Origin of the sequence: Arthrobacter sp. ISL-30 (assembly GCF_018613855.1) — a bacterium.
Taxonomy (GTDB): domain Bacteria; phylum Actinomycetota; class Actinomycetes; order Actinomycetales; family Micrococcaceae; genus Arthrobacter.
The window spans coordinates 1-56,642 of the sequence record NZ_JAGGPK010000019.1; the positions used below are offsets into that span (position 1 = coordinate 1).

At 64.1% G+C, this 56,642-nt stretch carries 54 protein-coding genes and 1 pseudogene (1 of these 55 running past the window's edge); 30 read left to right on the plus strand and 25 right to left on the minus strand.

The features are described 5' to 3' along the window. Positions 1–169 precede the first annotated feature (169 nt). The 3 genes from J7E82_RS07990 (at position 170) to J7E82_RS08000 (ending at position 2,668) form a co-directional block, all read left to right on the plus strand. Positions 170–385: a hypothetical protein gene (locus J7E82_RS07990; RefSeq protein WP_214862093.1), complete on the plus strand. Its 216-nt coding sequence runs from the start codon at positions 170–172 to the stop codon at positions 383–385. A gap of 346 nt (positions 386–731) precedes the next feature. Further along, a complete protein-coding gene (locus J7E82_RS07995) occupies positions 732–1,736 on the plus strand; it encodes an aldo/keto reductase family protein (protein WP_214862094.1) in 1,005 nt (334 codons plus the stop codon). Between the two features lie 80 nt (positions 1,737–1,816). Beyond that, positions 1,817–2,668 carry an SDR family oxidoreductase gene (locus J7E82_RS08000; protein WP_214862095.1) on the plus strand — a complete coding sequence of 284 codons (852 nt, stop codon included), beginning with the start codon at positions 1,817–1,819 and terminating at the stop codon, positions 2,666–2,668. Between the two features lie 145 nt (positions 2,669–2,813). Here J7E82_RS08000 and J7E82_RS08005 read toward each other — a convergent pair whose 3' ends face one another. Beyond that, positions 2,814–3,566: an SDR family NAD(P)-dependent oxidoreductase gene (locus J7E82_RS08005; protein WP_214862096.1), complete on the minus strand. Its 753-nt coding sequence runs from the start codon at positions 3,564–3,566 to the stop codon at positions 2,814–2,816. 233 nt (positions 3,567–3,799) lie between these two features. Here J7E82_RS08005 and J7E82_RS08010 point away from each other — a divergent pair, with 233 nt between their 5' ends. After that, complete coding sequence (locus tag J7E82_RS08010; RefSeq protein ID WP_214862097.1) at positions 3,800–4,183, plus strand: RNA-binding S4 domain-containing protein; 384 nt, start codon at positions 3,800–3,802, stop codon at positions 4,181–4,183. Positions 4,184–4,237: 54 nt separating this feature from the next. Further along, the gene (locus J7E82_RS08015; protein WP_214862098.1) at positions 4,238–5,035 is read left to right on the plus strand and encodes an IclR family transcriptional regulator; all 798 of its coding nucleotides are present in this window, start codon (positions 4,238–4,240) and stop codon (positions 5,033–5,035) included. Positions 5,036–5,119: 84 nt separating this feature from the next. On the opposite strand, the gene J7E82_RS08020 is transcribed toward J7E82_RS08015, so the two are convergent. The 7 genes from J7E82_RS08020 to J7E82_RS08045 form a co-directional block, all read right to left on the minus strand. Continuing rightward, on the minus strand, positions 5,120–6,097 hold the full coding sequence (locus tag J7E82_RS08020) for a D-glycerate dehydrogenase (protein ID WP_214862099.1): 978 nt from the start codon (positions 6,095–6,097) through the stop codon (positions 5,120–5,122). 2 nt (positions 6,098–6,099) lie between these two features. Further along, positions 6,100–7,092, minus strand: coding sequence for a hydroxymethylglutaryl-CoA lyase (locus tag J7E82_RS08025; RefSeq protein WP_214862100.1), 993 nt, complete (start codon positions 7,090–7,092; stop codon positions 6,100–6,102). Further along, positions 7,089–8,411, minus strand: a complete 1,323-nt coding sequence (locus tag J7E82_RS08030; protein ID WP_214862101.1) for a CaiB/BaiF CoA-transferase family protein — start codon at positions 8,409–8,411, stop codon at positions 7,089–7,091. The genes J7E82_RS08025 and J7E82_RS08030 overlap by 4 nt, the downstream gene beginning before the upstream one ends. 62 nt (positions 8,412–8,473) lie before the next feature. Further along, the gene (locus J7E82_RS20610) at positions 8,474–8,830 is read right to left on the minus strand and encodes a hypothetical protein (RefSeq protein ID WP_308113710.1); all 357 of its coding nucleotides are present in this window, start codon (positions 8,828–8,830) and stop codon (positions 8,474–8,476) included. Further along, positions 8,728–9,951 carry a GntP family permease gene (locus J7E82_RS08035; RefSeq protein WP_251041610.1) on the minus strand — a complete coding sequence of 408 codons (1,224 nt, stop codon included), beginning with the start codon at positions 9,949–9,951 and terminating at the stop codon, positions 8,728–8,730. The genes J7E82_RS20610 and J7E82_RS08035 overlap by 103 nt, the downstream gene beginning before the upstream one ends. Positions 9,952–10,245: 294 nt before the next feature. Then, complete coding sequence (locus J7E82_RS08040) at positions 10,246–10,539, minus strand: hypothetical protein (RefSeq protein WP_214862102.1); 294 nt, start codon at positions 10,537–10,539, stop codon at positions 10,246–10,248. A gap of 24 nt (positions 10,540–10,563) precedes the next feature. After that, positions 10,564–11,601, minus strand: coding sequence for a C2 family cysteine protease (locus J7E82_RS08045; RefSeq protein WP_214862103.1), 1,038 nt, complete (start codon positions 11,599–11,601; stop codon positions 10,564–10,566). Positions 11,602–11,750: 149 nt separating this feature from the next. On the opposite strand from J7E82_RS08045, the gene J7E82_RS08050 reads away from it, so the two are divergent. The 5 genes from J7E82_RS08050 (at position 11,751) to J7E82_RS08070 (ending at position 17,814) form a co-directional block, all read left to right on the plus strand. Further along, positions 11,751–12,308 carry a hypothetical protein gene (locus tag J7E82_RS08050; RefSeq protein ID WP_214862104.1) on the plus strand — a complete coding sequence of 186 codons (558 nt, stop codon included), beginning with the start codon at positions 11,751–11,753 and terminating at the stop codon, positions 12,306–12,308. A 509-nt stretch (positions 12,309–12,817) separates the two neighbouring features. Beyond that, positions 12,818–13,600, plus strand: a complete 783-nt coding sequence (locus J7E82_RS08055) for a FadR/GntR family transcriptional regulator (protein WP_308113705.1) — start codon at positions 12,818–12,820, stop codon at positions 13,598–13,600. A gap of 67 nt (positions 13,601–13,667) precedes the next feature. Further along, positions 13,668–14,723, plus strand: coding sequence for an asparaginase (locus tag J7E82_RS08060; protein WP_214862106.1), 1,056 nt, complete (start codon positions 13,668–13,670; stop codon positions 14,721–14,723). Between the two features lie 74 nt (positions 14,724–14,797). Beyond that, entirely contained in the window at positions 14,798–16,213 is a 1,416-nt protein-coding gene (gene aspA, locus J7E82_RS08065; RefSeq protein WP_214862107.1) for an aspartate ammonia-lyase, read from the plus strand. 86 nt (positions 16,214–16,299) lie between these two features. After that, the gene (locus tag J7E82_RS08070; protein ID WP_214862108.1) at positions 16,300–17,814 is read left to right on the plus strand and encodes an amino acid permease; all 1,515 of its coding nucleotides are present in this window, start codon (positions 16,300–16,302) and stop codon (positions 17,812–17,814) included. 71 nt (positions 17,815–17,885) lie between these two features. On the opposite strand, the gene J7E82_RS08075 is transcribed toward J7E82_RS08070, so the two are convergent. After that, entirely contained in the window at positions 17,886–19,169 is a 1,284-nt protein-coding gene (locus J7E82_RS08075; RefSeq protein WP_214862109.1) for an alpha-L-fucosidase, read from the minus strand. A 192-nt stretch (positions 19,170–19,361) separates the two neighbouring features. On the opposite strand from J7E82_RS08075, the gene J7E82_RS08080 reads away from it, so the two are divergent. From J7E82_RS08080 to J7E82_RS08105, 7 genes and pseudogenes are all read left to right on the plus strand, one after another. Beyond that, the gene (locus tag J7E82_RS08080) at positions 19,362–20,267 is read left to right on the plus strand and encodes a fumarylacetoacetate hydrolase family protein (RefSeq protein WP_214862110.1); all 906 of its coding nucleotides are present in this window, start codon (positions 19,362–19,364) and stop codon (positions 20,265–20,267) included. Between the two features lie 101 nt (positions 20,268–20,368). Next, positions 20,369–21,670 (plus strand): ATP-binding protein, encoded by a 1,302-nt coding sequence (locus J7E82_RS08085; protein ID WP_214862111.1) that lies wholly within the window; start codon positions 20,369–20,371, stop codon positions 21,668–21,670. A 140-nt stretch (positions 21,671–21,810) separates the two neighbouring features. Next, positions 21,811–22,416 (plus strand): annotated as a pseudogene (locus tag J7E82_RS21180) (low temperature requirement protein A); the annotation flags it as partial. Between the two features lie 41 nt (positions 22,417–22,457). Then, a complete protein-coding gene (locus J7E82_RS21185; RefSeq protein WP_308113707.1) occupies positions 22,458–23,018 on the plus strand; it encodes a low temperature requirement protein A in 561 nt (186 codons plus the stop codon). Positions 23,019–23,227: 209 nt separating this feature from the next. Beyond that, a complete protein-coding gene (locus J7E82_RS08095) occupies positions 23,228–23,461 on the plus strand; it encodes a helix-turn-helix transcriptional regulator (RefSeq protein ID WP_214862112.1) in 234 nt (77 codons plus the stop codon). Further along, entirely contained in the window at positions 23,458–24,657 is a 1,200-nt protein-coding gene (locus J7E82_RS08100; RefSeq protein WP_214862113.1) for a type II toxin-antitoxin system HipA family toxin, read from the plus strand. The genes J7E82_RS08095 and J7E82_RS08100 overlap by 4 nt, the downstream gene beginning before the upstream one ends. A 37-nt stretch (positions 24,658–24,694) precedes the next feature. Then, a complete protein-coding gene (locus J7E82_RS08105; protein WP_214862114.1) occupies positions 24,695–25,267 on the plus strand; it encodes an MOSC domain-containing protein in 573 nt (190 codons plus the stop codon). Between the two features lie 72 nt (positions 25,268–25,339). Here the strand turns inward: J7E82_RS08105 and J7E82_RS08110 are convergent, their stop codons facing one another. Further along, on the minus strand, positions 25,340–26,038 hold the full coding sequence (locus J7E82_RS08110) for a serine hydrolase domain-containing protein (RefSeq protein ID WP_251041611.1): 699 nt from the start codon (positions 26,036–26,038) through the stop codon (positions 25,340–25,342). Positions 26,039–26,047: 9 nt separating this feature from the next. Beyond that, on the minus strand, positions 26,048–26,953 hold the full coding sequence (gene gluQRS, locus J7E82_RS08115) for a tRNA glutamyl-Q(34) synthetase GluQRS (RefSeq protein WP_214862115.1): 906 nt from the start codon (positions 26,951–26,953) through the stop codon (positions 26,048–26,050). A 409-nt stretch (positions 26,954–27,362) separates the two neighbouring features. Between gluQRS and J7E82_RS08120 the strand changes: the two genes are divergently transcribed. After that, entirely contained in the window at positions 27,363–27,830 is a 468-nt protein-coding gene (locus J7E82_RS08120) for an Lrp/AsnC family transcriptional regulator (protein WP_214862116.1), read from the plus strand. Positions 27,831–27,841: 11 nt separating this feature from the next. On the opposite strand, the gene J7E82_RS08125 is transcribed toward J7E82_RS08120, so the two are convergent. Next, positions 27,842–28,297, minus strand: coding sequence for an Lrp/AsnC family transcriptional regulator (locus tag J7E82_RS08125; RefSeq protein ID WP_214862117.1), 456 nt, complete (start codon positions 28,295–28,297; stop codon positions 27,842–27,844). Positions 28,298–28,403: 106 nt separating this feature from the next. On the opposite strand from J7E82_RS08125, the gene J7E82_RS08130 reads away from it, so the two are divergent. Together J7E82_RS08130 and ligD are read left to right on the plus strand one after the other, a co-directional pair. Then, entirely contained in the window at positions 28,404–29,054 is a 651-nt protein-coding gene (locus J7E82_RS08130) for a LysE family translocator (protein WP_214862118.1), read from the plus strand. Between the two features lie 84 nt (positions 29,055–29,138). After that, a complete protein-coding gene (ligD, locus tag J7E82_RS08135; RefSeq protein ID WP_214862119.1) occupies positions 29,139–30,161 on the plus strand; it encodes a non-homologous end-joining DNA ligase in 1,023 nt (340 codons plus the stop codon). A gap of 46 nt (positions 30,162–30,207) precedes the next feature. Here ligD and J7E82_RS08140 read toward each other — a convergent pair whose 3' ends face one another. After that, complete coding sequence (locus tag J7E82_RS08140) at positions 30,208–31,191, minus strand: hypothetical protein (RefSeq protein WP_214862120.1); 984 nt, start codon at positions 31,189–31,191, stop codon at positions 30,208–30,210. 200 nt (positions 31,192–31,391) lie between these two features. Between J7E82_RS08140 and J7E82_RS08145 the strand changes: the two genes are divergently transcribed. Next, positions 31,392–31,865: a DUF4383 domain-containing protein gene (locus J7E82_RS08145; protein WP_214862121.1), complete on the plus strand. Its 474-nt coding sequence runs from the start codon at positions 31,392–31,394 to the stop codon at positions 31,863–31,865. Between the two features lie 166 nt (positions 31,866–32,031). Here the strand turns inward: J7E82_RS08145 and J7E82_RS08150 are convergent, their stop codons facing one another. The 6 genes from J7E82_RS08150 to J7E82_RS08175 form a co-directional block, all read right to left on the minus strand. Next, on the minus strand, positions 32,032–32,712 hold the full coding sequence (locus J7E82_RS08150; RefSeq protein WP_214862122.1) for a response regulator transcription factor: 681 nt from the start codon (positions 32,710–32,712) through the stop codon (positions 32,032–32,034). After that, positions 32,705–34,114: a sensor histidine kinase gene (locus J7E82_RS08155; RefSeq protein ID WP_214862123.1), complete on the minus strand. Its 1,410-nt coding sequence runs from the start codon at positions 34,112–34,114 to the stop codon at positions 32,705–32,707. Before J7E82_RS08155 ends, J7E82_RS08150 begins: the two co-directional genes overlap by 8 nt. Positions 34,115–34,215: 101 nt before the next feature. Then, on the minus strand, positions 34,216–34,719 hold the full coding sequence (locus tag J7E82_RS08160) for a DUF456 domain-containing protein (RefSeq protein ID WP_214862124.1): 504 nt from the start codon (positions 34,717–34,719) through the stop codon (positions 34,216–34,218). Between the two features lie 117 nt (positions 34,720–34,836). Beyond that, on the minus strand, positions 34,837–36,030 hold the full coding sequence (locus J7E82_RS08165) for an NADP-dependent malic enzyme (protein WP_214862125.1): 1,194 nt from the start codon (positions 36,028–36,030) through the stop codon (positions 34,837–34,839). A 287-nt stretch (positions 36,031–36,317) separates the two neighbouring features. Continuing rightward, entirely contained in the window at positions 36,318–36,923 is a 606-nt protein-coding gene (locus J7E82_RS08170) for a TetR/AcrR family transcriptional regulator (protein WP_214862126.1), read from the minus strand. A 158-nt stretch (positions 36,924–37,081) separates the two neighbouring features. Then, on the minus strand, positions 37,082–38,386 hold the full coding sequence (locus tag J7E82_RS08175; RefSeq protein ID WP_214862127.1) for an MFS transporter: 1,305 nt from the start codon (positions 38,384–38,386) through the stop codon (positions 37,082–37,084). Positions 38,387–38,581: 195 nt separating this feature from the next. Here J7E82_RS08175 and rraA point away from each other — a divergent pair, with 195 nt between their 5' ends. From rraA to J7E82_RS08190, 3 genes are all read left to right on the plus strand, one after another. Then, positions 38,582–39,055, plus strand: coding sequence for a ribonuclease E activity regulator RraA (gene rraA, locus J7E82_RS08180; protein WP_214862128.1), 474 nt, complete (start codon positions 38,582–38,584; stop codon positions 39,053–39,055). 108 nt (positions 39,056–39,163) lie between these two features. Next, positions 39,164–40,819, plus strand: a complete 1,656-nt coding sequence (locus tag J7E82_RS08185) for an MDR family MFS transporter (protein ID WP_214862129.1) — start codon at positions 39,164–39,166, stop codon at positions 40,817–40,819. A gap of 417 nt (positions 40,820–41,236) precedes the next feature. Next, on the plus strand, positions 41,237–42,727 hold the full coding sequence (locus J7E82_RS08190) for a sugar porter family MFS transporter (RefSeq protein WP_214862130.1): 1,491 nt from the start codon (positions 41,237–41,239) through the stop codon (positions 42,725–42,727). Between the two features lie 94 nt (positions 42,728–42,821). Here the strand turns inward: J7E82_RS08190 and J7E82_RS08195 are convergent, their stop codons facing one another. The 5 genes from J7E82_RS08195 to J7E82_RS08215 all read right to left on the minus strand — a co-directional run bounded on the left by J7E82_RS08195 (position 42,822) and on the right by J7E82_RS08215 (position 48,125). Continuing rightward, positions 42,822–43,421, minus strand: coding sequence for an ABC transporter permease subunit (locus tag J7E82_RS08195; RefSeq protein WP_214862131.1), 600 nt, complete (start codon positions 43,419–43,421; stop codon positions 42,822–42,824). A gap of 88 nt (positions 43,422–43,509) precedes the next feature. Continuing rightward, complete coding sequence (locus J7E82_RS08200) at positions 43,510–44,013, minus strand: GNAT family N-acetyltransferase (protein WP_214862132.1); 504 nt, start codon at positions 44,011–44,013, stop codon at positions 43,510–43,512. 128 nt (positions 44,014–44,141) lie between these two features. Continuing rightward, positions 44,142–45,290: a mannitol-1-phosphate 5-dehydrogenase gene (locus J7E82_RS08205; protein ID WP_214862133.1), complete on the minus strand. Its 1,149-nt coding sequence runs from the start codon at positions 45,288–45,290 to the stop codon at positions 44,142–44,144. Continuing rightward, positions 45,290–47,338: a PTS mannitol transporter subunit IICBA gene (locus tag J7E82_RS08210; RefSeq protein ID WP_214862134.1), complete on the minus strand. Its 2,049-nt coding sequence runs from the start codon at positions 47,336–47,338 to the stop codon at positions 45,290–45,292. Before J7E82_RS08210 ends, J7E82_RS08205 begins: the two co-directional genes overlap by 1 nt. 64 nt (positions 47,339–47,402) lie before the next feature. Beyond that, positions 47,403–48,125, minus strand: coding sequence for a TetR/AcrR family transcriptional regulator (locus J7E82_RS08215; protein ID WP_214862135.1), 723 nt, complete (start codon positions 48,123–48,125; stop codon positions 47,403–47,405). Between the two features lie 132 nt (positions 48,126–48,257). Between J7E82_RS08215 and ptsP the strand changes: the two genes are divergently transcribed. Together ptsP and J7E82_RS08225 are read left to right on the plus strand one after the other, a co-directional pair. Then, positions 48,258–49,943 carry a phosphoenolpyruvate--protein phosphotransferase gene (gene ptsP / locus J7E82_RS08220; protein WP_214862136.1) on the plus strand — a complete coding sequence of 562 codons (1,686 nt, stop codon included), beginning with the start codon at positions 48,258–48,260 and terminating at the stop codon, positions 49,941–49,943. A 58-nt stretch (positions 49,944–50,001) separates the two neighbouring features. Beyond that, complete coding sequence (locus tag J7E82_RS08225; RefSeq protein WP_214862137.1) at positions 50,002–50,280, plus strand: HPr family phosphocarrier protein; 279 nt, start codon at positions 50,002–50,004, stop codon at positions 50,278–50,280. A gap of 96 nt (positions 50,281–50,376) precedes the next feature. Here the strand turns inward: J7E82_RS08225 and J7E82_RS08230 are convergent, their stop codons facing one another. Next, on the minus strand, positions 50,377–51,714 hold the full coding sequence (locus tag J7E82_RS08230; protein WP_214862138.1) for an MFS transporter: 1,338 nt from the start codon (positions 51,712–51,714) through the stop codon (positions 50,377–50,379). A gap of 222 nt (positions 51,715–51,936) precedes the next feature. Between J7E82_RS08230 and J7E82_RS08235 the strand changes: the two genes are divergently transcribed. The 4 genes from J7E82_RS08235 to J7E82_RS08250 all read left to right on the plus strand — a co-directional run. After that, entirely contained in the window at positions 51,937–52,665 is a 729-nt protein-coding gene (locus J7E82_RS08235; protein ID WP_214862139.1) for a GntR family transcriptional regulator, read from the plus strand. Between the two features lie 143 nt (positions 52,666–52,808). Next, complete coding sequence (locus tag J7E82_RS08240; protein WP_214862140.1) at positions 52,809–54,155, plus strand: enolase C-terminal domain-like protein; 1,347 nt, start codon at positions 52,809–52,811, stop codon at positions 54,153–54,155. A gap of 8 nt (positions 54,156–54,163) precedes the next feature. Then, on the plus strand, positions 54,164–55,660 hold the full coding sequence (locus J7E82_RS08245; protein WP_214862141.1) for an aldehyde dehydrogenase (NADP(+)): 1,497 nt from the start codon (positions 54,164–54,166) through the stop codon (positions 55,658–55,660). Continuing rightward, a protein-coding gene (locus J7E82_RS08250; protein WP_214862142.1) for a fumarylacetoacetate hydrolase family protein crosses the window boundary here: on the plus strand, positions 55,657–56,642 show its 5' portion. It continues 172 nt past the right edge of the window; the window shows 986 of its 1,158 coding nt (coding positions 1–986); its start codon is at positions 55,657–55,659; the stop codon falls past the right edge of the window. The genes J7E82_RS08245 and J7E82_RS08250 overlap by 4 nt, the downstream gene beginning before the upstream one ends.

Consider the following 56,642-nt stretch of genomic DNA (forward strand, 5'->3'; position numbering starts at 1 on the left):
CTCCGAAGCGCACAACCTGCCCCTCGTAGCGGACTGGCATAACCTGGTCTCCGCGTAATCCGGGCTTCCACTGACTGGGCTTACAGAAACAGCGGTTTGGCAGGCCCGACCAGCGAACTTCCCTTTTCACCGTCATCCGTCAACAGAAAGTGCCCCAAAGGAACCAAACATGAAAAAGCGCATCCTGCTCCAGCACACCGGGCTCAGCGACAACGGAAAGTCCCAGAGCCTATGGACGGGACATCACTGCCCGTCCAGCGGATGGTGGGCGCCCGTCAACGACGACGAAAACTTCCACTTCATCTTGGAGGGGAGCATCATGCCGTCGGTCAACGGAATCCCCATGAGCTGGAAGCCGGCAGTGCCCCAGTCCCAGCGGGCATAGAGGCCGAGCCACTACTTTCCCGCCGAGACGATTCTCCCATCTCCTTCTCCAGGGCCTCGGTGGGCCCATTGAGATTCGTGACCAAGGCAAGCCCTAGGAGAACCGACACCGCGCCCAGAGCAGTGAGCATCCAGCGAGAGCAGCTACACTTCCCTCAGAACGAGCGGGACGATGCTCGCGGCAAACATAATAACGAACAGGATGTACGTACTCTTGAGCGGTTGTGGCAAGGCGCGATGCTGAATTTGGCCGCTCAAACACCGTGTGCCGACCTCATGTCCGCATTTGCCTGCACTTTCGGGAAAACCCTTTCCCAGAAGCAGCACCTTCGACTAGCGTGGGAGTCATGGAATTCAGATACCTCGGTAACAGCGGCTTCAAAGTCTCGGAAATCACGTTCGGCAACTGGCTCACGCATGGCTCACAGGTGGAGAACGACGTCGCCACTCAGTGTGTGCGGGCAGCACTCGACGCCGGCATCAGCACTTTCGACACGGCGGATGTGTACGCCAATACAGTGGCGGAAACAGTCCTCGGCGAAGCCCTCAAGGGCGAGCGCAGGCAGTCCCTGGAGATCTTTACCAAAGTCTTCGGCCCGACCGGACCCAAAGGCCACAACGACGTCGGGCTGTCCCGCAAGCACATCATGGAATCTATCGACGGCTCCCTTAGCCGCCTGCAGACCGACTATGTTGATCTCTACCAGGCACACCGGTACGACTTCGAAACGCCCCTGGAAGAAACGATGCAGGCGTTCGCCGACATCGTCCGGCAGGGCAAGGCCCTCTACATCGGCGTCAGCGAGTGGACGGCCGAGCAGTTGCGCGCGGGGCATGCCCTTGCGAAGGAACTGGGTTTCCAGCTCATCTCCAACCAGCCGCAGTACTCCATGCTGTGGCGTGTGATCGAGGCCGAGGTGGTCCCGACGTCGGAGGAGCTGGGCATCTCCCAGATCGTCTGGTCGCCCATCGCCCAGGGCGTGCTGAGCGGTAAGTACCTGCCCGGCCAGCCGGCGCCCGAAGGCACCCGGGCCACGGATGAAAAGGGCGGGGCCAACATGATTAAACGCTGGATGAAGGAAGACATCCTCGAGGGCGTCCAGCAGCTCAAGCCAATCGCTGCGGAGGCCGGGCTCACCATGCCGCAGCTGGCCGTTGCCTGGGTGCTGCAGAACAAGAACGTTGCGTCGGCAATCATCGGCGCCTCGCGGCCCGAGCAGATCGCCGATACGGCGGCGGCCTCAGGCGTGCACTTGGACTCCGCGCTGATGGAAAAGATCGACGGCGTGATCGGGGAACTCGCGGAGCGGGATCCTTCGCACACCAGGTCACCGTCCACGCGGGAAGCGTAAGCTCGGCCGGCGTAGGCTCGGTTAGACGCGCCCCGGCAACGCCGACCGAAGAGCGTCGTCCAGAAAGCAAGGGAGGCTCCATGAACAGCATGCCCGAACTCGCCATCACCGGATCCAACGGCAATATTGGCGGGACGGTGGCGCGGTTCCTCGCCGATGCCGGGGTCCCGCAGCGCCTGCTGGTACGGGACGCCCGTCGGGCACCTGATCTCCAGGGGGCGGCGACGTCGGTGCTGGACTATGCCGATCCTGTCACTTCCTGCACGGCCTTGGAAGGTGTCAAAACGCTCTTCATGGTCTCCATCCGGGAAGCCCCGGACCGTGTGAAGAAGCACTTCACGTTCGTGGATGCCGCGGCCGAGGCCGGGGTGCAGCACATTGTGTACACCTCATTCTTCCGAGCATCGGAAGACGCGGCCTTCACCCTGGCGCGCGAACACTTCGCCACCGAGGAGCGGATCAGGGCATCCGGCATGGACTACACCTTCCTCCGGAATGACTTCTTCCTCGACTCCCTGCCTTTGCTGGCCGGCCCTGACGGAGTGATCCGTGGGCCAGCCGGCGAGGGTGTCCTGGCCGCCGGCGCCCGCGAAGACGTCGCCCGCTGCGCTGTGACCGTACTGCGGGACCCGGCCCTGCACATCAATCGCGTATACGAGTTGACCGGGCCGGAGGACCTTTCGCTGCGGGAAGTCGCCGCCCTCCTGACCGAGGGAACCGGACGAACTATCACCTATGTTCCCGAAACGATCGAAGAAGCCTACGCCTCCCGTGAGCACTACGGCGTCGAGCAGTGGCAGCTGGACGCCTGGGTGAGCACGTACCTGGCCATCGCGCAGGGGCAAATGGCAGGGCCGACGTCGGCCGTGCGGGAGCTAACCGGCCGGCAGCCCCTCAGCCTGCGGGAACTGCTCCAGCAGAGGACGTTCTAAACCGGAAGACAGCCGGGAAGCAGTCTACGGGGCTGCAGCCAGGGTGGCGTGCCTGGAGTCAGCGGTGGATACGCCAAGGATGAGATCGGCTGGCTTCGCAGCGTTTGGTGCTGCTGGCCCGCATCCAGTCAGGGGGCAACCCTGCCTAAGGATCGACGATCGCGCCGCTGGAGATGTTGATGGTGGCATCGGTAATGGCGCTCGCTTTATCCGAGGCAGCAAATGCCGCAACGTTGCCGACGTCGTGCAATGTCGCCGTCCGATGGAGGTGGGCGGCGTCCTGGATACTCCGCGCGATGGCGTCCCTTCCATCCGCCTGCCAAGGAATGGTCTCCACGATTCCGCCGGTCACGATCGTCACCACCCGGACGCCATGCGGCCCCAGCTCGATGGCCCACTGGCGGCGGATCCCCTCCATCGCGTCGAGCGCCACCTTGAAGCCGCCCAGGCCAGGCAGCGTCTGGGGACCGGAACCGCCGAAGAGGAGGACGACGCCGGACCGTACCTTGATCATGTGCCGTGCCGCAGCCCGAGTGGTAAGGAAATGCGAGCGGCTGGCGCAGTTGATGGGATGCAGGAAATCCTCAGTGGAAATCTCCATGAGTGGCTTCTGGATATCTCCGTAAGAGATGAGGTTGAAGGAAATATCGATCTTCCTGGACTTCTTCACCACTCCTTCCACGAATGCCTCAACCTGTGTTTCATCCAAGGCGTCCACCAATGCTGTCTCCGCCTTTCCGCCGTCATTGCGGATGTCAGTGGCTACCCGGTCCAGCTTTTCCTGGGTGCGTCCGGCGAGGTAGACAAAGGCGCCCTCCGAGGCGAACGCCCGCGCAACGGCATCGCCAATGGATCCGCCGGCTCCGTAAATCACCGCGACCTTATTCTCGAGCAGCATTGCCCGCCCTCCCGTAGCCTGCCCCGGATTGGGGCAATGGTGGCTTCCTCCACTATGTGCACCGCCGATGCGGCCTGACAAGGGGCTCGTTGTCTGCCGGAATTTGCTCGATCATTCAGCGTCCAGGGCTTGCCAAGGGCGGAATCAAGCGGGTTGTGCTGTATGCCCCCGGAATGATTCGGCAGAATCCGACGCGAGCGCGCCCCGGCTGAGGGCTATACTCGTTCGCAGCCATGACAAGCCTGCCTTCCGCCCCCGCAAATGTCCGCGTCGATGCCTGGTTGTGGGCCGTCCGCGCCTTTAAGACCCGATCAGCTGCCACCGCCGCCTGCCGCGCCGGTCACGTCCGCCTCAACGGCAATCCGGTCAAAGCCTCGCAAAGCGTTGTCCCCGGGGACACTCTTCGCGTCCGACAGCCCGGTTTCGAACGCATCATCGAGGTACGGAGGCTAATTGCCAAGCGTGTGGGAGCAGAGGCGGCGTCGCACTGCTTCACCGACCACACTCCCCCGCGGCCGGTGGCCCCTGCCCTGGGAATCCCCCAGCGGGACCGCGGCGCCGGCAGACCCACCAAGAAGGACCGACGGGACATGGAACGGTTGCGCGGGGACCGATAGGCGGACGTTTCCACCAACTGGACGGCCCATGACCCACCGTCTAGCGTGAGTCGTATGCCGGCGTCCGATTCCTCAGCGAAATCCACGAACAATCCCCTGCTTGTCCTGGGGAAGATCACGGCCATCCTGGACGCGTTCTCGCTGGCGAAGCCTGTACTGACCCTGGGCGACATCCGGGAAGCCACAGGAATGCCCACGTCCACCGTTCAGCGCCTGGTAACCAACCTGACCTCCCAGGGCTTCCTTGACCGCGAAGAGGACGCCTATCGCATCGGACTTCGTATGGCCTATTGGGCGGCTCCTGCCACCAGGGGCAAGGAAGTCCTGGACGTCATCAGCCCGCTGCTGAAGGAGCTCAGAGATACCACGGGCGAGACGGCCACGTTCTTCAAGGCAGAACAGCACTACCGCGTCTGCGTCGCCTTGGCGGAGACCCGGCACGCCCTGCGACGCGAAATGCACGTTGGCAAGGTCCTGCCGTTGCATGCCGGTTCCGCCGGCCGCGTGCTGCTCGCCTGGGACCAGGAGTTGCTGGACTCCGTGCTTCAGGATCAACTCGAGTCCATTACCGAGTCCACCATCACTAGTTCGGAAGACCTTGCGGCAGTGGTCAAGCAGACCCGCGCCGACGGTTTCGCGATTACCGTGGGCGAGCGCGAAGACGGCGCCTCGGGCCTCTCGGCACCGGTCTTCGATTCCTCCGCGAACCTCCTGGGCGCCTTGACCATCAGCGGCCCCACCCTGCGCATGCCGCTCGAACAGTGCCAGGCCTGGGTGGAGACCCTCCTGGAGACTGCGGAGCACATGACGCGCCTGGTGGGGGGCCGCTTCCCCGGAGAGGGTAAGTCCTAGCCCCTGCCTCCAAACGCGACACCGGTCATTTACGGCCCATGTTGGTGGATAACATGGGCCGTGAGTGACCTCGCGTTCCTATCTTTATGGATTGACGGGATGCGGCGGTACCCGTCCCTCGGCCATGGCCACCGCGTTGAGTGCGCTGAGCCGGGCCATCTCACTGCGCACCGCCACCGTGGCACTGCCGACGTGCGGCAGGAGCACCGTGTTGGGCAGCTCTGCCAGTCCAGGTGCCAGCCTGGGCTCGTCCTCGAAGACGTCCAGGCCGGCCCCGGCGATGGTTCCGCTTTTCAGCGCCGTGACGAGGGCGGCCTCGTCCACGATAGGCCCTCGAGCGGTGTTGATCAGGATGGCGTCGGGCTTCATGCGGGCGAGGACATCAGCGTCCACCAAGTGCCGGGTCTGCTCGTTGAGCGGCACATGGACGGAGAGGAAGTCGCTGCGTTCCACGAGCTCGGGCCAGGGAACCTGCTTGACCTTGCCCGCGAATTCGCCGAGTTCCTCGTCGCTCACGGGCCTATCCCCCGGTGGCCGCGGAGAGAACAGGACCTCCATCTCAAAACCCATGGCCCGCTTGGCCGTGGCCTTCGCAATCCTGCCAAAGCCCGCCAGCCCAAGAACGCTCCCCGAAACATCCCGCCCCAACAGGAGCTCAGGCTCCCAGCCGTGGAAATTCCCGTCACGAACCAGGCGGTCGGCTTCCACCACGCGGCGGGCCGTTCCCAGGATGAGCAGCATGGCTATATCCGCCGTCGCATCCGTCAGGACTCCAGGAGTGTTGCCCACCAGGACGCCCGCCCGGGTGGCGGCGTCGACGTCGATGTTGTTGTAACCGACGGCGTAGTTGGAGACGCCCCGGACCCGGGCCTTCTGCAGTAGAGGCGCATCGATGACGTCGCGCAGTTGGGTGAGGACGACGTCGAACTCGCCTGAGGCGCAAAGCGCGGCCAGCTCTTCGTAGCCTGGCGGTTCAGGCAGTACGGTGACGCGGCCGGCGTCTTCGAGGATCTGCAGGCCAGGCTCAGGGATAGCGGTTGTGACGAGAAAGCTGTAGCCCATTCTCAGTTCTTCCCTTCAGTTGCGCCGGTGGTGCCGGCAGTTTGGGGGTCGCGAGTGAGGACCCATTCGAACGCCTCGGCCTTGGACCTTGCGCCCTGGGCCGCCTTTGAACGGTTGGGTTCGCCGAGCTCGGCCAACAGTTTCTCCGAGAGCGCCACCATTCCGGCGAAGGTATCTGGAGTCAGCCAGCCAGGGCGCGTGGCGAACAGGATGTCCTCGCTGGAGGTATTGCCGCTGGCGCCCGGCGCGAAGGGGCAGCCGCCCAGTCCACCGAGGGCACCGTCCACCAGCGTTGCTCCGGCCTGGATGGCTGCAAGGGTATTAGCCACCCCCAGGCCCCACGTATCGTGGCCGTGATACACGATGCGCCGGGACGCGGATTCCTCCCGAACGCGGCCGACCAGGCTGCTGACCTGTGCCGGAACAGCCTGGCCAAGGGTGTCGCAGATGACGATGTCGCAGGTGCCTTCGGCGCGGGGGTCGTTGGCGATGGCGAGAACACGATCTTCGGACACCGGGCCTTCGAAGGGGCACGTGAAGGACGTGGCGATGCACAACTGGATCTGCCCATTGACTTCCTTCGTGTATTGGATTGCCTGGGGCAGCGCGGCGAGGCTCTCCTCAGTAGTGCGGCCGATGTTGGCCTTGTTGTGGGAATCCGAGGCCGAGAAGCAGTATTGGAAGTTACGCGCTCCGGTGGCCGCTGCCTTGGCCACGTGCCCGGGAGTTGCCACCCAGATCCAGCACTTTTCCAGCTCCCCTGGAGTGAGGGCCTGAACCACGTCGAGGGTGTTGGCCATGGTGGGGACGAGGTCCGGGCGTGCCATGGAGCCGAGTTCGATCGACGGTACGCCCAGGCGCAGGAGCTCCCGGACGGCTTCCACCTTGCGCTCAGTGGACAGGAGTTTGCCGGTGAGCTGGAGGCCGTCGCGCAGCGTGACGTCCCGGAGCTCGGCTACCGGCTGGAAGGTGAATTGGGTGTTGTTGATGCTCATGCCTGAAGTGCCTCCTCGCGGACCTTGTCGGAAACGGCCTGTCCGGAGGCCGCCGCGATCTGCCCGGCGTCCAGGTTCAGAAGCCCGCCGAGGATGTCCTGGGTGTCGGCGCCGAGGTCCGGGCCGAGGTTGCGGATAGGCAGCGACTGGCCGCCGATCACCGGCACGATTCCGGGGAAGCCGACGTCGGTAATGGTCTCCTGGCCCATGGAGACGTCAAACCTCTGGACCATGTTCCGAGCCCGGTACTGCGAGTCCTCACATATATCGGCGGCGGTATAGATCGGCCCGGCAGGAACACCGGCGGCATCGAGGGCGGCCAAGGCCTCGGCGGCGCTGAGCTTGCCCGTCCATTCGCCAATAGCCTGGTCCAGCTCCTCCCGCCGTTCCCACCGGCCTGCGTTACTCTGCAAAGCGGGATCGGCGCCAAGGTCCGGGCGACCGATCGTTTCCATGTAGCGCTGGAAGATAGAGTCCCCGTTCCCGGCCACCACAATGCTGGAGCCGTCCTTGCAGAAGTAGGCGTTGGAGGGGGCGATCCCTTCCATGCGGCCGCCCGTGCGCTGACGCTCCACGCCATAGGCTTCATAGTCGGGGATGAGGGATTCCATCATGGAGAACATCGCCTCATTGAGGGCGACGTCGATGACCCGCTCGGTGAGCGGAATCTCCGTGACCTGAGCGCCGGTGAGCTGCGACTCGGCGCTGGTGACCTGAGACGCTGCGCCGGCCGCCCGGCGTCGGGCCTCACGCTGGTACAGGCTCATCATGGAGCCAAATGCGGCGTAGAGTCCGGCGATCGAGTCGCCGATAGAGACTCCCACCCGTACCGGCGGGCGGTCCGGGTCTCCCACGAGATTCCGGAAGCCGCCATAGGCCTCGGCGACGGCGGCAAAGCCGGGCCGGGCGGACAGCGGACCGGTCTGGCCGAAGGCAGAAACCCGGGTGATGATCAGTTCGGGATTGGCTTCGTTGAGCACCTCTGGGCCAAGCCCCCACTTTTCCAGGGTTCCCGGCCGGAAGTTCTCCAGCAGGATGTCGGACTTCGCGGCCAGCTCCAGCACGGCCTGCCGACCGGCCTCGGTGCGAAGGTCAAGGACCACCGACTTCTTGTTCCGATTGATGGTGCGGTACAGCATCGAGGTGTCGCCCTTGTAGAGGCGCCAGTTCCGCAGTTCGTCACCGGTCCCGGGCCGCTCCACTTTGATGACCTCGGCGCCGAAATCGGCCAGCAGCCTGCCTGCAGTCGGGGCTGCGATGTAGTTGCCCAGTTCCAGCACGCGGACGCCGTCCAGCGGTGCGATGGGTGTCTGTGTCATGGTCTTCCTTTTGTGTTTCTTCTGTCGGTTGGCCGGTTCCGGCGATTCGGGATTCAGGGCAGTCAGAACAGCAAGCTCATGGGCATGATCAGCAGGATCGCGACGACGGACGCCACAGATACTCCTACGGTCACCGATTTCAGTGCACCCCTCACACTCTGCCCCAAGAGGGACTGCAGCAGCCAGAAGGTGTTGCTGGTGACGTGGACCATGAAGAGCGAGCCTGCGCCTGCGGCCAGCGCAAGCAGCACGGGGTCGAGGCCGATCGCCGGGGCGATGGGCGCGAGCAGTCCGGCTGCGGTGATGGCCGAGAGGGTCACGGAGCCGACGGCGATGTGCAGCAACGCTGCGATGCCCCAGACCACCAGGAGTGGAGCCACGGTGCTGGCGGAGAAGAAGCCGCCCAGGATATCGCCCAGCCCGGCCGCTGCAACGGTGGCAGCGAGCGAGCCCCGACGCCAGTGAGGATGAGGATCTGGCCGCTCTCCTTGAAGCCGATGGTGATGGCCGATTCCACGCGCTTCTGGCCCACGGCGTAGCGGGCCACGAGGCAGGTTCCGATCAGGCCGATGAGCAGTGCCATGACGGGCTCGCCGACGAGCTGCAGCGGGGCGATCTCGATCTTGAAGATCTCCAGGATGGCGCCGCTCGCGATGAGGACAAGTGAGGTCAGGAGGGGTGCGAAGAGGAGCGGGAGGGGCGTCGGCTTGGGTTCGCGTTCGGCAAGTGCGACGGCGGCGGGCTCGGTCTGGGTCGCTGTCGCCGGCTGGGTGGCGGTTCCAGATGTCGCGGCTCCCGACGGCGACGTTCCCGGCGGGGAGGCTCCCGGCGCAAGCCGCGGACCGCCGTCGGACGCTTCTTCCTCGCCCTCCAGGTCTTCCTCTGCTGTGAAGGTGTGGTCCTCGTCCTTGGCCTCATTCCAGAAGCCACGGCGGAAGAGGAACGTCATGATGGCGATGGAAATGACGATGGTGGGAATGATCAGGATGAGCCCGAAGAGCAGCATCTTGCCCAACGGAACGTCCAGGAGGCCCGAAAGTGCCAGTGCGGCCACGCCGGGGACCATGAAGACGATGCCGCATTCGAGGGCGATCGCCATCGCCGTGGCCATGCGGGCCGTGCCCAGTTTGCCGATGCGCGGGGCGAGTTTGCGGGCCAGCGGGGCGGAGATGACCAGCAGCACGTCGAGGAAGATGGACTGCAGGACCGTGCCGATCGCCAGGCCCATCGTGTAGGGCAATCGCTTGGGGCCGAAGACGCGGAGCAGGTGCTCGACGAGGCGGCGGATGGCCCCGGTTTCATTGAGGATCGAGCCCATCATGACGCCGAAGGCGATGAGCAGGCCCACCTCGATCATGATCTCCCCGAAGCCGCCGGTGATGGTCTCGATGGTTTTTTCGACGCCGAATCCTGCGGCAAGGCCAAGGTAGACCGAGCCGATGACCAGGGAAATGACGGGATTGACTTTGAAGCGGACGATGAGGACTACGGTGGCTAAGACCGCCACCGCCGTATTTATGAGGACGACGATGTCTGACATGGGAATCCGATCGTTGGGGCCTTCGTCGGTGAAGGCTCTGGGGTAAGGGGCATGCCCTGCCGATTAGGTTCGCTAGGAACAGGCTGCCGTGATGGGCGCCACTAAGACTCATCCCATATTATGGGCTGTGGCTCGTATTGCAAGATCGGAACCAAAAGTTTCTTTGCTTCTTTCAGCTGGTGCCGGATTCTGCTCGATCATTCCCCTGCACGCCAAAGCGGACCCCGCCTTTTCAAGGTTGGGCCCGCTGTTTGTGGGAATGATCCGGCAGAATCCGACGCCTCCCTTTACGACCTAGTCTTCCGGGCCCCCCTCAAAGTCCAAAACCACGGCGCCCCGTTGGAACTCTCCACCCGGGAGGAGAACGGTCCGGAGCGTGAGTGTCCCCTGGCCGAACAACTCCACACTTTCGCCTTCGCGCAGCAGTTCAATGCGTGACTCGTCGTCGCTTCGGAGCGCGAGGCGGGCAACGCCGATTCCTTCGGGCCTGCCGAGGCGCATGACGCCGATGCGAACGCCATGGATGTGGGGCTGGGTGCCCTGCTTGGCTGTGACGGTTTCCATCATGTCCTTCACTGGTCCCTTCACTCTTTCCTGGTCACTTATTCCTGGTCACTTGTTTCGCGTGGAAGGTACGGAGCTCACGGATTCGAAGTTTTCACGGTACTCCTCCTCGGTGAGCCAGATGTCGCCGGCCTTGGAATTGCCGTCGCTGCCGGTACCGCCATCAGGACCCCAGGGGTTGATCAAGTGGATCTTGCCGTCCTTGATCTCGGAGACAACGTAGACATGGTTTTCGACTATCCTGTCGTCGTCGACGTCGCCGTCATTACTGGTAAACGGATTCCAGTCACCGCCGGATTCCGAAGACATCACCACCGGGCCGTCGTTGAGCCGGTCCTGGATTTCGTCGAAACTGAGCTCGCCTTCGCTCTCCGCCTCCTTGCCGGTGATGGCCTCGAGGGCTCTCTGCGGATCGTCGTATTCGATGTCGCCGTAGTCGCCGCCGAAGAACTCTGCTGCGGCCTTCTCATAGACGGTGGCGAAGTTGGGGTTTCCGTCCGGATCCGTAGCGGAAGCCTCGATCCGGCTCGCCTCCACCGTGACCTCCACGGGTTCGCCGTCTTTATAGAAGGTCACCGTGTAGCTGCCGTCAGAGTTGCGTTCCATGTGATCGCGAATGAAGTTCGGATCGTCCTGAACCACCGAGCCCAGGCCCGCGAGGAACCAGCAGTCTGCCAGGCCGCCCTGTTCGATCTTGTCAGGCTGCAGGTCGTCGTCGCCTTCCGGAATCTCGCCGCTGATGGGCACATGCTTGTCCCGGCCGGTGGGCTCACCGGGACGGTCCTTACCGGATCCGGCGCTGATGGTTGTTCCCCTGTTGGAGTGGCTCGCGCGTTCCTGCTCCTTTGCGTGGCTTTCAAGCAGCTTGGACTGCTCCATGAGCATTGATGCGCACTTGGACAACGCTTGGCGGTGCTCCGACTGCCAGCTGCGCCGGAAGGCTTCGCCGTCGCGACCCTTCCATGCTGTGTTGTCCAGGCTGGCTTGCAACTGCTGGGCCAGTGAGGTGAAACGCTCTCCACTGCTACGCAACGACCCGGCCAAAGTGTGAAGCTGGGCGGTGTCCGCGCCCCAGAATCCGGCCAAAATTCCCCCTTGTATGCGAGCTGTTGTTTTGCTGCAAACGTAGTGGCGTTCTGGAGTTATTTCGATGGGCACCAGTGCCCATGGGTGCAGCCATCCTTCGGCGTTAGGGTGGAAACAGCCCTCCTTGGGCTGGATTGAGGGGGATAAGAATGATGCGTGGACGATTCCTGATTCTGACGGCGGTTGCGGCCATTGTTTTGTGCGGCTGCGCGCCGGGTTCGACGACGTCTCCCGCGGCTTCGGAACCTCCCACGACGACGTCAGCGCCTTCAGCGTCTGTCCCGCCGTCGAGTGTTCAGGAAAGTTATGCGGCCTATGTGGGGCTGCCCGATGAACTTGCCGCCGCCCTTGAAGCGAAGATCCCCTCCGTGGCCTGGAAGGAGGGCGAACCGATGTCGATCCTGCGCCAGCCGGACGGCCGCTGCATCCTGTTCCTGCCGCAACGGCGGAGCGAGAGCGACCTTGTCGCTGCATCGGATCGCTTCCGTTCCGTGATGGATGCTGTAAATCCTGTGTTGGAGCAGCGAGGATTTGCGCAGGCTACGGAACTGAGCAAAGCCCCCGAGGGCTACTGGTCTTTTACGGCGTTGAACAGCCAGGGCGCCGAGGTGAACATCGCAGGCCGCTCTGACGTGGCGATTCGGGTGTCCGTTCCAGTGACCTCGGAGAAGTGCTCGCCGGAGGAGATCGAGGGGCTGGGGTCGTAGCTGCTTTATACAATGTTTCACGCACCTTCGTGATCGACCTTGAGAACGTCAAACCCACCGTTGAGACGTCGAAATTCATGGACGTATTTCAGGCTCTGGGATACGAAATGGCCCTCAGGGACATGAGCACCGGGGACTCGCGCTGGTGACCGAGCGGCAACTTTTTGTCTACATGGATGGCTCTAATACCAACACCGCGACGGCGGCCCGGGAGCAGCGCAGATCGCACGTTTGATACGGTCTTTCCCCGAAGAACAAGACCGACGCAGCGTGGGGGAAGCGTTTCTGGAATGCGTAAAGAATTGCCGTTATTTTTTACATATCGGCTCGGGGCTTGATCGTGCCCAGAGGGGGTCGGATTCTGCTATGTCATTCGGCGCCCATAGCTAGACTCTCCGCGTTGCCGCGGGGTGGCGTGGTCCGCCCGGAATGATTGGGCAGAAACCGACACGCCGCGCCTAAAGCACCCACGTTGACACATCCCTGTGACCCGTGCCATATTCTTAACCGTGAACCTGTCAGACAGCCGGACACCCGGACAGGCCGAGACCGGACAGCCAGCCCGCAGCCAGGACGCTGCGGCCGGTGAGCGTCCCGCCACAAGCGGGGCAGTCCTTCGGCAGCCCGCTCCCCTCGCCCGCCTCAGCGCGGCTGAAGCTGTCTTCGCTGCCATCCGGCAGGACATCGAAGCGGGCACCTACGAGGTCGGCGAGAAGCTGGCCTCCGAAGCTAGCCTCGCAACTCTGTACGGCGTGAGCCGCTCGGTCGTCCGTGAGGCCCTCCGTTCGTGCAACGCGCTTGGCCTGACGCTGACCAGGACGGGCAAGGGTACGTTCGTAGTCGCCAACAAGGTGGCCAACGACCTCACGCTGGGCCAGTATTCGGCACGCGATCTCAACGAGGCCCGGCCCCACATTGAGGTTCCTGCCGCAGGACTCGCGGCCCAGCGGCGCACTGCCGAGGAACTCGAGACCCTCAAGGACATCGTCAAGACCATGGTCGGCGAGACCGATCCCGAAGCCTGGGTCAGCCTGGACGCGAGCTTCCATTCCGCCGTCGCCCGCGCCAGCGGCAACAGGGTCTTTGCCAGCGTGGTCGCGGAAATCCGGGAAGCCCTGGCCCACCAGTCCGAAACGCTGAACCTCGTGGCTGACCGCCAGCACGCATCGGATGAAGAGCATCTCCGCATTGTCGACGCCATCGAAAAACAGGACTCCGCAGCCGCCAGCGCCGCAATGGCCGACCACCTCAACGCAGTGGGCGAGGCCCTGGACGCAATCCTCAGGCAGTAATTCCGCAAGCAAGTAATTCCCCAAGCAAGTAACCAGCAAGAAGCCCACCCCCAAACCTAAGGAAGCCATGCCCACCCCGCATGCCCTTGCAGCGCCCGCCGGAGCAGACACGGCGGCGTACGCCGCAGCCGCCACCGCAGTGAACGCCCCCCTTCGCGCACCCCGCCACGTCCCGTTGGTTGAGGTCATCCGCGATGGCCTGGTGGAAAGCGTCCACTACGGCTCGCTGATCGCCACAGGCTCGGACGGCGAAACCCTCTTCAGCGCCGGCGAACCCGACGCCCCGATGTACCCGCGCTCCTCCCTCAAGCCGCTACAGGCCGTCGCCCTGGTCCGGGCCGGGCTGGACCTCCCGGCAGAGTTGCTAGCCCTGACCGCCGCCAGCCATTCCGGCGCCGCAAAACACCAAGAAGGCGCCAGGCGGATACTCAAGCTTCACGGCCTCGATGAGACCGCCCTCGAGAACAGCACCGACCTCCCTTATGGCCTGGACGAGCGTGAAGAATGGCTTCGTGCCGGCAACCAGCGCAGCCAGGTGGCCCAGAACTGCTCCGGCAAGCACGCCTCCATGGCCGCCACTTGCGTCATAAACGGCTGGCCCGTCAAGGGCCACCTGCACCCCGAGCACCCGCTCCAGGTGCTCGTGAAGGACACCATTACTGAGCTCACCGGCGAAGACGCAGCCGCCATCAGCACCGATGGCTGCGGCACCCCGCTCTTCGCCCACAGCCTGCACGCTATGGCCCGCGCCTACGGCCGCCTCGCTGCCGCCGAAGAAGTCACCGCCGAAGGCATAGTGTCCAGGGCTATGCGCCGCCACCCGGAGATGGTCGCAGGCGAAGGCCGCGACGTCACCGCCCTGATGCGCGCGGTCCCAGGGCTGCTCGCCAAGGACGGCTTCGAAGGCCTGCAGCTGGTCGGGCTCCAGGACGGCCGGGGCCTGGCTATCAAAATTTCCGACGGCGGAGACCGCGCCCGCCTGCCAGTCACCCTCCGCGCCCTTGCTGAGCTAGGCATCGAGAGCGACGGCGGCGCCCTCGCCTCCCTGTCTCGCGAGCAGGTGCTCGGCGGAGGCCGTCCGGTCGGTGTCATCCGCGCCGCGGAATTCCTCGCAACCAACTAACACCAAGGCCAAGTGGGTCACGCGAGCTCAACTGACTTTTTACCCAACCAAATACCCTTTACAGAAGGACACCCATGACCTCCGACGACCCCCACGTCGCCTACCGCTCTGAGCATGACCTGCTGGGCGACCGCGATGTTCCCACGGACGCCTATTGGGGTGTGCATACCCTGCGCGCGATCGAGAACTTCCCCATCACCGGGCAGACCCTGGCCTCCAACGCACACCTGGTTTGCGGGCTGGCAGCAGTGAAGCTGGCAGCCGCGCGCACTAACCGCGAACTCGGACTGCTCGACGGCGAGCGGGCCGACGCGATCGAGCAGGCCTGCACCGAGGTCATGGCCGGAAAACTGCTCGACCAGTTCATGGTGGACGTCATCCAGGGCGGCGCCGGCACGTCCTCGAACATGAACGCCAACGAGGTCATCGCCAACCGGGCACTGGAAATCCTGGGCCGCCCCAAGGGCGACTATGCCACGCTGCACCCCAACGACCACGTCAACCTCAGCCAGTCCACCAACGACGTCTACCCCACCGCGGTCAAGCTCGCCACCATCTTCAGCATCAAGGAACTGCTCGCGGCCCTGGCGGAACTCGAAGACGCCTTCGCGGCCAAGGCCCTCGAGTTCCGCACCGTGGTGAAGATGGGCCGCACCCAGCTCCAGGACGCCGTGCCCATGACCCTGGGCCAGGAATTCGGTACCTACGCCATCATGATCGGCGAGGACCGGCTGCGCCTGGCCGAAGCTGATCTACTGATCCACGAGATCAACCTCGGCGCCACCGCCATCGGCACCGGCCTGAACGCCCCGGCCGGCTACGCCGAGGCCGCCTGCCGGCACCTGGCCGAGGTCACCGGCCTGCCGCTGGTCACCGCTTTCGACCTCATCGAAGCCACCCAGGACGTCGGCGCCTTCGTGCACCTCTCCGGTGTCCTGAAACGCGTGGCCGTGAAACTGTCCAAAATCTGCAACGACCTGCGCCTGCTCTCCTCCGGGCCCCGGGCCGGGCTGGGTGAGATCAATCTGCCTGCCGTGCAGTCCGGTTCCTCCATCATGCCGGGCAAGATCAACCCGGTGATCCCGGAAGTCGTCAGCCAGGTCGCCTACGAAGTCATCGGCAACGACGTCACCATCACCATGGCCGCCGAAGCCGGACAGCTGCAGCTGAACGCCTTCGAACCCGTCATCGTGCACAGCCTCCACAAGAGCATCTCGCATCTGGAAGCAGCCTGCCGCACCCTCACCTCACGCTGCGTCCGGGGCGTCACCGCGAACACCGAACGGCTGCGGCTCACCGTGGAACAATCCATCGGGCTTGTCACGGCCCTCAACCCCCACATCGGCTACGCCTCGGCCACCGCGATCGCCCAGGAAGCCCTCGCCACCGGCAAGGGCGTCGCCGAACTCGTCCTCGAACACCGCCTGCTCACCGCAGACCAGCTCCAGGAACTACTCAGCCCCGAACGCCTCGCCAACCTCAGCAAATAACAAACCGAACAAACAGCAAGACGCATCAAATAGCAAGTCCCTCCCCAGCAGGAAACCCCTCAACAGGACACCCCTAAGGATCCCCCATGACAAACGCCCCCATTACGGACCACACGGTCCCGGCACAGGCGCACGCCACTGAAAAGGCCCTCCACGCGGAGGACAAGGGCTACCACAAGAACCTCAAGCCGCGGCAGATCCAGATGATCGCCATCGGCGGTGCGATCGGCACCGGCCTGTTCCTGGGCGCCGGCGGCCGCCTGAACGCGGCAGGCCCCTCGCTCGTGATCGCTTATGCCGTGTGCGGATTCTTTGCGTTCCTCATCCTCCGCGCCCTTGGCGAACTCGTTCTGCACCGCCCGTCGTCGGGCTCGTTTGTCTCCTACGCCCGCGAGTTCTACGGCGAGAAGGCTGCCTTCGCCTCCGGCTGGTTCTACTGGATCAACTGGGCCACCACCACCATCGTGGACATCACCGCGGCGGCCCTGTACATGAACTTCTTCGGCAACTACGTCCCCTGGATGAACGCGGTACCGCAGTGGGCCTGGGCACTTATCGCCCTCGTGGTGGTCCTTTGCCTCAACCTCGTCTCAGTCAAGGTCTTCGGTGAGATGGAGTTCTGGTTCGCGCTGATCAAGGTCGCGGCCCTGGTGGCGTTCCTCGTTATCGGCACGTACTTCGTCATCTTCGGTACCCCGGTTGACGGCCAGGAAGTCGGCTTCAGCCTGATCACGGACAACGGCGGCATCTTCCCCAACGGCCTGCTGCCCATGATCATCCTCATGCAGGGTGTGTTGTTCGCCTACGCCTCGATCGAACTGGTTGGTACCGCCGCGGGTGAGACCAAGGAACCCGAGAAGATCATGCCCAAGGCCATCAACTCCGTGGTCTTCCGTATCGCCGTCTTCTACGTCGGCTCGGTCATCCTGCTGGCACTCCTCCTGCCCTACACCTCCTACGAGAAGGGCGTCAGCCCATTCGTGACGTTCTTCGGCTCCATTGGTATCCAGGGCGTCGACGTCATCATGAACCTCGTGGTCCTCACGGCAGCACTGTCCTCGCTGAACGCCGGCCTCTACTCCACCGGCCGTATCCTTCGCTCGATGGCGGTCAACGGCTCCGCACCGCGCTTCGCCGAACGCATGAACAAGGCCGGCGTACCGTACGGCGGCATCGCAATCACTGCCGGCGTCTCCCTGCTCGGTGTGCCGCTGAACTACCTGGTTCCCGCCCAGGCCTTCGAGATCGTCCTCAACATCGCCTCCGTGGGCATCATCGTGACTTGGGCAACCATTGTCTTGTGCCAGATCCAGCTGAAGCGCTGGGCGGACAAGGGCTGGCTGAAGCGTCCCTCGTTCCGGATGTTTGGCGCCCCCTACACCGGCTACCTTTCCCTGCTGTTCCTGGTAGGCGTCTTGGTGATGGTCTTCATCGACTCCCCGCTGACCCTGCTGGTGACCCTCGTCGCCTGCGCCCTGATGATCGGCGGCTGGTTCGCCTGCCGCAAGCGCATCCGCGAGATCGCCGCGGCCCGCGACGGCTTCACCGGCAGCGCCCCGGTCATCGCAAACCGCCCGCTGCAGGGTGAAGAGGTCAAGTAGCCCCATCAGCAAGCGCCCGACGGCGGCACCGGCTCCGGCTCGTACGGAACCTCGGTGCCGCCGTCGGCCGTTTAAGCCTGATCTTTCAGGAACAGTTCCAGCACGGGAACGGCGACGTCGGGGCGCTGCACCGGAAGCTTGATGGTCAGGGTTCCGGCCGGCTGGCCGCCGGGAACAATCGTGGTGGCCTCCTGGTCCGGATTGCTCTCCTTAAGCATCAACTCGGAGCCGTCATTGAGCAGCTGGGCATATTCCACCTTGCCGCCCAGCCCCGGCAGGTGCACGAACTCGAACGGCCACGCGAACAGATGCACGTAGAGCCTGTTCCCACGCTGGGTGTAGCGGGCGTCCGGAGGCGGAACCAGGTCCGAGGGCCCGGCGCCATAGATGGAGCGGGAGTGCAGCCGCATCCATTTGCCGATACCAGCCAGTGAGTCCGTGGCACGGGGATCGAGGTTCCCGCGGCCCGTGGGCCCGACGTTCAGCAGGAGGTTCCCGCCCTTGGAGACCCCGTCCACCAGCATCCGGATGAGCAGGTCCACGGGCTTGAAGTTGGTGTTGTCACGGTCGTAGCCCCAGCTCCCGTTGAGGGTCTGGCAGGCCTCCCACGTGACGGGCTTCCCGTCCACGAGCATGGGCCCGGCAGGCTGGTACTGTTCCGGTGTCACCAGGTCACCGGGGATCTCCAGCCGGTCGTTGACCACGATTGAGGGCTGCAGCTCCCGGACCATCGCCAGCAGGGCCTCGGAGTCCCATTCCTTGCGGCCCTTGCCACCCCAGAAGCTATGTGGATTCGGATCCGCATAGGAGAAGTCGAAGAACAGGTAGTCGATCTGGCCGTAGCTGGTGAGCAGCTCGCGCACCTGACCGTGTAGGTATTCCCGGTAGCGGGCCATGTCCCTGCCCGCGTTGAGCTCCTCCACGTTCGAGGCATTGCGCTGCGGATGTACGCCGTCCACCGTGAAATCCGGATGATGCCAATCCAGCAGCGAATAATAGAAGCCCACCCGAAGTCCTTCGTCGCGCATCGCATTGACGTACTCCCGGAGCAGGTCCCGGCCCGCCGGAGTGTTGGGAGCCTTGTAGTCGGTGAGGGCCGAGTCCCAGAGGCAGAAGCCATCGTGATGCTTGGCGGTGAGCACTGCGTACTTCATCCCTGCTTCCCGGGCGGCCCGTGCCCATTCGCGGGCATCGTAGAGGTCGGGCTCGAAGTGCCGGAAAAAGCGGGAGTATTCCTCCACCGTCATTTCCTCGCGGTTCATGACCCATTCATGCCGGGCAGCGGGGGCATAGAGGCCCCAGTGCACAAACATTCCCAGCCGTGCTTCTTCGAACCATGGTGCGTGCTCAATCACGGCTGGCCCCTGATGTGGTGGTGGAGGTGGTGGCGTCCGGGCGAAGCGCCGCGGCCTAGCCAGCCTAATAATCTGATCTTTTCGCTGTCAACGGTCACATTTCGATAGTTGGAGCGGCGGCCGTACCGTGGCCGTACCGCGAAAATCAGATGCGTGTATTTCGGCCAAGCCGCAGCTCGAAGGAGAGTAACCGTGAAATTCGCCCGCCTCGGACCGGTCGGCCAAGAGCAGCCTGCCGTCATCGCCCCGGATGCCCACGGCGTCGAGCAGCATTTCAGCCTCGCTCCCCTCACCACGGACATCAACGGCGTCTTCCTCGCCGGTGGCGGCATCGAACGGACCCGCGAGGCACTCCGCAACAGGACCCTTCCGGTCATGGAGACCGACGGCGTCCGCCTAGGGTCGCCGATCTCCCGCCCGGGTGCAGTGGTCGGGATCGGCATGAACTACGCCGCTCATGCCGCAGAGTCCGGTTCCGCGCCGCCCGAGGTCCCGGTCGTTTTCCTCAAGCCGGCCAACACCGTCTGCGGGCCGTTCGATGCAGCGCCCATTCCGCCGTCGTCGGAAAAGTTCGACTGGGAAGTTGAGCTGGCCGTCGTCATCGGCAAGGAAGCGTCCTACCTGGCCTCGGCTGAAGACGCCGCCGATTGCATTGCCGGCTATGCCGTGGCCAACGACCTCTCAGAACGCGACTACCAGCTTCCCGGCGCGGCTGGCCAGTGGACCAAGGGCAAATCCCTGCCGGCGTCCACGCCGCTGGGTCCCTGGCTGGTTCCGGCAGACGAGCTCGACGGCGGACGGCTGCGCCTACGTTCGTGGGTCAACGGTGAGCCGCGCCAGGACTCCAACACTTCCGACCTCATCTTCGACGCACCTACCCTGGTGCACCACCTCAGCCAGTACATGCTGCTTGAACCGGGCGACGTGATCATCACGGGAACCCCTGCGGGCGTTGCCCTGTCCGGCCGCTTCCCCTACCTCCAGCCCGGCGACGTGTTGGAAGCGGAGATCGAGGGGCTGGGACGGCAGCGGCAGGAGTTCTATCGCGCCGTGCCTGCTTCCAGCCAACTCACCTCGGCGGAGGGCCGTCTAGCGTAATGCAACGGGCGTAATGCAACGGGGCCGCAACCTCCTTGGCGCGGTTGATCGCCTATGCTCAGCAACAGGCAATCAACGGCGATTCACCAAGGAGACAGGCCATGACCACCTGGCGCATTCGGGACTTCCATTCCTCCGACCTCGACGGCATCCTCCATCTGTGGGAGTCGCTCAAGGCGGACAACGTTGAACCCGTCTACGCCCTGTCCGAAGTGCTGGCATCGTGCCAAAAGGACCACGCCGTCGTAGCGGTGCAGGGCGAGCAGGTGGTGGGTGCCGCCGTCGGACGCGCGGCCCACGACCAGGGCTGGATCGTCTTCCTGGCCACCCTGACAGAGTTCCGGGGCCGTGGCATCGGCACGTCGCTGCTTGCGGCTGTCGAAAACCGCATGACCCCCCACGGCCTGAACAAGCTCTCCGCACTCATGCCGGAAACGGAAACCCGCGTGGAGGCGTTCCTCGGCAGGGGCTTTGTGGTCAAGAAGAACCTGCGCTATTTCGAACGCACCATCCCCGTACAGCGGCAGGAGCTGGAGCCGCTCAGCCAGCTTGGGGGACGCCTGCTGGCACGCGACTTGTGGGAAAACGTGGCCGGTATGCGCCGTGAGAAGGAACTCCTGGAGCGGCGCCTGGTCCTGCCACTGGCGGAGGCCGACCTCGCGGACGAATTCGGCGTGGTGCCGCCGCGCGCCGTCGTCCTCTTTGGTCCGCCCGGCACCGGCAAGACGACGTTCGCGAAGGCCATTGCGTCCAGGCTCGAGTGGCCGTTCGTGGAGGTGTTCCCGTCGCGGCTGGCGTCCGATCCCAAGGGACTGGCCGGTGCACTGCGCGAGACCTTCCTTGAGATTGCCGAACTGGAGCATGCGGTGGTGTTCATCGATGAGGTGGAGGAGATCGCCTCGCAGCGTGCCGGGGACCCGCCGTCGCCGCTGCAGGGGGTTACCAACGAGCTCCTCAAGATCATCCCGGCGTTCCGCGAGCAGCCCGGCCGCCTGCTGGTCTGCGCCACCAACTTCATCCGTGCCCTGGACACCGCCTTCCTCCGCCACGGCCGCTTCGACTACGTCATTCCCATCGGGCTGCCCGACGCCGAGGCACGCCAAGCCATGTGGGAACGCTTCATCCCCTCGGCCGTGGTGGATTCCGTTGACGTTTCCCTGCTGGTGGACCGCACCGAGGGCTTCTCGCCGGCGGATATCGAGTTCGCGGCGCGAAGCGCCTCCCAGCGCGCCCTGGAGAAGGCAGTGTACGACGACGGCATCGCCGGAGGTGCAGCCAACGGCGGCCGGAAGGGGCCCGCCACGGAGGACTACCTGGATGCGATCGGTGACACGAGGACCACGGTGAGCAAGGAGGTCCATCAGGACTTCCTGGAGGACATCGACGTGCTGGGCCGGGTGTAGCCGCTCGCGCCGCAAGGAGTTCGCCGGAAACGTGCCGAATCGCCGGAACTCTCGGGCGACCGGGACGCGTTCCGGCGAACTCGTGGCACGGTACTGTTTGGACTATGTCAACCAATCCGCTTCGCCACGCCGTGTCCCGCATGGGTGGCCGGGATCCGCATGAGAAACACCGCGCTGCGACGCCGCTTGAGCTCTTCTTCGACCTGACCTTCGTCATCGCGTTCAGCGTGGCGGGCAGCCAGTTTGCGCATGCCGTGGCTGAGGACCACTTTGGCGCCGGGTTGCTGGGCTTTTCCTTCGCGATGTTCGCGGTGGTGTGGGCGTGGATCAACTTCACGTGGTTCGCCAGCGCCTACGACACGGATGACTGGATCTTCCGCATTGTCACGATGATCCAGATGGTCGGTGTGCTCATCCTGGCCATGGGGCTCGAACCGATGTTCCATTCCCTCGTGGAGGGTAAGCACGTGGACAACGTCGTGATGGTCCTCGGCTACGTGGTGATGCGCGTTGCCCTGATCTTCCAGTGGCTCCGCGCCGCGCGGCAAGACCCGGGCCGGAGGAAGATTGCGTTCGCCTACGCCGGGTACCTGGCAGCGGTTCAACTCTGCTGGGTGGGCGTTATCTTCCTCGAGACTGACATTGCCACCACATTCCTCATTTGCGGACCGTTGTTCCTCATGGAGATGGCCACACCCGTTATCGCCGAGCGCAAGGAGAAGACCCCCTGGCATGCCCATCACATTGCCGAGCGCTACGGACTGCTAGCTATCATCGCCTTCGGTGAATGCCTGATCGGAGCCATAGAAACCCCCGGGCCATCGTGGCCAATCACGGCTGGAGCGTTGATGCTGCGCTCGTCGGGCTGGGCGGAACGGGTTTGGCCTTCACACTATGGTGGGTCTACTTCATCCTCCCCTCAGGGCGAGCCCTGCACCTGCAACGCGATAAGTCGTTCATCTTCGGCTACGGGCACATGGTTGTCTTTGCCGCGATCGCCGCCACCGGAGCGGGATTGCATGTCCTTGCCTACTACATTGATCACGAAGCGCATATCAGCGCGGCAACAGCCATCGCGATGGTCGCTGTCCCCGTGGCTATCTACAAGATGGGTCTTACCTATGTCTACAGTTCGCTCGTGGGCCTGGACGGCCTCCACCTCACCACGACGGCCGTCGTCGTAGCCGGCTCTGGACTGAGCATCGCCCTGGCCGCCACCGGAGTGCCGGTGACGCTCTGCCTGCTGGTGCTCATCCTGACTCCGGCGACGGCGGTCATAGTTGACGAAGCGGTCGGCCACCGCCACCGGGCTGCAGCGCTTGAACGCCTGGGGGCCCGGTTCAGCTAGGGCGCCTTCCCAGTGCAACGCGGGGTTACTTGACGCCGGTGTTCGGGGCCCGGATAGGCCGTAAGTGACCCCGCGTTGGTTTGCAGAGCGGCACGAACGTTCCGAAGTGGGCAGGAAAAGGGCTTGAAAGCCGTACTCAAGGGCGGATAATAAAAGAAACGGTACGAACGTGCCGATCTCGCTGTCGAAAGCTGATCAAAGGAGACCCCTTGACCGCCAGGGCGTTCGCCGAAGGCCTCGGCGCCGAAGTCCGCTCGCGGCGCCTCGAGCTGAGCCTCAACCAGTCCGACCTCGCCGACCTCGCCGGAGTGTCGGAGCGCTTTGTGCGCTTCGTGGAGCAGGGCAAGCCGACCGTCCAGCTGGAACCGCTCGTGGCGGTCCTGCGAACCCTTGGCCTGGAGCTCACTGTTCGGACCGCGTCGAGTGAATCCGAGCGGCAGTGACCTTCCACCGCATCGCCGACGTCTACAAGCAGGGAGTCCTTGCCGCCCGGCTGGAGCGCCATGCAGGCGGTACCAAATTCAGCTACCTGCCGAAGTATCTCGACGGCGTTGGCCCCGCCGTCGCCACTACGCTGCCACGGTCCCCCGAGCCCGTGCTCACACCCAGCGGCGCCGTTCCCCCCTACTTCACCGGACTGCTTCCGGAAGGCCGGCGCCTCAACTCACTGCGGCGGGCCGTTAAGGCAAGCGCCGACGACGAACTGGCGCTCCTCATGGCTGCCGGCGGGGATGCTGTGGGCGATGTCCAGACCCTCCCTCACGGCGAGCCGCCCACGCAAGGCGGCACCGCCGTCGTCCTTGATCCCAAGCTGCCGCTGGACTTTGATGCGCTGCTGGGAGACTCGGGACTCATCGATCCCGTGGCGCTGGCAGGTGTGCAGGACAAGTTGTCCGCAGGAATGATCTCGCTGCCCGTGGCGCAGGCCGGCAAGCGCTACATCCTGAAACTCAACGCCCCGGAGTTTCCGTTCGTCGTCGAGAATGAATACCTCATGTTCCGGTACGCCCGGAAACTACGGATTCCCGTGGGCAACGTCCAGCTGGTCCACGACGTCGCCAGGCGGGCAGGGCTGCTGGTGGAGCGTTTTGATCGCATCACCACCGACCACGGCGCAGCCAGGAGCCTCGCTGTCGAGGACGGCGCGCAGGTGCTGGGACTGTATCCCGCGGACAAATACAGCGTTCCATTCAGCGAGGTATGCCACGCCCTCGCCGCGCACTGCCCCGCACGCCTTCCTGCCCTCCGCAACCTCGTAATCCAGGCCGCGTTCGCCTGGCTGACCGGGAATGGGGACCTTCACGCCAAGAACGTGTCCATGATCCAGTCCCCTCAGAGCACGGGGTTTACGATCTCCCCCGTCTATGACATTCCCTCCACCGTGGTGTACGGCGACAAGACCCTAGCCCTCGCCCTGGGCGGCAAAAGGACCGGAATCTCCCGCAAACACTTCGTGGGCTGGGCGGTGAAACTTGGCCTGGCGGAAAGGGCGGCCGAGCAGGCTTTGGCGGTTGCGCTGAAGGCAACCGCGCCGCTCATCGGAGACCTCGACGCCGGCGCCTCGCCCTTTAACTCGAGGCAGACCAGGGACTGGATTAAGGAACTGAGCCACAGGCGCCGACTCATGGAAGGCGGATAGGAGGAGACCCGCAGACAGAAAGGGATAGCTTTATGGCATGACGGCAAGCTACAGGTACGACGTTGAGGTCCTGCACCTGCTTGTGTCCCCGGAGCACGCCTACTTCGGCCGGGCACGGGACGGTGCCGCTGACGTCCCCACAACAGATGCCGACCGCGTCGAACTGGTGGCCGGCAAGGGCATCATCGGCGACCGCTTCTTCGGCAAAGGCGCGCATATGGATGCCGCGGTCACCCTGCTCGCCATCGAAGCCATCGAAGCCATCGCCGCAGAGTTGGGTGTCGCTCCCTTCGACCCCCTCCTGCCCCGGCGCAATGTGGTCCTCAGGGGCACCCACCTTGCTCCGCTGCTTGGTCAGGAGTTCGCGCTGGAATCACGCGGTGCCCTCGTTCGGCTCCGCGGCGGGCGGCCCGCCCACCCCTGTGCCTGGATGGACGAGGTGCTGGCTCCGGGGGCGCATGCTGCCATGCGGGGGCGGGGAGGCGTGCGCTGCCAGGTGCTTTCGGACGGCGTACTGCATCGCGGCCCCGCCGTGCTGATCAGCCCTGTGCCGCTCGAGCCTGAACGGGCGGGTGAGGCTACCGTGTTGCGACCGACGCGGCTTCCGTAGCATTCACCGCAGCCTTCATCCCCAATACTTTCCTTCATCCGCCAAACCTAGGGCACGGCATGCGTTCCCCGCTCAGGCACTGTCGTCCCCTCCAGCCCGGCAATCGCCTGCCGCACTGCTGAGCTCAACAGGAAGTTCCGGCAGCCGGCGCCGCCCGGTTCCGCTTGCTGGGGCACGTACCCGAACCCGAGTTCGTAGACAGGGTCCGCGAAGCCCAGGGAAGCGCTGGCACCATCGTGGCCGAACGCCCGGTAGCTGCCGAATGGCATGCGGGCATGCGACTTCATGAACACCGTGGCGAAGCAGGCGGTCTCGCCGAACACCCGGTCGATCCCGAAAACCTGCTCGGCGGTCACCGTCCGGATGGTCTCCTCGGTCAGAATTGTTGCATTCGTCCAGGGTGAGGCCGCCTTCGATGCCCAGGAGCCCGGCCTGGTGCGACAACAACTGGGCGACCTTGATGGTTGCCTTGCCTTCGGCACCGAATTCCGGCCAGTACTTGACCACTTCGGCGTCGGGATCCAACAGACCGTCCTGGACCAGGAGGGCCATGACCAGCCCGGCCATTCCTTTGGAGCAGGAAAAGATACCGGTGACGGAATCCGGCCGGCAGTGCGGCCCGCCGCTGATATCCAGGACCTTGATTCCACGGTGATAGGCGCCCAGCTGGGCCGAGTACTCGGGGTCCTGGTCAAGGAAACTGCGGAACAGCTCCGCGACGGACTCAAAGCCCGGGGCGATAATCTGTGTGTCGGTCCGGTGGAGATCCATCGAGCCAGCCTAGCCGCTGTTGCGCCTCCCGGGAGCGAGGGGTGGCCACACCCAGGGTTCCCTGGGCAGCGCAAGGGGATCGAAGGACGCCAGCGCGTTTACCAACGGGCCCGGCGGGAGGCGAAGGGACTCCAGGATGGTGTCCCTCACCTCTTCGGCGGGCTGCCCGACGGCGGCAAGGTCGGCGAGCGTGACAGCTCCGTCACGCTTGGCGAGTCGGGCGCCGTCGTGGTTTACCACCAGCGGTACGTGCGCATACTCGGGGACCGGGTGGCCGAGCAGGGACGCAAGGTACGCCTGGCGCGGAGTCGAGGGCAGGAGGTCGTCGCCCCGGACCACCTGGTCGATCCCCTGATCGGCGTCGTCCACCACCACGGCGAGGTTGTACGCGGTCACGCCGTCGTTCCTGCGGAGCACGAAGTCGTCCACCACTCCCGTGTAGCTGCCGTGCAGCAGATCCTGGACTGTCCGGTGCTCGACGTCGGCACGGAGGCGGGTTGCCGCCGGCCGGGAGGCGCGGCGAATCTCACGCTCCGCAGGGGAAAGGTTCCGGCACGTCCCTGGATAGGCGCCCTGTGGCGCGTGCGGTGCCGAGGGTGCCTCTTGGATTTCACGGCGGGTGCAGAAGCATTCGTAAGTGAGGCCTGCGGCAGTGAGGCGGCCCAGGGCGGAGTCATAGACCGGCGAGCGATCGGTCTGCCGAATCGGCTCGCCGTCCCATTCGAGGCCGACGGCGGTCAGGTCCCGCAACTGCGCGGCTTCAGCCCCGGCCCGGGCCCGATCGAGGTCCTCAACGCGGAGCAGGAACTGCCGTCCAGTGGAGCGTGCGAAAAGCCAGGCCAGGATCGCCGTCCGTAGGTTCCCGACGTGCAGTTCACCCGACGGGCTCGGGGCGAAGCGGCCGGCGGAAGTCATGGTCCCAGCCTAAAGGGCAGGCCTGCACTGACCACATGCGTGCGGAGATTCGCCATTTCTGCGGGGGCGTTGGGGGCATGCAGGGTCTCAGCCGAAACCCTCCCCGAGGCACACAAAAGCCCCTCAGCTACCGCAACAAGTGCGGGGGCCCAGGGGCTCTCATGGTGTGTCCGCCGGAGGCGGACCAAGCGGAATGACCATGGTGTGAACAAGAGTCAATCAGCGGCTGCATCCTTGCGGGACGCATGGTTCGACTTGCGGGTGGTGTGCCGGTTCGCCGTAGCCTGCGGGGTCAGCGGTCGCTTTGCCCCTTACTGGCCCTAATTGAACAGGAGTGCTACATTCGGCGCAATGGGGCGGTCCTGCATTGATCAGTCTGACTACCCGGCCAGGAAATTAACGACAAGGGATGATCACTTTGCAGGAGCTCGACGCCACCGACAAGAAGATCCTGGCCGCCTTGGACGAGGACCCCCGCGTTCCTGTCATGGTCCTGGCCCAGAAGCTTGGCCTCGCTCGCGGCACTGTACATTCACGCCTCGAGCGGATGACGACGTCGGGCGCCCTCCGCCCGAACAGCAGCCGGGTCCTTCCGGCGGCCCTGGGGCGAGGGGTTGCCGCTGCGGTGAGCGCGGAGCTGGACCAAAGCCGGCTTAACGAGGCGATCGCCGCGCTGCGCGAAATCCCGGAAGTGCTGGAATGCCATGCCCCGGCCGGGGACACGGACCTCATCATCCGCGTTGTAGCCACCAGCCCGGACGACCTCTACCGCGTATCGGAGGAGATCCGCCTGTGCCCGGGCATCGTACGCACGTCCACCAGCATGTTCCTCCGCGAAGTGATTCCCTACCGAACCACCGGCCTGCTGAATCCCTAGCTCCTGCCGCCTTAGACCGGGGGGCCCGCATTCGTCTTAAGGTTCTTCATCACCAGCGTTGACGTCAGGCGTTCAACGGCGGGCAGTTCCGAGAGCTGGTCGTCGTAGAACCGCTGATACGCCGGCAGGTCAGTGGAGATCACGCGCAGGAGGTAATCCGGCGAACCGAACAGCCGCTGCGCCTCCACAATGTTGGGCAGCGCCGCAACGCGGTCCTCGAACGCGGACATGGTTGCGCGATCCGCCTGCCTCAGGGTCACGAAGACGATCGCCTCGAACCCCAGCCCAATCGCAGCCGGATCGATATCGGCGCGATAGCCGCGAATCACGCCCGAAGACTCCAGGTCCTTCAGCCGCCGATGGCAGGGAGCAACAGTCAGTCCGACCTTTGAGGCGAGCGCCGTGGCAGTCATTCGGCCGTCCTCTTTGAGGTAGCGCAAAATACTTCTATCAATTCCGTCAACCACAGATAAATCTTACCCAAATCCCGGCCAAAGGCGACAAAAGAGAGAACACTTCTGCCCTCTTTTTGCCTAGTCTTTTCCTCGTCAACCTTCTAGCCCGGGAGTCATCGTGGATCCGCAGCTCTTCCTCGCCTTTGTCCTGATATCGGCCACCCTGGCCTGCACCCCGGGAGTGGACTGGGCCTACTCCATCGCGGCGGGCCTTCGTGAGCGCAGCTTTATTCCTGCAGTCGCCGGGCTCTGCAGCGGTTATGTGGTGCACACGCTCCTCATGGCGTTTGGCCTGGCGGCCCTTCTGGCCGGCGTCCCGGGCCTCCTCGGCTGGCTCACCATCGCCGGCGCCGCCTACCTGTTGTGGCTGGGCGTCGGCACCATCCGTTCATGGCGAGGCGCCACCTTCACTGCGGACGACGCCGTCGGGCAGCCCGGCCGCCGTCAAGCCAGCCAGCTGATGGCCTTCCTGCAGGGGGTGGGCACCAGCGGCATCAACCCGAAAGGGCTGCTGTTTTTCCTGGCGCTCGTTCCACAGTTCGTCAGTGCCGACGCTGCGTTGCCTGTTCCCGTACAGTCAGGCCTGCTGGGCATGACCTTCGTGGTCCTGGCCGCGATGGTGTACACGGCCGTGGCGCTGGCCTCGCGGACCCTGCTGCAGTCCAGGCCCGCTGCGGCCCGCGTTGTCACCCTCAGCAGCGGTGTGGTCATGGTGGTCCTGGGTACCGTGCTGCTGGCCGAGCAGCTTCTCCCCCTGATCCGGGCCTAGAGCTGCCGGGGCCTTTGGTTTTCCGTGGGACCCATGCCCCTGACCCATGGACAGGGGGCCGCAGGTCAGGGGTAAGTTGTTCGCATGGCATCCGAGGCGACAATCCTGTCCGTTGAAGGTCCGCACGGCACCCGTGAGGTGCGCATCTCGAGTCCGAGCCGCGTTATGTGGCCGGAACTCGGGATCACCAAGCTGGACCTGGCGAAGTATCTTGTTGACGTAGGCGAAGCATTCATTGCCTCCAACGGAGATCGGCCGGTCTCCTTGCAACGATTCTCAGACACCATTGAGGGCGAGCAGTACTTCTCGAAGAACCCGCCGAAGGGCGCCCCGGACTTCATTCGTTCGGTGAATGTTGTTTATCCCAGCGCACGGTCGCACCCGCAGCTGGTGCTGGATGAACCGGCGGCGGCCGTGTGGGCGGCGCAAATGAACACTGTGGTTTTTCACCCGTGGCCCTCGCGTGCAGAGAACTCGGATAACCCTGACCAGCTGCGCATCGATTTGGATCCACAGCCCGGCACCGATTTCGACGACGCCGTGCCGGCCGCCCTTGAGCTTCGAAAGGTGCTCGAGGAAGCGGGACTCAACGCGTTCATCAAAACGTCAGGAAATCGTGGCATTCACGTCTATGCCCCTATTGAGCCGGTACGGGAGTTCCTTGATGTCCGTCATGCAGTGATTGCTGCAGCGCGCGAGCTTGAGCGGCGGATGCCGGATAAGGTCACGACGTCCTGGTGGAAGGAGGAGCGCGGGAAGAAGGTGTTCGTCGATTTCAACCAGGCCAATCGCGACCGGACGATTGCCGGAGCCTACAGTCCGCGAGCTCTGGCCCACGCTCCGGTGTCGTGCCCTATTGAGTGGGAGGAACTGGAGTCGGTCAGCCCGAAGGATTTCACGATGCTTACGGTTCCTGAGCGGCTGCGTACGGTGGGTGACCCGTGGGCCCGGTTCCATGAAAAGCCGGGCACCACCGACACGCTGCTGGAGTGGTGGCAGCGTGACCTGGACGCAGGGCTGGGTGAGATGCCGTTCCCTCCGGATTATCCGAAGATGCCCGGGGAGCCGCCAAGGGTGCAGCCAAGCCGGGCGAAGAAGGACAACTAGGGCGTTACCGGCGTGGTGCCGCTAGCGGCCTAGTGCTGCTACAGGCCTAATCGGCGTCGTCCTCGCCGAAGTCCTGCTTCCACAAGCGGCGCACTTGGACGTCCTTGCTGATTCCGTCCACGGTCTCAACCTTCGTGGCCTGGCGCTGGCGGGCCCGTTCGCTGAGGCTGAATCGTCCCGCATCAAGGGCCAGCAGCGCACGGTCCGTGATGGCGTCATTGCGCAACGCCAGCGCCGTCTTGCGGCGGCGGAGGACTTCCTTCAGCGCGACGTTCGCCCCGCCAAATGCGCCGAGCGCCCGCAGTGACCTGGCCCTGATCAGGAGCAAGGCCGCCGACAGGTCATCCTCGTTGAGCAGCTCGTCAGTCCAGTCGTCGACGTCGGCGTGTCGTCCAAGTGCCTGGGCGGCGGTGCAGCGGGCCAGTGCATGGGGCAGCGACGGCGGCAAGGCACCCAGCGCCTGCAGCGCCTCCTTGATGCGCCCTGTTTCCCGGAGGCAGTGGGACAAGGCGAGGAACACGGACTCCTCACTGAACAGGACCGGAACGTCAATCCGCTCTGCGACTTCAACCCTGGTGACCACGGTCTGCAGGTAGGTCGCGGAGAACTGGCTGGCGTCGTCGTCGATCCTCAGGGAGAGTCCTCGCTGAAGGAGCTCCGCGGCCCGCTGATAGCCGCCCTGCTTGTAGGACAGCAGGCCGGCCATGACAAAGCAAAGCCCTGCCCAGCCTGGATTTGCCCGGCCGAGGGCGATCAGCCGCTCGGGTTCGGTGCTGGTGAAGATGGCCTGATGCATAGCCTTCGCGGTTTTTCCCCCCATGCGCTTGAGCCTCGGAACGCTACCCAGCACAGCGAGGCGGCGCGGGTCCCGGCCGCCCAGCGCCCCGGCGGCGCTCTCCCCCACATCCTCGGCAAGTCGACGCAGCTGGGTGCGGACGTGCCCATTACGGAACGGTGTGAAGTCGCGGCTGTCCCGATAGATCGGCCCATAGACAGACGATCCGGCGCCGAGCTGATGCCCATCGTTCATGGACCCATGCTAACCGGACTGACTGGCGGCGGGGACGGGCTTGCGCCCCCTGTGCAAAACGGCGGTCCCGGGTGCACACCACCTGCATTACAGGGGCTTGCGGGAGTAAAATGTGGGCGTCGGCAGGATTCCGACGACTTCTTGCCGCGAGGCCGGTCCTCCAATCGAAGGACCGGTTAGTCAAGGGTATGGGAGGAAACATGAGCACCGCATCGCACCCCGCCTCACACCATCACGCGATGGGTTTGACACTACGCAATACGGCAATGGGTGTTGGAGTGGTATTTCTGCTGGTTGGCATCCTGGGGTTCATCCCGGGCATCACAACCAATTACGGCGCCATGACTTTTGCAGGGCCGGAGTCAGGGGCAGCGCTGTTTGGTATTTTCCAAGTATCTATTCTGCACAACATCGTCCACCTGCTCTTTGGGGTTGCCGGAGTGGCCATGGCCAGGAGCGACAGGAATTCACGCCTGTTCCTGGTTGGCGGCGGCATCGTGTATCTGGTGCTGTGGCTGTACGGCCTGCTCTTCGCCGGCCCCACGGCTGCAAACTTCGTGCCGATGAACAACGCGGATAACTGGCTGCACCTGATTCTTGGCGTGGCCATGCTCGGCCTTGGCCTTTGGCTGGGCCGCGACCTCAGGGACGACGCACGGCGCCGCTCGATGTAATGGGGTTACCGCGGGGGGTCTTTTCCCACCGCAAATTGACAGACCACGGCAGTCCGGGACGCTCGGACTGCCGTGGTCTGTCATACCCAAGCAATGCGGGGTCACTTACGGCCCATAATTGGCCTTCGATTGGGCCTTAAGCGACCCCGCGTTGGTTTGTAATGCTTCAGCCCAGCAGGCGGTGCTCGTAGGCGAAAGCTACGAGCTGCAGTCTTGATTTGACTCCTAGCTTGGAGAGCACGCTCCGGAGGTGGCTCTTTACTGTTGCCTCTGAGACGAACAGGCTTTCTGCAATGTCCCCATTGGCCAGGCCCTTCGCTGCCAGGAGGAAGACGTCCCGTTCGCGGACCGTCAGTTGGTCCAGCACCGCCAGGTCCGGACCTGCCGCTGGCACAGTTCGGGCGGCGTGCTGGAAGAGCTCATGTACCGACCCCGGTGCGATCACTGAATAACCCGAATAGACGGTGCGGATGGCGGCCAGCAGGAACTCGGGCTCCGCGCTCTTGAGGAGATAGCCGCTGGCGCCGGCCTGAACAGCTTCGACGACGGCCTGGTCGCGATTGAAGGTGGTCAGCGCAATGATCCTGGGCTTGTCCTCGCCAACGGCGGCCGAGTGGTCGGCGATCCGGCGGGTAGCGGCGACACCGTCGAGCACGGGCATCCGCAGATCCATCAGCATCACATCCGGCCGCTTCGATGCGGCCAGCGCCACGGCCTCTTCCCCATCGCGCGCTTCCCCTACCAGGGCCATGTCGTCCTGGCTTTGAATGAGCATCCGAATGCCCGCGCGAAAGAGCTCCTGGTCATCCACCAGGGCAACGCCGATGGCCGCGGCAGCATCAGCCATGAACTTCCACCCGCGGTGTGGCATCGACGGCGGGAGCCGTCTCGGTGGTGACCGGTGCGTCGAGTGCAGGAGTGCCCTGGTCAGGAGCCGTCTCCTGACCAGGAGCGCTCTCCCGCTGAGGACCTGTCGCACGGGCGGCCGGGCCATAGGGGATGAAGACCGTGACGCGGAACTGCTCCCCGTCGTGCCCGGCGGTGAGCCAGCCGCCGGCAAGGTGGGCTCGCTCGCGCATGCCCGCAATTCCCCGCCCCAGCCGACGCTCCTCGAAGCCTGGTACTTGAGCGCCTGATTTTTCATGAACGTCTGACGCCGGCACATTCGACGTCGGCACATCGGACGCCGCGTGGAGGGTCAGCCCTGGTCCGCTCCAGTCAAAGTGCAGTCTGACGGCAGTACCGCGCCCGCCATGCTTGAGGGCATTCGTCAGGCACTCCTGCACAATCCGGAAGACGGCGAGTTGCTGTCCGTGCCCCAGTTCCACCAGATCACCGGATTCGCTGTGCTGGATCTTCAAGTTTCCCTGCCGCATGCGTTCCACCAGCGGGCCAACATCACTGAGCCGGGGCTGGGGGGTGACCATTCCGTCGTCGCGCACTCCCTCGATGACCCGCTGCGCGTCAACGAGGGCGCTGCGTGCTGAACTGGCGATATTCTCCAAGGCCTTCAGGACCGCCGGAGGCTGATCCTTGCTGAGGTAGCGTGTGCCGTCTGCCTGCGCTGCGATGACCGCCAGTGAATGGGCGAGTACGTCGTGCAGGTCCCGGGCGATCCTGGTGCGTTCCTGCTCCACGATCAGTTCCACCTCCGTTTCCTTCAGGCTGGCCTGGGCAAGGTTTCGGGCCCGGAAAAGGCTGCCTCTCTCCTCATACAAAGCCAGGGCGGCGCCCACCGCCGCACAGCCGGCGGCTATCAGCAGCAGCAGGGCGAAGAGCTGCCACCAAAGCTGCTGAAGAGCCCAACGGTCGCCCCCGTATATCGGCATGAACCAACCGAAACCCCAGCCATAACGCCACGAAATCATCATGAAGGCCATCACGCCGGCGAAGAGGAAATTCGTGCCGACGGCGATGAAGCGCATCCGACGCTTTGACCTCCACAGAATGAAACCGAAGGCAATGAACGTACCGATATAGATGGCCCAGTGATTCGATTCCATGGCTGGAAACACATAGAGCAACTGTCCGCCGAGGAACAAGCCGCTGACTGCGAGGGAAACGGCAGGCCGCCATGCCGATACGGCAATGGCAACAGTGGTGAAGAACAGGGCGGGAGTTCCCGACCAGGTGGGGAACCCTGGCCACGGTCCCATCCTTCCCGCCTCGGCCACGCACCAGAGGACGAAGAAAATTACGGCCGCCACCGGGGCGCCCCATTGCCGTACGAATTTCAGAATCGGTTCCATGCCAGTCACCATAAGCACGGGACAGCCGCGGAATTGCCCGATTCGCGGGTTCGAGGGCCGATCTCCACCTCGGAGCCAGAAGATTCATCCCTTCGGGCTGCCTAGCCCGTCGCCACATTCACCCAGACGCCGATAACCCATGTGCTTGCTGCGAGGCAGGCCAGGCCAAACTCCACCAAGATTCCCAGCCCGGTCGCCTTCAGGGCAGCAATGCTCGTACGCACCGCCACAGGGAAGTTCCTGGTGCGCTGGACTTCACTGAGCAGAAGCCCGACGGCGAAACCCACCACTAGCCCTACCACCGGGATGACGAACATCCCAACAACGCCCACCACGAGGCCTATACCGACAGAGCGGTTGGGGATCCGATGTTCCCTAAGCTTCCGGCCAGTCAGGACGGCACTCGCCGCCATACCCACCAGCACAAAGACCAGGCCGATGCCGAAGACCACCCAGCCGGTTGCCCCTGCTCTGCCCCAGATGGCCCATGCCAGGAGGCTCAGGGCGATCAGGAAGCCTCCCGGCAGGACGGGAATGACGGTTCCCGCAACACCAACAAGGATGGCCAGGCCGCACAGGACAGTCACCAGGATCTCGACGTTCATGGGCCCCAGTCTAGGGTGCCGAGAAAATGTTCCCGGGGGATAAAAAACGACGCCGACCCTCCCCAGCACGGGAGGACCGACGTCGTTGGCTTTGTGGTACGTCTACTCGGCGGCTGGCTACTCGGCGACGGCGGCCGCAACGGCGGCGGTCACGGCCGGAGCAACGCGCGGATCCAGCGGGCTCGGGACGATGTACTCCGCCGAGAGGCCTTCTTCCGCAAGCTCCGCAATGGCATTGGCTGCAGCGAGCTTCATAGCCGGCGTGATCCGGCGGGCACCGGCGTCCAGTGCTCCCCGGAAGATCCCGGGGAAGGCCAGGACGTTATTGATCTGGTTCGGGAAGTCGCTGCGGCCGGTGGCAACCACAGCTGCATACTTGGCGGCAACATCCGGCAGGACTTCGGGATCCGGGTTGGACAGCGCAAACACAATCGAGCTGTGGTTCATCAGCTTCAGGTGCTCCTCGGCCAACTTGGAGGAGGAGACGCCGATGAAGACGTCGGCACCCAGGAGGGCCTCGGCCGGTCCGCCGGTAACGCCGCGCGGGTTGGTCCGCTGTGCAATGCGCGCCTTGACGCTGCCGGAATCGGCCACGAGGTCGGTGCGCTCCGCGTTGATCACTCCGCGGGAGTCGAGGATAACGACGTCGGTGACTCCGGCAGTCAGCAGGATCTCGGAGACTGCGATGCCAGCCGCTCCGGCACCGGAAACAACAACACGCAGGTCCGCGAGCTGCCGGCCCGTCACCTTTGCGGCGTTAGTCAGGGCTGCGAGGGCGACGACGGCGGTACCGTGCTGGTCATCGTGCATGACCGGGCAGTCAAGTGCCTCGATGAGGCGTTCCTCGAGTTCGAAGCAGCGGGGAGCTGCGATGTCCTCAAGGTTGACGGCGCCGAAGCTTGGGCGGAGCCGGACGAGGGTTTCGATGATCTCGTCTACATCGGTGGTGTCCAGTACCAGTGGAATGGAGTCGAGGTCGCCGAAAGCCTTGAACAGCGCGGACTTGCCTTCCATGACAGGCAGGGAGGCACTGGCTCCAATGTTGCCCAGGCCAAGGACGGCCGTGCCGTCGCTGACCACGGCCACCAGTCGCTGGGCCCAGGTGTGGGTCCGGGCAAGTTCCGGGTTGGCGTGGATGGCCCGGCTGACCTGGGCCACGCCCGGGGTGTAGGCGATGGAAAGGTCCCGCTTGTTATCCAGCGGAACAGTGCTGGAAATCGAGAGCTTTCCGCCCTCGTGTGCTGCGAAGATCTCCTCTTCGCTCAAATCCGCGGCGGAATCAATGTCAGGTGTGATGATCTCAATGGACAACGTTGTCTCCTCAGGCTAGCCGTGGACCCACGGCACAATGGGGCAGTCGAGGATTCTCAAGGGGACCAAGGGTGGTTGGTCCGGCAGTGTGAGGCACCTCTGTATCTCTGGCTGCTAGCCGCGGCGGTGTTGCAATCGTAGGCGCCAGCGGAGGGCTGCTTTTGCCATTTAGTGCCTTGATGCACCGGTGAAACGCTTCATGCGCGCCTTTAGTGACGTACATCACTTAGAAAATAAGATTTAAACCTTCCAGAGGACTAGGCCAGTTACGCACTTGCGTCGTGACCCTACGCCTTCGATAGGAGTCCACAGGCCTTTTTGAGGTCTTCCTCGGCCTCAAAGAGGGACAGACGCCGGTTGCGCACTGACTGGACCAGACCAGTGATCAGGTGGAGCAGGACGCGGGGTTTAACGCCTTCTCCCGCAGCCTTGGCTACCGCTTTCTCCGCCAACGAATCAATCTCCCTCATCAACTGTGTGGAATCCTCGTCCCGGCCATAAGGAGTGCGAACCAGGGACTGCTCGACCGCGGGCTGCATGACTCGCATATGGAAGATCTCCATCGCCACGCCGGTCAAGGCATGAGCGCGTACCCTGGCACTGCCGGGCCAGATCCCCACCTCAAGCTCCCTCAACTGCTCCCGGTGCAGCGCCAGCATGAGATGAGTGGTGGACGGGAAATATCGATAGAGAGTGCCCAAGGGAATATCGGCTTTGGCAGCGACATCGGCAAGGCTCAAGGTATCCAGGTGCCGCTGTGCAAAGCCTGCCGCCGTCTTGAGGATGCGCGTGTAGCGCAGCTTCTGCCGCGGTGAAGTGGGGGCAGCGGCCATATGGGGCAGCCCACTGGCAAGATTGAGGGAATAGGGTTCCAAGGAATACGGTTCGGACATTTCCGGCGTTCTGTTGCGTAGGCGTACAGGGAAGCGCTGGCCGTGGTCCCCATTGTTTCCGACCAGCCGAACGAGTCAATGATACGGCAGGCTCATGTCAGTACCCTGTGAAGCCCAGGAGCACCTGGGAGGCCGGTGAGGGGGCAGAGCCTCAGCCCTCAATCGACGCCCTTGATCTTCACGACGAAAACCGCGCCGAGTAGTCCGATGACGGCCGCTGCCACGTAGAGGGAGATGTAGCCGCCCCACAAAGTCACGAATGGATAGGCGATGACGGGTGCTATGACCTGCGGCAGCGAGTTGGCGACATTGATGACGCCAAGATCGCGGCCGCGATCTAGGGCCGTGGGAAGCACCTGGGTAATCAGCGCGAAGTCCACCGCAAGATAGGCCCCGAATCCAATGCCCAGGACGGCCGCGCCGATGAGCGCACCCGTCCAGGTAGGAGCGAATCCGAGGATCAGGGACGCGACGGCGATGATCACCGAGGAGGCAATGACCAGCGGCTTTCGCTTGCCCATGCGATCACTGAGTGAGCCACCCAAAACGCTGGTCACGATCACCATCACGGCATACAGGCCGGTAAGGATCAGCACCCCGAACTCCGGCTCGATCCCCTGTGTGGTCTGGAGCTGGACTGCATCCCGGAGGAAGAACAGCAGGTACAGGGTGACCATATGGTTGCCGATGTTCACCAGGAGCCGCGTCAGCCATGCCCACGCGAAGTCCGGGTAACGGCGCGGAGACACCCAGAACCCGCGTGCGAACCGGCCAAGACTGAAGGGCGGCCGTGCTGACGGCGGCAAGGGTTCGTCGTCGTTCTTGAAGAGATAAAGGACAACTCCTGCGATCAGTGCAGCTGCGCAGATCAGGTAACCAAGGGCGAAGTTCCCCGCCACAACCGCGGCAATTACCGCGCCGACCAGGATGCCAATAGTTTGGCCCATGGCGGCGAGGCCTCCAACCGTGCCGCGCTGCACCACCGGCACGCGGTCTGGGATGGCCGCCGTGATGGCTGCGTACGCTCCATTGCACCCTGCTTGGACAAGGCACCAAAGGACTGTCATTACCGCCACATTCGGAGCACCCGCAAGCGCCACAAGCGCCACGGCACCGAGGAGGGCGCCAATGAGCACCCACGGCACGCGTCGGCCGAAGCGGCTGGTGGTGCGGTCGCTGAAGGCCCCAAAGAGCGGGTTGGCCACGAGCGACACTGCGGCACCGGCTCCCGTGACGAGGGCCAGGATGGCCTCCTTCTGCCCTTCGTCAAAGTGGATGGCCTGCTGCCCGAGGAGGACCTGGATGGGCCCGAAGAAGGCGGCATTGATGCCGAGGTTTACCAAGACGACGCCAGTGATCCACAGCGTCCGGGCACGGTCCACCGGTTCGGCGAGCGCCGCCGTCGTTCCCCGGTGTGTGACCATGGGATCCGGGACTCCACCCGGAAGGTCGGACAGGCTCATGACGCGTTCCCCCTTTGGATCCCGGAACCGGACCCTTCCCAATTCAGCCTATCGCGGGGTCCGTCCATCAGAGCGAGAGAAACTTCTGTATGTGGATAAGCGGGGGCAGGAGCGAGTAGCTGGGGAGCCGTAGTGCCGGCAGCAGGTTATCGTGGCAGCACACAGTACTGGGCAGCAGGGTAAAGGAGCGGGACTATGACCGAGCAGATCAATACAGCCGATCTCTACGACGAGCGCGGCGAGGAACTGGAATCCGTCGCTGTACAGTTCAATGACCTGGGTGGGAACAGCCACTTCAGCGGCCCTGTCCGGACGGTCAAGTGCCTTGAGGACAACGCCCTCGTGAAGACGGTCCTTGGCACCCCCGGTAAAGGTGCCGTGTTGGTAGTGGACGGCGAGGGATCCTTGCGCACAGCTTTGATGGGGGACATGATCGCCGAAAGCGCCGTGCAGAACGGCTGGGCCGGCGTCGTCATCAATGGGGCAGTCAGGGACAGGGTGGCACTGAGCGGACTGCCGCTTGGAGTGAAGGCATTGGGCAGCAATCCCAGGAAGAGCGGCAAGACCGGCAGCGGAGAAGTGGACGTGGATGTAGAGATCGACGGCGTGCGAATCCGGCCGGGAGCCATGATTTACTGCGACCCGGACGGCGTCCTGGTAGAACGCTAGGAGTTTCCTACAGAAAGAACTTTCGCGCTTGGGGAATAGGGGATCGCGTAGGATAGTTACTGAAAGCAACTATCACGCTTGATCCCCTTTTTCTTCCTTGGAGCCGCAATGTCCAAAACCACCCCCGTACGGGCACCCGGCGAACCCCTCACCCACCGGCAAACCTTGACCGTCATGGTCGGCCTCATGCTGGGCATGTTCCTGTCCTCGCTGGACCAGACCATCGTGTCCACGTCCATTTACACCATCGCCAACGACCTCGACGGCCTGTCGCTCCAGGCTTGGGCAACCACTGCCTACCTCATTACGTCCACCGTGAGCACGCCGCTATACGGCAAGCTCAGCGACATCTTCGGCCGCCGTCCGCTGTACCTCGCGGCGATCGTGATCTTCCTGGCGGGCTCCCTGTACGCGGGTTCCGTGCATTCCATGACCGAGCTCGCCCTGGCCCGCGGAGTCCAGGGCCTGGGAGCAGGTGGCCTCCTGGCACTGGCGCTGACCATCATCGGTGACATTGTGGCACTGAAGGACCGGGCGAAATACCAGGGCTACTTCATGTCCGTCTTCGGCATTTCCTCCGTTCTGGGACCCGTGGTTGGCGGCGCGTTCGCCGGCTCGGCCAACATCCTGGGGTTCGACGGCTGGCGCTGGGTGTTCTTCATCAACCTGCCCATCGGCCTGGCCGCACTGGCCGTGGTGTTCGTGTACCTCCACCTCCCCGCCCGGCACGTGAAACAGAAGATCGACTACTGGGGAGCCGCGGCGATCACCCTCGCGATCGTGCCGCTGCTGCTGGTCGCCGAACAGGGCCGCCTCTGGGGCTGGACCTCCGGAAGTGCGTGGCTTTGCTACGGGCTCGGGGTGATCGGCATTGTGGCCTTCCTGCTGGCAGAGAAGCGCGCAGGCGACTACGCTCTCATTCCCCTCCGGCTGTTCCGCAACGCCACTTTCGGACTCTCCTCGTTGCTGAACTTCATCATCGGCATCGGCATGTTCGGGGCCATCGCAATGCTGCCCATGTACCTGCAGCTGGTCAAGGGACTCACTCCCACCGAGGCCGGCCTCATGATGATCACGTTTACCGTGGGCATTCTGACCGGTTCCATTACTGCCGGCCGCACCATCTCGGCGTCGGGCGTTTACCGCATCTTCCCCATCCTCGGCACCGCGATCCTGACGGCGGCCGCCGTCGTCATGGGCTTCACCCTGGGCGTGGACACCGGGCTCTGGGTGCCGGGCGCGATCACAGTGTTCTTCGGCCTGGGCCTGGGCTTCTGCATGCAGCCTCTCACCCTGGCCATGCAGGTGTCCGTCCCGCAGAAGGACATGGGCGTTGGCACGTCCTCGGCTGCTTTCTTCCGCTCTATGGGCGGCGCGGTAGGCACGGCTGTCTTTATTTCCATGCTGTTCAGCATGGCGGCCGACCGGATTGGCGAAGGCATGAAGAAGGCGATGGGTAACGCGGACTACCTGGCCGTCATGGGAGATCCGGCTGTCGCCGCCGATCCCGCAAACGCCAAGCTCTTCGACTTCTTCAGGAACGGCGCCACGAACGACTCCCTCAACGACACTAGCTGGCTGCACCAGGCCAACAGCACCCTGACGCGGCCCATCACGGAGGGTTTCGCCCAGTCAATCGACGCCGTAATGCTCACCGCTGCCGTGCTGACCGGCGTCGCGTTCCTGATCAGCTTTGCGTTGCCCAGGAAGAAGCTTACGGATCCCGTCGCCGCTGCCCCCAAGGAGACGGTGGCCGCCCACTAGGTTCCGAGCAGGATAAGCGTCACGGCAGGCAGTCTCCCAGGCTGCCTGCCGTAGCTTTCCCCGTCCGTAGGAGCTTCATTTCGCCGCTTCCCGCAAAGAATTGCGCAGCCGGGACTGCTCTCAAAGCGTCAACTCTTGAACGCAAGTTGGAACGTCCCGAGGCAGCATGTTTCTGCAGGTCAGCCCGTGCTTTTGGTCATCCACCCTGCTGTTTCGCTCCTACAAGCCCCAGCCCGACGCAGAGAGCTGCGGAAACTGCGTTAATGCTGTGAATGCATGTCATGGTTCCTGTTAACTGGAAGTTCGCACAGGTGACGTGCCACACTGTTTACCGCGAGTGCACCGGCGCCCCTGTCGGTTCCGCAGCCGACGACGTCCGCATCGCACAAACCCACCCAATTTCCGCAAGGGAGACCCATGTCCATTTCCAGCACCGACAGCCCCACAGGCGTCTCGCGCAAGGTTGTTGGCCTTGCCGTTGCGGGAGCAGTTGGAGGTTTCCTCTTCGGATTCGATTCCTCGGTGGTCAACGGTGCCGTTGACGCGATGAAGGACGAATTCCTGATGAGCGAAGCGGTGACTGGCTTCGCCGTCGCCGTCGCCCTCCTTGGCTGCGCAGCCGGAGCCTACCTCGCGGGCAAGGTAGCCGACCGCTACGGGCGCATTCCCGCGATGAAACTGGGCGCTGTACTCTTCCTGGTCAGCGCCGTAGGGACCGGGCTCGCGTTCGGCGTCTGGGACCTGATCTTCTGGCGGCTGGTGGGCGGCCTCGGCATCGGGCTCGCCTCTGTGATAGCGCCCGCTTACATCTCGGAGATCTCGCCGAGGCAGGTTCGGGGACGCCTTGCCTCACTGCAGCAGCTGGCCATCACCACGGGTATCTTCGCCGCCCTCTTGTCCGACGCCGTCCTGGCCACCTCGGCGGGCGGGGCCGACCAGGCGTACTGGCTGGGTATTGAAGCGTGGCGCTGGATGTTCATAGCCTGCGCCCTTCCGGCGGCTGTCTACGGCTGGATCGCTTTCCGGCTTCCCGAGTCCCCCCATTTCCTGGTCCTGAACGGCAAGGAAGAGCTCGCCCGGAAGATCTTCACCACCATCATTCCCGGCGGCGACATCGAGCGGCACATCCGCGAAATCCGCGAAACCATCGAGCAGGACCAGCTCTCCACTCGGAAGGGCTCCCTTCGCGGCAAGACCTTCGGCCTCCAGGCCGTCGTGTGGATAGGCATCATCCTCTCTGTCCTGCAGCAGTTCGTCGGCATCAACGTGATCTTCTATTACTCCACCACCCTCTGGAAGGCCGTGGGCTTCCAGGAACAGGACTCACTGGCCATCTCCGTGGCAACGTCCATCACCAACATCCTCGTGACCCTCGTGGCCATCGCCCTGGTGGACCGGATCGGACGCCGCCCCATCCTGCTCGCGGGCTCCATCGGCATGGCGGCTTCCCTGGGCGCCATGGCGCTGGCCTTTGCCTCCGCCGCCGGGACCGGCGCGGAGATCTCCCTGCCTGGAGCCTGGGGTCCGGCCGCGCTGGTGGCCGCCAACGTCTTCGTCATCAGCTTCGGCGCGTCCTGGGGTCCGCTGGTCTGGGTCCTCCTCGGCGAGATCTTCCCCTCCCGGATCCGCGCCAGGGCCCTTGGACTGGCGGCGGCCGCCCAATGGATTGCCAACTTCGCCATCACCCTGAGCTTCCCGGTCATGGCGGCGGGCTCGCTGCCACTGACTTATGCCATGTACGCGCTGTTCGCGGCGGCGTCCTTCTTCTTCGTCAAGTTCAAGGTTCCGGAGACCAACGGCATGTCGCTCGAACAGGCCGAGACCCTGTTCGTCCCCAAGGGATCCATCGTTACGGACGCAGCGGAGGCCAAGGACACAACCGAAGCCAAGGAACCGGCCGCGCTGTAGCGCTTACAGGCCCGGCGCCGCATCCAGCGCCGACACAACGGCAGACGCCCGCGTTCCATGAGAACGCGGGCGTCTGCTGTCACTATGACCACACCTAGCCTGTTTGGCGAGCCCGACGGCGGACCGGTCGGCCGCGACGGACGTGCACCGTCACGCTGGATATGGAAACCGCCAGCACCGAAAGCAGCACCAGTGCGAACGCCGCGACGAGGACCACCAGCGGTGAGCGCTCGACGTAGGGCATCCCCTCGGCAAGGATCAATCCCCAGTCTGGATGGGGCGGCTGTGGCCCGAGGCCAAGGAATCCAAGGGCCGCCAGGGCCAGTGCGACTCCCGGCAGCCGTAGCATCGCATGCCGGAAGATCTGGGGGAAAACGGCGGGAAGCACGTAACGCAGCATGATGCGGCCCTTGCCCACTCCCAGGCGCCGCGCACGCTCACTGTGGACGGTACCGGCGTCGGAACTGCCTTGGCCCGCAGCGCCGGGCCCAGCAAAAGCCGGCGGGCAGTGCTGGCCCCCGACCCCCAGCACGACGGCGAGCAGCATGAGCATAATCACCCCGGCCTGCATGGTGGACCACATACGACAACCCCTTCCGGATGTCCGGTCCACCCGCCCGTTGAGCCCCCGGCGGAAGGTGGAGAGGCTCAGCAGCAGGGCGACGGCCAGGGCGATCACCAGCGCAAAGCACATGAGTGTCAGGGAGACGGAGAATGGCCAATTGGTCCCCTCAGATGGTCCTGGAGACGTGCGGGCGGCAAATCGTTTTGCCAGGCTTGCGCTAAAGCAGCAGCTTCATACCCTCGTGGCTGGCCACAAATCCAAGTCTTTCGTAGAAACGCTGCGCGTCCTTGCGCTCCTTGTCGGTGGTGAGCTGAACCAATGTACAGCCGCGGGATCTAGCCTCGTCGATGGCCCACTTCATCATGGCCGCGCCCACGCCGTGGTCCCTGAGCTGGGCCGCCACACGCACAGCCTCAAGCTGGCAGCGCAGCGATCCCCGACGTGCCAGGCCGGGAATGATGCTTATCTGGAAGGTTGCCACGCACTGTCCATTCAGGTAGCCCACCACCAGCAGGTGCGCCGGATCCTCATTGATCATCCGAAACGCCTCGAGGTAGGGTCCGACGTCGTCTGCGTTCTCGCGTGCGCCGCGCAACTGATCCTCGGAGAGAAGCCGCAGAATGCCTGGAAGGTCTTCCCACTTGGCTTTCCGCAGCGTGAAGAGGCCCTGTTCCAGTTCGAGGGTGAGCAGTGGAGTTTCTCCCGGAATTGCATGGCTCATGGCACCAGACTGCCACAAATTCCGGCTCCCAGAAGCGACGCTCTCTCACCTCCCGCCGCCACGCGAAGGACCCTCCTCCACTCGATGTGGAGGAGGGTCCTTCATCTGGCCTCTTCAAATGAGATGCGCTATACCTCTGCCTGGCGGGCCTCTATTAGCTTGTGAACCGCCGGGAAGAGGGGGTGGGTCTCCGACAGGCCGGTGATGCGTTCCGTGGCCTCGGCGGGACCGGACTCGCCCAGGACCTGGGCGAGCTCCACCGCTTCGTCGTCAGCTCCGTCGTCGAACCTGAGCGCAGCCGAAACGGCGTCCAGCAAGGCGACGGGAGTGATGCCGCGTTCGGCCAGTTCGGCGGCGGGGCCGATAAAGCGCTCGTGCCGGCTGAGCTTTCGAAGCGGTGCGCGACCCACCCGGTTCACCGTGTCCGGAAGGTGAGGGTTGGTGAAGCGCGCCAGGATCTTCTGCACGTAGGCTTCCTGCTCCGACTCCGCGAAGCCGTGCTTGGCGACCAGTAGCTGCGTGGTCTCGTCCAGGACCGCCCGCACTTTGGCCGCGACGCCGGGATCCGCCATGGCGTCGGAGATCTTCTCCAACCCTGCCGCGTAACCGAAGTAGGCGGCAGAGGCGTGCCCCGTGTTGACCGTGAACAGCTTCCGCTCAATGTACGGCTCAAGCTCGTCCACGAATGTCGCCCCCGGAATCACCGGAACGTAGTCGCCGAACGGCGTGCGGTCGATGACCCACTCGAAGAACGTCTCCACCGTGACGTCCAGCCCCTTGCCGGGCTCCTGGTTGGGGACGATCCTGTCCACGGCAGTGTTGGCGAATACCGCGACGGCGTCCAGGTCGCCCGCTGCTCCGTCCCAGGCGGCGCGGATTTCCAGGTGCAGTAGATCGCTGGCGTTAATGGCGTTCTCACAGGCCATGACCTGCAGGGGCGGCAGTTCCGGAGCGCGGCCGGCCAGCCCCCGCGCGATGACGGGGGCCACGAACTTCAGGATGTGCGGCCCCACCGCGGTGGTGACCACGTCCGCCGTCGAAATCTCTTCCACAACGCTGTCCTCCTGTGTGGCGGAGTTTAGCGCCCGGAAGTTGTCCACCGTCTTGACCTGCGGCTGCTCGCCGACCTCGTGGACGTTGTAGCTGCCCGCGGTGGAGAGCTGGGAGATGAGGGCGTCCGCAACGTCGGCGAAGACAACCTCATATCCTGCTTCGTGCAGCAGCAGCCCAACGAATCCCCGGCCAATGTTGCCGGCACCAAAATGAACTGCCTTCACTATGCGTTGACCTTTCCGAACAGATCCAGGACTTCGTCCACCGAAGTGGCCTGCTCGAGCTGTGCCACCTGTGCCTTGTCGGTGAAGATCTTGGCGATGGAGGACAGGATGTGGAGGTGCTCGTTATTGACCCCCGCCACGCCAACCACGAACTTGACCTGCTTGCCGCCCCAGTCGATGCCCTCGGGGTAGCGCACGATCGAGACCGCAGAGTGCATGATGTGGTCCTTGGCGGCGTTGGTGCCGTGCGGGATGGCGAGGTAGCTGCCCATGTACGTGGAAACTGATTCCTCGCGCTCATGCATGGCATGCACATAGGTGACATCGACGGCGCCGCGGTCCAGCAGCAGCTGCCCGGCTTCATCGATGGCCGAGTCGCGGTCCCTGGCAGTTCCGTTGAGGACAATGCTGTCGCGGTGGAGTACTTCCTTGCTCCCGACGGCGGTGGTCCCGGCGGCTGCGGGTGCACCGCCTGCTGCGGCAGCAGCGGCAGCGACTCCGGCGGGGGGTGCCGGGGCTTGGGCGGTCCCGACGGCGGAACTGGCCTCAGGTCCGCCAGCGTCGGCGTGCGAGTGGCTGGCCTTGACCATCTCCACGATTTCGTCGTAGCGGGGGCTGTTCATGAAGTTGTCGACAGGTACATGCAAAGCACTTGCCGTCGCAGCCTCCGCACGCTCGGTGAGATCTTGATGGGACACCACGATGTCGTACGTATCCTTCAGGTTGGCGATGGCCGAATTGGTGACGTTGACCTGCGGGTATCCCGCGGCCTTGATCTTGTTGCGGAGCACTGAGGCGCCCATCGCGCTGGAGCCCATGCCGGCGTCGCACGCGAACACGATGTTCTCGATGGGACGGGTCAGGACGGTGGAGCTGTCGGAGCCCACCAGCGCGGACGCAACCGAGCTCTTCTTGCCCTTCATCTCCTCCATACGGCTGGTGGCGACAGTGAGGTCATCCTCGGTAACGCGGCTTCGCGAGGTACGCAGGATCACCGAGGCAACCAGGAAGGAAACGGTGGCCGCAAGCACCACCGAGAGCGCGACGCCGAGGTAGCTGTCACGGGAAGTCTGGGCGATGACGGCGATGATGGACCCTGGCGCGGCCGGAGCCACGAGGCCGGAGTTGGTGATGGCCAGGGTCGCGATACCTGTCATGCCACCCGCAATTGCGGCGACGATCAACAGCGGCCGCATGAGGACATACGGGAAGTAGATCTCGTGGATGCCACCGAAGAAGTGAATGATCGCTGCGCCGGGAGCCGAAGCCTTCGCGGCACCGCGTCCAAAGAACAGGTATGCCAGAAGGATGCCCAGGCCGGGGCCAGGGTTGGCCTCAAGCAGGAACAGGATGGACTTGCCCTGCTCCAGCGACTGCTGGACACCCAGGGGCGTCAGCACGCCGTGGTTGATGGCGTTGTTGAGGAAAAGGACCTTGGCCGGCTCGATGAGCAGGGAGGTCAGGGGCAGCAGGCCGTTGTTGACGAGGAACTGGACCACATTGCCGGCGGCCTGGCTGAACGCCTGCACCAGAGGGGAAATGCCATAGAAGCCAAGCATGGCCAGCAGGGCACCCCAGATGCCAGCCGAGAAATTGTTCACCAGCATTTCGAATCCGGGCCGGATCTTCCCGTGCCAGATCGCATCGAGCTTCTTCATCGTCCAGCCACCGAGGGGACCCATGATCATGGCGCCGATGAACATCGGAATACCGGCGCCCACAATCACGCCCATGGTTCCAATGGCCCCCACGACGCCGCCTCGGACGTCGTAGACCATTTTGCCGCCGGTGTAGCCAATGAGGAGCGGCAAGAGGTACGTAATCATGGGGCCAACGAGGCCCACGTTGGGCTCACCGGCGGCGTTGGTGCCGAAGCCACCGAGCTCGGGAACAGGCAGCCAGCCCTTTTCAATGAACAGGGCGGTGATGAGGCCCCAGGCGATGAATGCCCCAATGTTGGGCATGATCATGCCGGACAGGAAGGTGCCGAACTTCTGGACACCGACGCGCAGGCTAGTGCGGGGTTTCGCAACGGTCTCTGTTGCCATGAGAATTCCTAACGTGAGTCCCGCGGCGGCGCGGGTTCAGTAGACGTAGAGCGAGTGGGCAGGTTCAGGAGCTGCCGGAGATCCGGTGAAGCCATTCCAGGAACAGCTTCAGCTCGGAGCTGGAGAGTTGGTCCGAATGCGAGGCCTGGAGGGCAGCATTCAGGGCGATTGCCGCAACAACGACCGACGACTTGCCGGAGTCGTCGCCTGCGGCGCCACGGGCCTTGTCCGTGGACACGGCGAAGATCATGGAATCCCGGGTCATGGTGGAAAGTTCGAGATTCCGGTCCTCCACCGGCTCCGCGATCAACATGAGGGTGACGCCGACGTTGGCGGCCAGGATGCTCCTGGCAGCTTCACGCGGCGGCACGTTCAGTTGCCCCGCTGCTGCCGCCTTGTTCAGCATTTCCTCCATCAGCGCCTCGGCATCGGCCACGATGCTGGGGCGGCTTTCCGGGCGGATATTGCCGAACATCACAAGGTAAAGGTGCGGTTGTGTCAAACCGAACTGCACGTGGTTGTCCCACATGCGCCGGACGTCCTCCAGGGGTTCCCCGGAAGGAGCGAAGTCACGCTCCCCTGCCACATACTCCTCGAAGCCGGCTGCCACGACGGCGTCGAACAGCCCCTCCTTGTCGCCAAAGTGGTGGTAAAGCGTAGGCGCCGTCACCCCGGCAAGCTTGGTGATCTGGCGTGTTGAAACCGCAGCCCCCTCCGAATTGGCCAGCAACTCGGCTGCAGCGCGCAGCAGCCGGGTTTTCGGCGGAAGCTGGTCATCCAAACTCATAACCGCTACCCTAGCACCTATAGCGTTGCTATATGAACTGGATCACAGAAGAATTTTTCCAGAGCCGCAGATGTCTCGAATCCGTGGGTGCCGCCGCCCTCGGATCCAACAACAGCAGAACGAGGACCTTCAGTGCAGAACTTCACAGGTGTGGGCGTCAGCCCCGGACGAGTTATTGGAACCATCCGCCAGATGCCCAAGCCGGTGGCAGAACCGCCGTCGGGTGAACGACTTGCCTCGGGAACAGCACCCGAGGACGCAGCCCGCGATCTCAAGGCCGCCGCCCAGGCCGTCCATGATGAGCTGAAGTCCCGCGCAGATACCGCCTCCGGCGACGGCAAGGCGGTACTGGAAGCCACGGCCCTCATGGCCAGGGACACCATGCTCCTGAAATCGGCAGTCAAGCTCATCAACGCCGGTTCCTCGGCGGAGCGGGCGATCTGGGACGCGGGAGCATCGGTCTCCGAGATGCTGCACAACCTTGGCGGCTATATGGCAGAGCGTGCCACGGATGTCCTGGACGTGCGTGCCAGGATCGTCGCGGCCCTGCGCGGCGTGCCTGCCCCGGGGATCCCGGCGTCGGAGACCCCCTTCATCCTGGTGGCCGAAGACCTGGCACCGGCGGACACCGCAACCCTCGACCCCGACAAGGTCCTGGCCCTTGTAACCTCGGGCGGCGGACCGCAGTCGCACACGGCGATCATCGCCCGGTCCCTGGGGCTGCCCGCCGTCGTCGCCGCCCATGGCGTGGACGAACTGCCTGAAAGCATTGAGGCCTATGTCGACGGCGCCGCAGGAACCATTGCTATCGAACCATCCGAGGAGCAGCGTGCTGCCGCTTCCGCCTGGGCGGACAACGCAGCCACACTGGCAGTCTTTGACGGAAACGGCACGACGGCGGACGGACACCCGGTGCCGCTGCTCGCCAACGTGGGCGGCGCGAAGGATGCAGCGGCCGCCGCAGCCCTGGGCGCGCAGGGCGTGGGACTCTTCCGCACCGAATTCTGCTTCCTCGAGCGGGACACCGAACCCACCGTGGAGGAGCAGGCCGCGGCGTACAAGGGAGTCTTTGACGCCTTCCCGGGCAAGAAGGTGGTCCTCCGGACCCTCGACGCCGGGGCCGACAAGCCGCTGCCCTTCCTCACCGACGCCACCGAATCAAATCCCGCCCTGGGCGTACGCGGCTACCGCACCGACTTCACTACTCCCGGAGTCCTGGAGCGCCAGCTCGAAGCCATCGCGCAGGCGGCCTCCGAATCCGAGGCCGACGTCTGGGTCATGGCGCCGATGATTTCCACCCCGGCGGAGGCCGCGCATTTCGCCACGCTGTGTGCCGCGAAAGGCATTAAAACCCCAGGTGTCATGGTCGAGGTTCCCTCCGCCGCTCTGACGGCGGCCGCCGTGCTCCGGCATGTCGGCTTCGCCTCCCTCGGAACCAACGACCTCACCCAGTACGCCATGGCCGCCGATCGCCAACTCGGACCGCTCGCCGCCCTGAACTCACCGTGGCAACCGGCCGTCCTTCGCCTCGTTCAGCTAACCGTCGCCGGCTCGGCCGAGGAGGGCAATAATAAGCCAGTGGGGGTGTGTGGCGAGGCCGCCGCGGACCCCGCGCTCGCCGTCGTCCTCGTGGGCCTCGGCGTGTCCACGCTGTCCATGACGGCTCGCTCGCTTGCCGCCGTCGGGGCCGTCCTGCGCACCGTGGCCCTGGAACAGGCCCGCGAACTGGCGCAACTAGCCCTCAGCGCGCCCGACGCCGTCGACGCACGCGCCTGGGTCCGCGCCAAGCTGCCCGTCCTCGAGGAGCTCGGGCTCTGAACCCGAGCTCAAGCCACCTGTCCCTTTTTGAACTGAAGCTTTACCGCAAGGAGAACCTATGCCCGAACGCACCGCCACCATCGCCAGCCGCTCCGGACTACATGCCCGTCCTGCCGCCATTTTCGCCGACGCAGCGGGAGACGCCCCGGTTGACGTGACGATCGCCATGGAAGGAATGCCGGCAGAGGACGCCCTCGACGCCGGGAGCATCCTGTCGCTGATGACGCTCGGCGCCGCCAAGGGCGATGTAGTCCTGCTCCGAGCCGAGGGCGACGGTGCGGAGGTCGCCTTGGATGCCTTGGTCACCCTGCTGGAAACGGACCTGGACGCGGTTTAGGGCCGGGTCCTAAAACGTCGAATGCTCCTAACCGCCCTTTTGGGGATCCATCAGGGCGGTTAGGAGCACTTGACGACGCGGGATGGCCAGGACCCCTTAGGCCGCCAGCGGCTCCTTGACCTTCAGGGGCTCGATCTTGCCCATGACAAAGAGGTAGTTTGCCGCCCCGATCAGCGAAACCACCCCGATCACCGCGAGTGGTGCAATGAAGGATCCCGTCTGATCCACGAGCACTCCGATCAGAATGGGTGTGAAGATACCGGCAAGGTTCGACGCGAAATTCTGCAGGCCGCCGATGGAACCGACGTGTCGGGAACTGGGTGCAACGTCCGCCGGAAGGGACCAGATGCCGGTGGCAGCAACGGTCAGGCTCGAGTAGGCAACGGAGAGGAGGGCCAGGGCCATCCACGCTTCCGGAACCAGGGCCGCGAACATGATCACAGAGCCGCCGATCAGGCCTCCCGCAATGACTGTCTTCCGGACTTTAGTCACGGAAGCACCGCGCTGCACGGCACGGTCCGCGAGGTAGCCGCCGAGCCAGCCCATGAGTACGGCGCAGATTCCAGGGATTGCGCCGAAGAAGCCGAGCTTGAGAAGGTCGAACCCGCGCTCCTTCACAAGGTAGCTGGGAAAGAACGTGATGAAGAAGTAGATAGCGCTATTCAGGCAGAAGAAGCCGAACATCATGCTGAGGATTGTGCGGTACTTAAACAGCGAGCGCCACGGCAACTTTGCTGCGCCGGCCTCATCGCTGGCCTCGTTGCGGGCGCCACCCTCTTCGATGTAGGCAACTTCCGCAGCATTGGCGCGGGGATGCTCCTGGGGGCTGCGGTACACCTTCCACCAGACCGCCGCCCAGATGACGCCAGCGAGCCCGATAATAATGAACACCGCATGCCATGACGTGACGGCGACAATCAAGGTGACGATTGGCAGCGCGATTACGGCTCCAACCCGTGATCCGGAGTCCCAAATGCTTGTGGCGAAGGCACGCTCACGAACCGGGAACCAGGTGGCAACCACCTTTGCAGCCGTGCTCGGCGCGGGGCTCTCCCCAACGCCAAGTAGGAATCGCGCCGCGAACAGGGACCAGAAGCCGCGCGCCGCCGCTGTGAGCATGGTGAAAACGGACCACCAGAGGGCGGCCAGGGCGAAGGACCTGCGAGGGCCTACTTTGTCCACATACCAGCCTGCAGCGAGCTGGCAGAAGTCGTAGGCCCAGAAAAAGGCGGCAAAGATGAGGCCCTGCTGGGTTGCCGAGAGCTCGAAGTCCTTGCCCATGAAGGGCAGCGCGACGCTCAGGCTGGAACGGTCAAGGTAGTTGATGCTCAAGCCGACAAAGGCGAGCCAGATGATCACCCACCGCATGCGGGTCATCACGCGGGGATTTTTTGGATTGGAGGCAGGGGCAAGTTTACTTCCGAGCGCAGTCATGTGGTCTCCTTCGACGTGAACATGGCTTCGGGGTGCATAAGGCACCAGAGGGCAGGAAGACGCCTTTTGCAGCGCCAAAATCGTATAGGAATCAAACCAATCATATAGAAACAATGAATCAGATCAACCCCCTTCCAAAAATGTCCCTAAGCGATGCTGCAGGGCCAGGTGGCTTATGATTCCCACAAGCAACATCCCGAGCAGAACCAATGAGGTAACCGCGTGCCACCACGTAAGGCGTCCGACGCATCCAAGGGCAAGGCAGCCGTCAGTGACGTTTACGCCGCCATGCGGGCGTCGATTCTCGAGGGCGAACTGCAACCTGGGGCACGCATCAATATCGACGCAGTCTCCCGCAGCCTTGGAGTCTCGCAGACCCCGGTCCGCGAAGCCCTTCAGCGCCTCGAAGGGGACAACCTGGTGGTTTACAACCCCGGGCGGGGTTACAGCACCACACCGCTGCTGAGCCTTTCAGAACTCAGGTCGCTTTTCGAGTTTCGCCTCCTGGTGGAGCCCTGGGCCGCACGCTCAGCTGCCGCGGACCGCCTCGCCAACCCGGCCTCCGCACTTAAGAAGGAACTCTCGGCATTCCAGGCCATCATGAAATCCAGCGATGACCTGCGCCAGGATCTTGTAGCCCATGACACACGCTTCCATGACACGATCCTGGCCTCGGCCGGAAACCCGGTGGTGCGCCATGCCTTTGCTCAGACCCACTGCCATCTCCACACCTTCCGGCTGTATCCCGCCGACGTGGACGGCGCCATCACCGTGACGGAGCATTCGGCCATTCGCGAAGCAATCAGGGCCTGTGAACCGGATCAGGCGGAAGCGGCCATGGCGGACCATATCCGAAACTCGTTTGAACGATTTGCCCGGGCTTTCGAAGGGCATCCCGAACTCTCTCCCCTCGCGCCAAGCGACCAACCGCGCAAACACATAGTGCGTTGACTCCAAGCCCCGGCCTTCCAAAGGCCGGGGCTTTTTTATGGCATCAAACCTCAGGGCTTGATCTGGATCGAAAGTCCTATATGATTACTGAAATTCATATAGGAATCGCTTTTCATTACCGAATCCATCGAGAGAAGAGATCCATGCCTGCCATTACCTCCGTCAAAACCCAGGACGTCCGTTTCCCCACGTCCTTGGAACTCGACGGTTCCGACGCGGTCAATGTTGACCCCGACTACTCCGCCGCTTATGTCGTTATCCGTACAGATGCCGGCGATGAAGGCCACGGCTTTGTCTTCAGCTGCGGGCGCGGCAACGACATCATCATCCACGCCATCGATGCCTACGCCCGGCTCCTGCTCGGCCGGGACATCGACGAGCTGATCTACGACCTCGGCAGCGCCTCCAAGCGGCTTATCCATGACTCCCAGTTGCGCTGGCTCGGGCCTGAAAAGGGCGTTACCCAGATGGCAGCCGGAGCCCTGGTCAGCGCTCTGTGGGACATACGCGCCCGTCGGGAAAACAAGCCCCTTTGGCTGCTGCTCAGCGAGATGCCGGCAGAGGAGATTGTCGACGTCGTCGACTTCACGCACATCCGCGACGCCCTGAACCCGCAGCAGGCCCTGGACATCCTGAGGGCCGGAGAAGAAGGCAAGGCAGCCCGCATCGCAGCTCTGAGAGCTGACGGCTACCCTGCCTACACCACCTCGCCGGGCTGGCTGGGCTACAGCGATGAAAAACTGGTCCGACTCAGCAAGGAAGCCATTGCGGAGGGCTTCTCGATGATCAAGCTCAAGGTCGGCGGCAGCATTGAAGATGACCGCCGCCGCATGGCGCTGGCCCGCCAAGCCGTGGGAAACCTGCCCATAGCCATCGACGCCAACCAGCGCTGGGAAGTATCCGAAGCGATCGAATGGGTGAACGAGCTCGCAGAATTCGATCCCTATTGGATCGAAGAACCCACCAGCACTGACGACGTCCTGGGCCATGCAGACATCCGCAAGGGCGTCGGCCCGGTCCGCGTTGCTACCGGCGAGGCCGTTGCCAGTCGCATCGTCTTCAAGCAGCTCCTGCAAGCTGGCGCCATCGACGTCCTGCAGCTCGACTCGACGCGCGTGGGCGGGGTCAACGAGAACATCGCGAACCTGCTGCTCGCGGCAAAGTTCGGTGTCCCCGTCTGTCCGCATGCAGGCGGCGTCGGGCTGTGTGAACTCGTCCAGCACTTTTCCTTCTTCGACTACGCCGCAATCACCGGCAGCCAGGAAGGACGCATGATCGAGTACGTTGACCACCTGCACGAGCACTTCGCGGAGCCGGTGCGAATCGTCAACGGCCGTTACGCCGCGCCCGTCCGTCCCGGCAGTGGCGCGGAAATGCTTAGCGCTTCACGGGCACGCTGGGAATTCCCGGGCGGTGCGGGCTGGCTGGAAGTGGGCGATCGGGCCGCCGTTACCGGCGCCACCCTTACCCCCATCGGAGCTGCGCGATGACCGCCGGCATGACAACCACAAGCATCGAGGATGTCGATTCCACGGTGAAGGCGGGACACGCTGCCTTCGAAAAGGGGCGGACTGCCGATCCGGCTACGCGGGCGGAATGGCTTGAGGCCATCGCCGGCGCACTGGCGGACAACGCCGCTCCGCTCGTGGAAACGGCCGGGCGGGAGACCCACCTCGCCACTGCACGCCTTGAGGGTGAGCTGAAGCGGACCATCTTCCAGCTCAGGCTCTTCGCCGAGGAGATCCGCCAGGGGGAGCACTTCGACGCGACCATCGACCATGAGGATGGCGAGTGGGGCATGGGCCCGCGCCCGGACCTGCGCCGGTTCAACGTTCCCCTGGGAGTGGTGGGCGTCTTCGGCGCTTCCAACTTCCCCTTCGCTTTCAGCGTCATGGGCGGAGACAGTGCCTCCGCCCTTGCCGCGGGCTGCGCCGTGGTACACAAGGCGCATGACGGACACCTGGAACTGGCCCTCCGTACGGCCGAAACGGTGGTTGCCGCCCTCGACGCCGCAGGTGCACCCTCAGGCCTGTTCTCCCTCGTTACTGGACGGGCTGCAGCCGAGGCGCTGGTGGATCATCCGCTAGTCAAGGCCATCGGCTTCACGGGTTCGACGGCGGGCGGCCGCGCCCTGTTCAACCGCACGGCCGCCAGGCCTGAGCCCATCCCGTTCTATGGCGAACTTGGTGGCATCAACGCGGTCTTTGTCACGGAAAGTGCGTGGGCAGCGCGCAGAAGCGAGATCATCACCGGCTACGCCGGCTCCTTCACCCTGGGGATGGGCCAGTTCTGCACCAAGCCCGGCCTGCTGTTTGTGCCCGGCGGGCACACGGCCGGCATCCGGGCAACCCTTGCCCAGGCCTTGGCAGGCTTCGAACCCGCACCGCTGCTCAGCGAAAGATTGCATGGCGGCTTCCGGGAGGCCGTGGAACACCTTCGCGCCAATGACGCGATCGATGTGCTGCTGGACGGCGACTTCGCGGCCGAGCCCTCCCCCACGGTCCTGCACACGACTTCCGAGGCCCTCCGGCGGGATCCCTCCATCCTGCACCAGGAGATGTTCGGGCCGGCGAGCGTCGTCGTCGAATATGGTGACCAGTCTGAGCTTCCTGGGCTGGCGGAGCTACTGGAGGGGCAACTGACCACCACTGTCCACGCGGAAGCGGAGGACGACGTCGCCGAACTCACCGAACGACTCGCCGACACCAGCGGCCGGCTGCTGTGGAACGGCTGGCCCACCGGCGTTACCGTGAGCTACGCCCAGCACCACGGCGGACCCTTTCCCGCGACGACGTCGAACACGACGTCGGTTGGCACCGCGGCCATCCGCCGCTTCCTGCGCCCGGTGTCCTACCAGTCGTTTCCCGCCGACCGGCTGCCGGAGCCGCTGCGCGATGAAAATCCGTGGAGGATCCCGCAAAGGGTTGACGGGGTGTGGAATCGGCCTGTACGGGAATCCGCTTCGCGAGACGTTGAACAGGAGGTCGGGGCGTGAGCACATTTGTGGATGCGGCAGCTGTTCTTCCTGAGGATGCTGATGCTGTGCTGATCGGTCGGATCTGGGACGTGGAAGCGTCCGTGCCTCGTGTAGTCGCGGTCCGCGGCAGGGACGTCTTTGACCTTCAGCACCTGGCCAGCACCGTTTCCGATTTGCTTGAGCGCCCGGGACTGCTCGCGGACGTTCGCGCTGCCATGACTGCACCGCGCTGGGCAACAGCCGACGTCGTCAACGCCTCCCTCGCGCACGACACCGTCCAGCCGCATTTCCTGGCGCCCGTGGACCTGCAAGTCATCAAGGCGTGCGGTGTGACATTCGTTGACAGCATGATCGAGCGCGTCATCGAAGAACGCTGTGCGGGTGACTCCGGACGAGCGGAGGAAATGCGTCGACTCGTAGGTGAGGCCCTCGGCGGAAGCATCCAGGATGTCCGTCCGGGCTCCCCTGAAGCCGCCGAGGCAAAGCGTGTCCTGATCGCCGAAGGGCTGTGGTCGCAGTACCTTGAAGTCGGCATTGGACCGGATCCAGAGGTCTTCACCAAGGCTCCTGTACTGTCCTCGGTGGGCCTGGGCGCCGGAATCGGCATTCCATCCTTCTCCTCCTGGAACAACCCGGAGCCGGAACTCGTGCTAATTGCTACGTCACGGGGCAGGGTTGTTGGCGCGACATTGGGCAACGACGTCAACCTGCGGGACGTCGAGGGCAGAAGCGCACTGCTGCTCGGCAAAGCGAAGGACAACAACGCCTCGAGCGCCCTTGGCCCCTTCATTCGGCTCTTCGACGGATCGTTCACCCTGGATACCTTGCGGAAGGAAGAGATCATGCTCCGCGTCGAGGGCGCAGACGGCTTCATCATGGAAGGCCGCAACACCGTGGCGCGGATCAGCCGTCCCTTTGAGGAACTGGTGGGGGCAACCTTCGGACCTCACCACCAGTACCCGGACGGCTTCGCCCTCTATACGGGAACCCTCTTCGCGCC

Coding starts and splice junctions, on each gene's coding strand:
- J7E82_RS07990 (WP_214862093.1), top strand. CDS start 170: ATGAAAAAGCGCATCCTGCTCCAGCACACCGGGCTCAGCGACAACGGA.
- J7E82_RS07995 (WP_214862094.1), top strand. CDS start 732: ATGGAATTCAGATACCTCGGTAACAGCGGCTTCAAAGTCTCGGAAATC.
- J7E82_RS08000 (WP_214862095.1), top strand. CDS start 1,817: ATGAACAGCATGCCCGAACTCGCCATCACCGGATCCAACGGCAATATT.
- J7E82_RS08005 (WP_214862096.1), bottom strand. CDS start 3,566: ATGCTGCTCGAGAATAAGGTCGCGGTGATTTACGGAGCCGGCGGATCC.
- J7E82_RS08010 (WP_214862097.1), top strand. CDS start 3,800: ATGACAAGCCTGCCTTCCGCCCCCGCAAATGTCCGCGTCGATGCCTGG.
- J7E82_RS08015 (WP_214862098.1), top strand. CDS start 4,238: ATGCCGGCGTCCGATTCCTCAGCGAAATCCACGAACAATCCCCTGCTT.
- J7E82_RS08020 (WP_214862099.1), bottom strand. CDS start 6,097: ATGGGCTACAGCTTTCTCGTCACAACCGCTATCCCTGAGCCTGGCCTG.
- J7E82_RS08025 (WP_214862100.1), bottom strand. CDS start 7,092: ATGAGCATCAACAACACCCAATTCACCTTCCAGCCGGTAGCCGAGCTC.
- J7E82_RS08030 (WP_214862101.1), bottom strand. CDS start 8,411: ATGACACAGACACCCATCGCACCGCTGGACGGCGTCCGCGTGCTGGAA.
- J7E82_RS08035 (WP_251041610.1), bottom strand. CDS start 9,951: ATGTCAGACATCGTCGTCCTCATAAATACGGCGGTGGCGGTCTTAGCC.
- J7E82_RS08050 (WP_214862104.1), top strand. CDS start 11,751: ATGATGCGTGGACGATTCCTGATTCTGACGGCGGTTGCGGCCATTGTT.
- J7E82_RS08060 (WP_214862106.1), top strand. CDS start 13,668: ATGCCCACCCCGCATGCCCTTGCAGCGCCCGCCGGAGCAGACACGGCG.
- aspA (WP_214862107.1), top strand. CDS start 14,798: ATGACCTCCGACGACCCCCACGTCGCCTACCGCTCTGAGCATGACCTG.
- J7E82_RS08070 (WP_214862108.1), top strand. CDS start 16,300: ATGACAAACGCCCCCATTACGGACCACACGGTCCCGGCACAGGCGCAC.
- J7E82_RS08085 (WP_214862111.1), top strand. CDS start 20,369: ATGACCACCTGGCGCATTCGGGACTTCCATTCCTCCGACCTCGACGGC.
- J7E82_RS21185 (WP_308113707.1), top strand. CDS start 22,458: ATGCCTGATCGGAGCCATAGAAACCCCCGGGCCATCGTGGCCAATCAC.
- J7E82_RS08105 (WP_214862114.1), top strand. CDS start 24,695: ATGACGGCAAGCTACAGGTACGACGTTGAGGTCCTGCACCTGCTTGTG.
- J7E82_RS08110 (WP_251041611.1), bottom strand. CDS start 26,038: ATGGATCTCCACCGGACCGACACACAGATTATCGCCCCGGGCTTTGAG.
- gluQRS (WP_214862115.1), bottom strand. CDS start 26,953: ATGACTTCCGCCGGCCGCTTCGCCCCGAGCCCGTCGGGTGAACTGCAC.
- J7E82_RS08120 (WP_214862116.1), top strand. CDS start 27,363: ATGATCACTTTGCAGGAGCTCGACGCCACCGACAAGAAGATCCTGGCC.
- ligD (WP_214862119.1), top strand. CDS start 29,139: ATGGCATCCGAGGCGACAATCCTGTCCGTTGAAGGTCCGCACGGCACC.
- J7E82_RS08140 (WP_214862120.1), bottom strand. CDS start 31,191: ATGAACGATGGGCATCAGCTCGGCGCCGGATCGTCTGTCTATGGGCCG.
- J7E82_RS08145 (WP_214862121.1), top strand. CDS start 31,392: ATGAGCACCGCATCGCACCCCGCCTCACACCATCACGCGATGGGTTTG.
- J7E82_RS08150 (WP_214862122.1), bottom strand. CDS start 32,712: ATGGCTGATGCTGCCGCGGCCATCGGCGTTGCCCTGGTGGATGACCAG.
- J7E82_RS08155 (WP_214862123.1), bottom strand. CDS start 34,114: ATGGAACCGATTCTGAAATTCGTACGGCAATGGGGCGCCCCGGTGGCG.
- J7E82_RS08160 (WP_214862124.1), bottom strand. CDS start 34,719: ATGAACGTCGAGATCCTGGTGACTGTCCTGTGCGGCCTGGCCATCCTT.
- J7E82_RS08170 (WP_214862126.1), bottom strand. CDS start 36,923: ATGTCCGAACCGTATTCCTTGGAACCCTATTCCCTCAATCTTGCCAGT.
- J7E82_RS08175 (WP_214862127.1), bottom strand. CDS start 38,386: ATGAGCCTGTCCGACCTTCCGGGTGGAGTCCCGGATCCCATGGTCACA.
- rraA (WP_214862128.1), top strand. CDS start 38,582: ATGACCGAGCAGATCAATACAGCCGATCTCTACGACGAGCGCGGCGAG.
- J7E82_RS08185 (WP_214862129.1), top strand. CDS start 39,164: ATGTCCAAAACCACCCCCGTACGGGCACCCGGCGAACCCCTCACCCAC.
- J7E82_RS08190 (WP_214862130.1), top strand. CDS start 41,237: ATGTCCATTTCCAGCACCGACAGCCCCACAGGCGTCTCGCGCAAGGTT.
- J7E82_RS08195 (WP_214862131.1), bottom strand. CDS start 43,421: ATGTGCTTTGCGCTGGTGATCGCCCTGGCCGTCGCCCTGCTGCTGAGC.
- J7E82_RS08200 (WP_214862132.1), bottom strand. CDS start 44,013: ATGAGCCATGCAATTCCGGGAGAAACTCCACTGCTCACCCTCGAACTG.
- J7E82_RS08210 (WP_214862134.1), bottom strand. CDS start 47,338: ATGGCAACAGAGACCGTTGCGAAACCCCGCACTAGCCTGCGCGTCGGT.
- J7E82_RS08215 (WP_214862135.1), bottom strand. CDS start 48,125: ATGAGTTTGGATGACCAGCTTCCGCCGAAAACCCGGCTGCTGCGCGCT.
- J7E82_RS08225 (WP_214862137.1), top strand. CDS start 50,002: ATGCCCGAACGCACCGCCACCATCGCCAGCCGCTCCGGACTACATGCC.
- J7E82_RS08230 (WP_214862138.1), bottom strand. CDS start 51,714: ATGACTGCGCTCGGAAGTAAACTTGCCCCTGCCTCCAATCCAAAAAAT.
- J7E82_RS08240 (WP_214862140.1), top strand. CDS start 52,809: ATGCCTGCCATTACCTCCGTCAAAACCCAGGACGTCCGTTTCCCCACG.
- J7E82_RS08245 (WP_214862141.1), top strand. CDS start 54,164: ATGACAACCACAAGCATCGAGGATGTCGATTCCACGGTGAAGGCGGGA.